The sequence below is a fragment of the Pseudoduganella sp. SL102 genome (assembly GCF_027856995.1).
GTDB lineage: Bacteria > Pseudomonadota > Gammaproteobacteria > Burkholderiales > Burkholderiaceae_D > Rugamonas > Rugamonas albidiflava.
Window position 1 is genome coordinate 855,480 of the sequence record NZ_CP115554.1, and the last position, 57,671, is coordinate 913,150.

A 57,671-nucleotide genomic window follows, 5' to 3' on the forward strand; every position below is an offset into this window, starting at 1 on the left:
CGGGGGAAGGCCTGGCGGCCGCCTTGCAGAATCCCTGGGTGCTGGGCGGCTTCGGCATGCTGCTGGTCCTGTTCGCGCTGTCGATGTTCGGCGTGTACGAACTGCAGGTTCCCGCCGCGCTGCAGACCCGGCTTGCCGCCGCGTCGGGCCGCCAGTCGCGCGGCAAGCTGGCTGGCGTGTTTGTCATGGGCGCCATTTCGGCCCTGATCGTCGGCCCCTGCGTGGCGGCGCCGCTGGCCGGCGCGCTCGTGTATATCAGCCAGACACGCGACGTGGTGATGGGCGGCACCGCGCTGTTTTCGATGGCGGCCGGTATGAGCGTGCCGCTCATACTGGCCGGTGTTTCGGCCGGCGCCCTGTTGCCGAAAGCGGGCGCATGGATGGATGCGGTCAAGCGCTTCTTTGGCGTGTTGCTGCTGGCTATGGCATGGTGGCTGGTTTCCCCCGTATTACCGGCGACGGTGCAAATGGCCGGGTGGACTGTGCTGGGTATCGCCTATGGTATTTATTTGCTGCGGCACCATAAAGGCTGGCCAGCGCAAGCCATTGCCGCGTTGTTCATCGGCTTTGGCATTGTGCAGATGATCGGCGTGGGTACCGGCGGGCGCGATCCTCTGGCACCGCTGGCGCATTTACGCGATGGCGCTGCCGATGAATTGCCATTCAAGCGGATCAAGAACGTGGCCGAGCTGGATCGCATCCTCGCCGATACCGGCGGCAAGACGGTGATGCTGGACTTTTATGCCGACTGGTGCGTGGCCTGCAAGGAAATGGAGAAACTCACGTTCAGCAAACCCGCGGTCCAGGAGAAACTCGGCAATACGATCTGGCTGCAAGTCGATGTCACCGCGAATAACGACGACGACAAGGCGCTGCTGAAACGCTTTAATTTGTTCGGCCCGCCGGGGATTATCTTATTCGACCGCTCCGGCCGCGAAATCGCCGGCAGCCGTGTCATCGGTTTCCAGGATGCCGCAACCTTCCAGGTATCGTTGAGCCGGCTGAACTGACGTAGCAAACCAGACTTGAAAGCGCCCGCGTGGCGCTTTTTTTTCGGCCCGCAGCGCGCGAAGCCAAGCGTTTTCCTGCCGTTTCAATCCTACTGCGCCAATATCTGGCACGTTAACGCAGGATTCTGGCATGAAGTGGCCGCAAAAAAGGGCGGCAACGCCGCCCTTGTCACAACTTGCAACCAGAGGCTCAACCGTGACGATGCTGGCGCCCCTTGCGCTTGCCATGCAGCGAATGCTCGTCGAACACCTTCTGCTGTTCCGGCGTCAGCGCCGCATAAAAAGTCTTCAATGCCGCCAGCCGGGTTTCCTGGTGCACCACGCGTGCCTTCGAGAATTCCAGGCGTTTCTCCGCCCGTTGCGTCGCATTCAATTCCTTGAACGATGCGCGGTCTGCCCGGGCAATATCCCGGCGCGGCGCAATGGCGGCAATATAGGTATCCCAGGCCGCTTCCTGGTTCCTCGTCAATTTCAACGCTTCGTGCAATTTCTGCTGGCGCTTTTCAATCCGTTCGGCGCGTTTTACCGGATCGAAGCGGGTTTCCGCGTAAGTGCGCTGTTGCGGCGTTTCCTGGGCCGGGGCCGCCATTGCAGCGGAACCGATACTGAGCATGGTCAGGCCGACGATAATACTTCTACGCAGGATATTCATTTTAAATCCTTCAGGGAATGAATTCGGATGTGCTCACAGCACTGCACGGAAAACAGTTTCTCAACGCAGTGTTTCCATGAAGTGTCCCGGCCGCCGCTTTTTGTATCCGATTGTTTCCTTGCAAACCGGCCAGCCATATACAAGACGATACAAACCGCCGTTGGTCTTCGCCTGCCGAAGTGGCGATAATTGGAGGATGGAACCCACACCTAGCATTTTGATCGTCGACGACGATCGCGATATCCGCACGCTGCTGGCGGATTACCTGGAGACCAATGGCTACAGTACCCATGGCGCGGCGGACGGCACCGCCATGTGGAAGCTGCTCGACGAGACCAAGCCCGACCTGATCGTGCTGGACCTGAACATGCCGGGCGAGGATGGCCTCACGCTGTGCCGCAAGCTGCGTGCGCATTCGAACCTTCCCGTGATCATGCTGACCGCGCGCAGCGAACCGCTGGACCGCATCCTCGGGCTCGAGATGGGCGCCGACGATTACCTGCCGAAGCCCTTCGAGCCGCGCGAACTGCTGGCGCGCATCCGCAGCGTGCTGCGGCGCAGTAACGCGATGCCGTCCGGCGGCATGGACAAGGCGTCGCAGATCCGCTTCTCGAACTGGACGCTCGACCTCACCGCGCGCCACCTGCTCAATCCCGATGGCGTGGTGATCATGCTGTCCGGCGCCGAGTTCCGGCTGCTGAAGGTGTTCCTGGAACACCCGAACCGTGTGCTGAACCGCGACCAGCTGCTGAACCTGACCCAGGGCCGCGATGCCGACCCGTTCGACCGTTCGATCGACATCCAGATCAGCCGCTTGCGGCAAAAGCTGGGCGAAGATGCGCGCGTGCCGCAGATCATCAAGACCGTCCGCAACGGTGGCTATGTGCTGGCCGGCACCGTGTCGGTCGAACCGCGCGCGTGAGCGGGCCGCATTGACGTGGGCACACTGAAGAATTTCGTCAATTCGATGACCGGGCGCGTTTTCCTCGCGCTCATGGTCGGCATCGTGGCCTCGGCCGCGCTCACGCAGTGGCTGGCCATCAACGAACGCCAGCGCACGCTGGAACGTTACCGGACTTACCATTCGCTGGAACGCGCCGAGCAGATCATCGAAACCACCGATGTGGTGCGCCCGGAATCGCGCGCGCAATACCTGGCCGTGTCCAGCAAGAGCAGCATGCGGCTGGAAATCGCCACCGACAACGACCTCACGCTGCATCCCGCCACCGAGTTCTCCGCCGCGCTGGCGCAGCGCCTGCCGCGCGATTTCCAGGTGATCGCGATGGCGGAAAGGCCGCCGCAGTGCGACCAGCGCACCAGCACGATGACGCTGTTCGGCCCCGGCCCGTGGCGCGGCACCTGCGAGTCCGTCAAGGTCGTGATGACGGATGGGCAAGTGCTGAAGCTGTCGGTACTGCCGCCGCGCGGCTCGATCCCCACCGGCCACAACGAATACGCGGTCTTCGTGCCGTTCCTGCTGTGCATCGCGATCCTCGCCTACTTCGTCACGCGGATGGCGGTGCGGCCCGTCAAGCAGCTGGCCCAGGCGGCCAAGGACCTCGGCAACGATATCAACAAGCCGCCGCTGGAACTGGTCGGCGCGGCGGAAATCCGCCAGGCGAGCGCGGCATTCAACGCGATGCAGGGCCGCATCCGCCAGCACATCATCCAGCGCACCGAAATGCTGGCGGCCATCACGCACGACCTGCAGACGCCGCTGACGCGGATGCGCCTGCGCCTGGAAAAGGTCAGCGATGCCGACTTGCAGAACAAGCTGATTGGCGACTTGTCGGCAATGCAGCAGATGATCCGCGAGGGCCTCGACCTGGCGCGCAGCATGGATACCACCGGCACGATGCAGAAGCTGGACCTCGATTCGCTGCTGGACAGCGTGTGCGCCGATGCCATCGACGCCGGCCAGCCGGTCGAACTGAAAGGCAGGGCCGGCATGGCGCTGCTGGGCCGGCCGCTGGACGTGCAGCGCTGCCTCGTCAACCTGATCGACAACGCCGTCAAGTATGGCCAGAAAGCCCACGTGACGGTCGAGCGGCTGGCCGGCGCGGCCCGCATCCGTATCCGCGACGAAGGCCCGGGCATTCCGCAAGACCAGCTGGCGCGCGTGTTCGAACCGTTCTACCGGGTAGAAACGTCACGCTCGCGCGAATCCGGCGGCACGGGCCTGGGCCTGACGATCGCCCGCAATATCGCCGAACAGCACGGCGCCACGCTGAGCCTGGCCAACGGCGATGCCGGCGGCCTGGAAGCGGTGCTGACCTTGCCCGAGTTCTATGCCGGGAAATAGCCGGCCGAACCGGCCGGTCAATGCGGCAAGTCAACGAGGCAGGTCAACGCGGCAAGCAATGGCCTGCACGTAACGACGCGGTAGCAGTTCGATGCGACAATGTCCGGTTAGTTCCGCAGAGAAATATCCAATCATCATCATCCAGCAAGTATAAAAAATGAAAAAGACCACCTTGGGAGTACTGGTTGCTGCCGCCATCGTCGCTGGCGCCGGCGCCTGGCACGTCGCGCGGGCGCCGCAGGAAGGGCAGCATGCCGCCGCCGGCGGCCGGGGCCAGGAGAAGGGGCAGGGGGGAGGCCAGGAGCGGGGCCAGGGCCCGACCACCGTCAACATCGTCGCGCCGAAGCGGCAGGACGTGCCCGTCGTGCTGCAGGCGAACGGCACCGTGAGCCCCATCAGCACGGTGGACCTGCATCCGCAGACCACCAGCACGATCGTCAAGGTGCATGTGAAGGAAGGCGATTTCGTCAAGGAAGGCCAGTTGATGTTCTCGCTGGACAGCCGCAGCGAATCGGCCAACCTGCAGAAGGCCCAGGCCGAAGTGGCGCGCGACCGCGCCAACCTGGCCGGCCTGGAGCGGCAATACCAGCGCAGCATGGAACTGCTGCGGCAGAAGTTCATCGCCCAGGGCGCCGTGGATACGCTGAAGAGCCAGGTCGATGCCGCCCGCGCCGAGATGGAAGCCAATATCGCCGCCGCCCGCGCGATCCAGGTGGGCCAGAGCTACACGGCGATCCGCGCGCCGATGTCGGGCCGGGTGGGCGGCATCAACGTCTACCCGGGCAGCCTGGTCCAGTTGTCCACTTCGCTGACGACGATTACCCAGCTCGACCCGATCAACGTCGCCTTCACGGTGCCGGAAACCAGCCTGGCCGCGCTGCTCGACGCGCAGCGGGCCGGCACGGTGCCGGTGCAGGTGTTCCACCGCGATTCCAGGACCCCGATCGAGGGCCGCCTGTCGTTCATCGACAATACCGTCGACCCGCAGGCGGGCGTGATCCGCGTGAAGGCGCAATTCGCCAACCGCGACACCCGGCTGTGGCCGGGCCAGTACGTGAACACCGAAGTCACCGTGCAGACGCTGCGCGATGCGCTGGTGGTGCCGCAGAACGCGATCATCACGAACACCCGCGGCACCTTCGTCTACACCGTGGGGCCGGACAGCACGGCCAGGGTGGCGAACGTCGAGCGCGTGCACGCGTTCGGCACCGATGCCGCCGTGCGCGGCCTGGCCGGCAATGAAAAAGTCATCGTCGAAGGCAAGCAGAACCTGCGCCCGGGCGGCAAGGTGCGGGTGGCCGAAGCGCGGGTGCCCGAAGCGCGCCTGGCCGAGCAGGGCAAACGCAGTGGTCACGACAAGGGTGGCATCGAATGAACCTCTCCGAGCTCTCGATCCGGCGCCCCGTGATGGTGGTGCTGCTGTCGCTGTCGCTGATCCTGGCGGGCGTGCTGGCCTACCTGTACATCCCCGTCGCGGCGCTGCCCAGCTATAACACGCCGATCATCAACGTGTCGGCCGACCTGGCCGGCGCCAGCCCGGACACCATGGCGTCGTCCGTCGCGCTGCCGCTGGAAAAGCAGTTCTCCACGATTCCCGGCCTCACCCTGATCACGTCCACCAGCACGCAGGGCAACACCTCGCTGACCCTGGAATTCGATTCCAGCATCGACGTCAACGAAGCCGCCGTCGACGTGCAGGCCGCGCTGTTGCGCGCGCAGCGCCAGCTGCCGCAGGAAATGACGGACCTGCCGGCCTACCGCAAGATCAACCCGGCCGATGCGCCGGTGCTGTTCATGGCGATGAATTCGCCATCGCTGTCGCTGTCCGAACTGAACGACTACGCGGAAAACCTGATCGCGCCCAGCCTGTCCACCTTGCCCGGCGTGGCGCAGGTGAACGTCAATGGCCAGAAGCGCTTCGCCGTGCGGGTGCGCGCCAAGTCCGACTTGCTGAACGCCCGCGACCTCACGCTGGCCGAAGTGCAGGCGGCGATCCGCAGCGCCAACGCCAACACGCCGCTGGGCGTGCTCGATGGCCCTGAGCAGACCCTGACGATCCAGGGCAACAGCCAGCTGATGAAGGCCGCCGACTATCGCGACCTGATCATCGCCACCCGCAACGGCGAACCGGTGCGGCTGAAGGACGTGGCCACCGTCGAGGACAGCTTCCAGTCGATCAAGTCGTTCGGCAGCTACAACGGCGAGCGCTCCATCGTGCTGCTGGTCCAGCGCCAGCCGGATGCGAACACCGTGCAGGTGGTGGACAGCGTGAAGGCGCTGCTGCCGCGCTTCCGTGCCCAGTTGCCGGAATCGATCAACATCAGTCTCGTCAACGACCGCTCGGTATCGATCCGCGAAGCGATCCATGACGTCAACCTCACGCTGGCGCTGACCATCGTGCTGGTGGTGCTGGTGATCTTCCTGTTCCTGCGCCGCGCGGTGGCCACGCTGATCCCGGCCATCACCATGCCGATCTCGCTGCTGGGCGCGCTGGCGCTGCTGTACGCGCTCGGCTACAGCCTGGACAACATCTCGCTGCTGGGCATTACGCTGGCCGTCGGCCTGGTGGTCGACGATGCCATCGTGGTGCTGGAAAATATCGTGCGGCACATCGAGCACGGCAAGAAGCCGCTGCAGGCCGCGCTGGTCGGTTCGCGCGAGATGGGCTTCACCATCGTGTCGATCTCGATCTCGCTGGTGGCCGTGTTCATCCCGATCTTCTTCATGCCCGGCGTGATGGGATTGATGTTCCGCGAGTTCGCGGTGATCGTGGCGCTGGCCGTGCTGGTGTCGGCACTGGTCTCGCTGACGCTGGTGCCGATGATGGCGGCGCGCTTCCTGCCTGCCGATTCGCATGAACATGCCGGCGACGACACCTTCCTCGGCCGCCACTTCGAGCGGGGCTTCAACGCCGTGCTGAAGGGCTATGGCCGCACGCTGGACCTGGCGCTGCGCCACCGCTACATCGTGCTGGCCGTTGCCGTGGGCACGTTCGTGCTGACTGTCGTGATGTATGCGACGATGCCGAAGGGCTTCTTCCCGGAAGAGGATATCGGCCAGTTCCGCGTCAACACCGAAGCTTCCGAGGATATCTCCTCGAGCGCGATGCTGGCGCTGCAGGACCGCGTGGCCGCGATCATCCAGGCCGATCCCGCCGTGAAGAGCGTGGTGTCGTTCACCGGCGGCGGCAATTCGGGCCGCATGTTCGTGGTGCTGGTGCCGCGCGGCGAACGTCGGGCCATGCCCGAGGTGCTGGAAGGCCTGCGCAAGAAGATGCGCAACGTGGCCGGCATCCAGGTCTACATGTCGCCGGTGCAGAACCTGCAGCTGGGCGGCCGCCCCAGCAAGAGCCGCTACCAGTACACGCTGCAATCGGTCAGCCCCGATTCGCTGAACGACTGGGCCGAGCGCTACCTGGAGCGCATGCGCGCCGATCCCGACTTCCGCGACGTGACCAGCGATTCGCAGAACAAGGGCCTGCAGGCCACGCTGAACATCGACCGCGACAAGGCCAGCACGCTGGGCGTGGCAATCGGCGACCTGCGCACCGCGCTGTACCTGGCGTTCGGCGAGCGGCAGGTATCGACGATCTATTCGTCCGCCGCCAGCTATTACGTGATCCTGGAAGCGGCCGACGAGGACCGGCGCTACGAGGATGCGCTGAACAAGGTGTCGGTGCGCAACGCGGCAGGGCAACTGATCAAGCTGTCCAGCTTCGCCACCGTGCAGCGCACGGTCGGCCCCACCGCCGTCAACCACCAGGGCCAGCTGCAGGCCGTGACGGTGGCGTTCAACCTGGCGCCCGGCGTGCCGCTGGGCCGCGCCACGGCGAAGATCGATGCGATGGGCCAGGAATTCGGCCTGCCGCCATCGATCATCACCAACTACGGCGGCGACGCGGCGGTGTTTGAAAAATCGCAGGGCAGCCAGGTGATCCTGATCGTGGCCGCGCTGGCCGTCATCTATGTTCTGCTGGGCGTGCTGTACGAAAGCTTCATCCATCCGCTGACGATCCTGGCCGGCCTGCCGTCCGCCGCGGTGGGCGCACTGTTTACCTTGTGGCTGTTCGACATGGACCTGACGATGATCGCCATCATCGGCATCCTGATGCTGATCGGCATCGTCAAGAAGAACGCCATCATGATGATCGACTTCGCGCTGCAGGCGCAGCGCGAGCAGGGCGCGGCGCCCGCTGCCGCGATCCGCGAAGCGTGCATCCTGCGCTTCCGCCCGATCATGATGACCACCCTGGCCGCCTTCATGGGCGCGCTGCCGATCGCGCTGGGCCTGGGCGCCGGCGCCGAACTGCGCCAGCCGCTGGGCCTGGCCGTGTGCGGCGGGCTGATCTTCTCGCAGGTGATCACGCTGTACGTCACGCCGGTCATCTACCTGTTCCTCGACAAGTACAGCGGCAATGGCCCGATGAGCGACGCCGAACTCGTCGAGCCGCCACCGGAACCGCACAAGGTGGAACTGAAGGCCGTGAACCTGTCCTGAAGAAAAGCAAAAGTTGCCCGAAAAATGGAGACGGAAAAATGGGGACATACCCCGTTTTCCCGGCAACGCCCCCATGGCAGTTGCCCGAAAAATGGGGACGGACCCCATTTTTCAGGCAACTATCACCGGCAGGACTGCTTGAAGCGGAGTTTCCCGGCCCCAACTGGCTCACAAGGGGCGGATACATACGGTAACATCCGTTAACTGCAAGCTCGCGTAAGCTTGCCCGACTTGGCCCGGCACCGCCGGTTTGCGCACAGAAAACGGTTTATCTTGCTCCAGCACAGCCATACCCACGGTCCCGACGAAGTCTGCCCCACCTGCGGCCAGGTCATCCCGGCCGTTGGCTTGCCGCTCCGGTATGGCGACAACAAGCCGAACCGCACCGGCCTGGCCATCGCGATCGGCCTGCACGTCCTGGTCGTCGCGTTGATCCTGATGAATCCGCAAACGCTCATCAAGCTGAAGCCGCCATCGAAGGCCGGCGAAATGGTGTACATCACGCCGCCATCGCCGACGCCCACGCCGCCCAAACCGCAGCCCGCGCCGCAAAAACCGGCGCCGCAAAAGCAACCGAAAGTCGCCCAGGCCAAGCCGCGCCCGGCGCCGCCGCCGATCAAGCGCACCAACAACGACGCCATCACCGATCCGAACCGGCAGGAAACCCCGCCGCCGCCGGTGAAGGCCGACATGACCCCGCCGCCGCCGGACGTGACCGACATGTCGCAGATGGTGGAAGCGGCACGCCGCCGCCGCGGCGCCGTCGAGACGCCGACCACGGAAAGCGCCGAGAGCGCCGATGCGAAAGCCAAGGCCCGCGCGGTTGCCAACATCATGGGCGCCCAGGGCCGCAACTCGGCTGGCGAGCGCGACGATTCGGGCGGCATCTTCGACGTGCAAAACCAGACATTCAACAGTGCCGACCTGAAATTCCGCGGCTGGAACACCAACTTCAAGCGCCGCTGGCTGTCGCAGGTGAAGGTCGAGCTGGGCAGCGAGATCGACATTGAAAATGCCGTCGTCACCAAGATGATCGAGCTGATCCGTAAGGAAAAGCCGGGCGACTTCGAATGGGAATCGCACCGGCTGGGCCGCGTCGTGAAGATGAGCGCCCGGAAGGAAGACGAGGCGGAATTGCGCGCCTTCCTGCTGAAGGAAATGTACCCGCGCTATATCCGCCCGGCGGGCCGGTAGCCGTCCATCAGGCCCGCTGCGGGGCGCGTTGCAGCGCCTCGCCGGCCCAGTAAAGCAGGGCCGCGGCCGGCATCGCCATGCCGGCCAGCAGCGCGGCATGCCAGCCGTAGCCTGCATACACCCAGCCGCCCAGCGCGGAACCCACCGCGCCGCCCGCGAAGAACACGGCAAAATACAGGCCGTTCAGGCGGCTGCGCACGTCGGCGCCCAGCGTGAAGATGGCGCGCTGGCCCAGCACCAGGTTGGCCGCCACGCCCATGTCCAGCACGATCGACGCCACCACCAGGATGGCCAGCGCCACATGGTGCGAACCGGTGGCGTGGGAAAACAGCAGGGGCAGGGCGAAGCCCGCGATGCCCAGGCCCAGCGCGGCGGCCGTTGCCGGCAGGCTGTGGCCCGCATCGGCCAGCTTGCCGGCAACCGGCGAAGCGACCGCGCCCGCCATGCCGACCAGCGCGAAGATCGCGATACCCGTCTGCGACAGGCCGAACGACGGGCCGGCCAGCGCCAGCGGCACCACGGTCCAGAACAGGCTGAACGCACCGAACAGGCCGGCATGGTAGGCGGCGCGGCGGCGCAGCACGGGCGTGGTACGGAACAGCGTCCACAGCGAACCGATCAGTTTTGCATAGGAAGTGCGCGACTGCGGCACCCGCTGCGGCAATTTCACGCGCAGCACGACGGCCAGCAGCGCGATCAGCACGGCCGCGCCGGCAAACACCACGTGCCAGCTCGCGTGGTCGGCGACCAGGCTGGCCACCGGCCGCGCCAGCATGATCCCCAGCAGCAGCCCGCTGACGACCTTGCCGACCGTATGCCCCCGCTTCGATTCATGCGACAGGTGGGCGGCGAACGGCACCAGGATCTGCGCCGCGACGGAGCCCAGCCCGATGGCCAGCGCCGCGGCCAGGAACACCGGCGCGCTGGTGGCGAAGGCGGCAACGGCCAGTGCCACGGCCGTGGCGGCCAGGGCGGTCACGACCAGCCGGCGGTTTTCCAGCAGGTCGCCCAGCGGCACGATGAAGAGCAGCCCCAGCGTATAGCCGACCTGCGTCAGCGTGACGATCAGCCCGGCCGCACTGGCCGACAGCCCGGTGGCGGCCGCGATCGGCCCCACCAGGGTTTGCGCGTAGTACAGGTTGGCGACGATGAGCCCGGCGGCGGCGGCCAGTAGCAGCACCATCGAGGGTGCGATATGGTCATGCGGTTCTTGATGCGATGTCATGGCGTTCCCCATGGAAGTGAATGGGACCAGTCTGGGGCGTCGCCGATGGCCTGTGATCCGCCATCGGGGGCGCCGGGTACCGGCAGGATTGGATGGGGAAAGTGTACGCAGCGAAAGGGAGAAGATAATCCCCCAATAATCGACCTATACTTTTCACTTTATGTGAACAATAGGCGCCACCATGGACAAACTGCGGGCCATGCAAGTCTTCGTGCGCATCGTCGAAGCGAACAGTTTTACCCGGGCGGCCGAAACGATGGGCCTGCCCCGCGCGGCGCTGACGGCCACCATCAAGAACCTGGAAGCGTATCTCGGCACCACGCTGCTGCAGCGGACCACGCGCAAGCTGGCGCTGACGCCGGATGGCGCCGACTACCACGCGCAGTGCGTGCAGATCCTTGATGCGGTGGCGCTGGCCGAACAGGGTTTCCGCGCCGGCGCCGGCAAGCCACGGGGCACGCTGCGGGCCGACCTGCCGGATGCCGTGGGCCGCCACGTGGTCCTGCCGCACATCGCCGCCTTTGCCGAGGCGTGGCCCGAGCTGGCGCTCACGCTCAGCTTTTCGGACCGGCTGGTCGACCTCACGCAGGAAGGCATCGACTGCGCGCTGCGCGTGGGCGACTTGCAGGATTCATCGCTGGTGGGGCGGCAGGTGGGCAGCATGCGCTTCGTGACGTGCGCGGCGCCGGCATATCTCGAGCGCCACGGTGCGCCGCAGAGCATCGGCGACTTGCGGCACCACCAGGGCATCGTGCATTTCTCCGGCCGCACGGGGCGGCCGTTCGACTGGGACTTCCTCGCCGATGGCGAGCTCGTCAAGACCCAGGTGCCGGGCCGCATCGCGGTCGACAATGCCGATGCCAACGTGGCTTGCGCGCTGCAGGGCCTCGGCATCACGCAGGCGGCCCGCTACCAGGTGCGCGGCCACCTGGAGCGGGGCGAGCTGGTGGCATTGCTGGCCGACACCCCACCGGCGCCGATGCCTGTCTCGCTGCTGTATCCGCGCGGGCGGATGGCGGCGCCGAAGCTGCGCGTATTCGCGGAATGGCTCACTGCCTTGCTGGCCCGCGATCCCGACCTGTGCCTGCCGGGGGCCGGCGGCCCGGTGTGAGGCGCGCGTTGCGTCCCGCCGTTTCCTGATAAGTTTTCACGCCATCGACCAGGAGGAACCGCATGTCCGCATCGCTCAAGCCGCTCGACCGGCAAGTCATCGTCATCACCGGCGCCACCAGCGGCATCGGGCTGGCAACGGCCAGGAACGCCGCCGCGCGCGGCGCCAGCCTCGTGCTCGTCGCGCGCGGTGCCGACGTGCTCGACGCCGTCGCCGCCACGATCGCGGCGGAGGGCGGCGAAGTGCTGGCCATGCCGGCCGACGTGGCCGACCGCGCACAGGTCGACCAGGTGGCGGCCGCCGCCATCGCCCGCTTCGGGCGCATCGATACGTGGGTGAACAATGCCGGCTGCACGATCTACGGCCGGATCGAGGAAGTCAGCGAAGCGGACAGCCGCCGGCTGTTCGAGACCAATTTCTGGGGCATGGTCAACGGCTCGCTGGCCGCGCTGCCGCTCCTGCGCCGGCAGGGCGGGGCGCTGGTCAACGTGGGCAGCGAGGCATCCGAGGTGCCGATCCCGATGCAGGGCATGTACACGGCCTCGAAGCATGCGGTGAAGGGCTTCACGGATGCGCTGCGGGTGGAGGTCGAGCAGGTCGACGGCGCGCCGGTGTCGATCACGCTGGTCGAACCCACGTCGGTCGACACGCCGTTGCCGCAGCATGCGCGCAACTACATGGACCGGGAGCCCACGCTGCCGTCGCCGAAGCTCGATCCGCACCAGGTGGCCGATGCGATCCTCGATGCGGCGACCACGCCGCGGCGCGACGTGAAGGTGGGCGTCATCGCCACGCTCGACGTGGCCATGCAAAAAGCCGTGCCGGCGCTGGGCGACCGCCTGGCGCCGCTGCAGGTGCCGCGCCAGCAGCGCGACGAACCGCCCGTGCATCCTGCAGGCGCGTTGTACACCTCGGGCGGCGACGGGCGCATCTACGGCAAGGCCGGGGGCTGAGCGGCCGGGGCGAAAAAAAGCGGGCAATGCCCGCTTCCTGACCGATACCGATCCCTGGCTACAAGCCCTTCAGCTTGCGCGCGATATCCAGTGCGAAATACGTCAGCACGCCATCGGCGCCGGCGCGCTTGAAGGCCAGCATCGATTCCATCATCACCTTGTCGTGGTCGAGCCAGCCGTTTTGCGCGGCCGCCTTGATCATCGCGTATTCGCCGCTGACCTGGTAGGCGAAGGTGGGCACCTTGAACTCGTCCTTCACGCGGCGCACGATGTCGAGATACGGCATGCCGGGCTTCACCATCACCATGTCCGCGCCTTCCTGCAGGTCGCCGGCCACTTCGCGCAGTGCCTCGTCGCTGTTGGCGGGATCCATCTGGTACTGGTTCTTGTCGCCCTTGCCGAGGTTCTTCGCCGAGCCGACGGCATCGCGGAACGGGCCATAGAACGCCGAGGCGTACTTGGCCGAGTAAGCCATGATGCGCGTGTGGATGTGGTCCTTGCCTTCCAGCGCCTGGCGGATCGCGCCGATGCGGCCATCCATCATGTCCGATGGCGCAACGACATCCACGCCCGCTTCGGCCTGCGTCAACGCCTGGCGCACCAGCATGCCGGTGGTGATGTCGTTGATCACGTAGCCGGCTTCGTCGATCAGGCCATCCTGGCCGTGGCTGGTGTACGGGTCCAGCGCCACGTCGGTGAGGATGCCCAGTTCCGGGAAATGCTTCTTCAGTTCACGCACGGCGCGCGGCACCAGGCCTTCCGGATTGGTGGCTTCGATACCGTCCGGCGTCTTCAGCGATGCGTCGATGACCGGGAACAGCGCCAGCACCGGAATGCCCAGCGACACGCACTCTCCGGCCACCTTCAGCAGCAGGTCGACCGAGACCCGTTCCACGCCCGGCATCGACAGCACCGGCTCGCGCACGTTGCTGCCTTCGAGGATGAAGACCGGGTAGATCAGGTCCGCCGCGGTGACCACGTTCTCGCGCATCAGCGCGCGGGAGAACGGATCGCGGCGCATGCGGCGCATGCGCATCGCGGGGAACTGGGCGGAGAAGTGGGAGCTGTGCATCGCTGGGGATTCCTTATTCGGGGTCGGGGTCGGACTCGGACTCGGGTTCGGGCGCGGGGGGATCGACGTTCAGCCCGACCAGCTCCTCGATCTTCGCGGTGGCTTCGTCGATGCCGACACGCTTCAGCGCCGAGAACAGCTGCACGGTGAACGGGAAGCCTTCGCCCTCCTCGTCGACATAGCTGTCCAGCTTGGCCTGGGCCTGGCGCAGCGTGTTCACCGCCTCGCTGCGGGTCAGCTTGTCGGACTTGGTCAGGATGCAATGGATCGGCTTGCCCGTGGGGGCGAACCATTCCAGCATCTGGATATCCAGGTCGGTGAACGGGCGGCGCGCATCCATCATCAGCACCAGCGCGGCCAGCTGGTCGCGGCGCTGCACGTAGTCGCCCAGCAGGCGCTGCCAGTGCAGCTTGGCGTCGCCGGACACTTCCGCATAGCCGTAGCCGGGCAGGTCGGCGATCAGGCAGCGCACCTCGTCCATGTTGGTCGGGTCATGGCGGTGCATCGCCACGTGCGCCCCACCCACGCTGAAGAAGTTGATGTGCTGCGTGCGGCCCGGCGTCTTCGAGGCGAACGCCAGCCCCTTCTGGTTGCAGAGAATATTGATGGCGGTCGATTTACCCGCGTTGGAACGGCCGGCGAAGGCGATCTCCGGCACCGTGGTACGGGGCAGGTCGCGCAGGTGGTTGACGGTCGTGAAGAAGCGGGCTTGCCAGAGCTTGGACATGAAGAATTGCTACGAGAACAGGCAGTCGTGCCGGGAAGCTATTGTACAATAAGGAGTTGCGGCCCGCTTCCGGGCGGCCCGGAGCACTCGAACATTGCGACATTTTATTGACTCGTTTCCTTAAGCTGGCTAAATGAGGTGCTGAATGAATCGTAGGTATTCACCAGTGGTACGCTCGATGTTCATAGCAATGATGGCGCTCTTCGCGGGGACGGCCAGCGCCGCCACCCCGCAGGCGCCGAAAGTGGATCCGGCCAAGGGCGCCACGCTCTATGCCGACGGCGATCCCGCCCGCGGCCTGCCTTCCTGCCTGTCCTGCCACGGCGCCGCCGGCAATTCCACGATCGTCGCCAATCCCAAGCTCGCCGGACAACCCGAGGGGTACCTGTACAAGCAGCTGGTGGACTTCACCAAGCCGGATCGCGCACAGCCGATCATGACGACGTACGCCAAGATGCTGACGGACGAGGAAAAGAAGAACATTTCCGCGTACCTGGCCGCCCAGTCGCAGAAGCCGGGCGCCGCGAAAAACCGCGAGTCGATCGAATTGGGCAAGAAGATCTACCGCGGCGGCCTGGCCGAGAAAGCCGTGCCGGCGTGCGCCAGCTGCCACGGCCCGGCCGGTGCCGGCAATCCGTCGAAATACCCGCGCATCGGCGGCCAGCACCAGGACTACACGATTGCCCAGCTGGGCGCGTTCAAGGGCCACGGCCGCAAGAACAGCGTCGAGATGACGACGATCGCGCAGCGCATGACCGACGATGAAATCAAGGCCGTGGCCGATTACGTGGCCGGACTGAAATGAGCGGGTGCCTGGTTTGATGGACGGCGCACGCGCGGTCGACAGGCGGATGGCATGAAAAAAAGGCGGCTACCTCGACGGGGCCGCCATTTTTTTTGTTACTATGCCTGACGAAATTGTATACAAAAAAGCCGGGCTTCACATGAAGTCCCACATGAAGCTTCAGATGAGCACAGCCGCATGAGCACTACTGTATGAGCACCACCGCATGAGCACCACCAGCACGACGGGCATCCGTCTCAACACCCGCCGCCAGGCGTTCAACGAAGCGGTCGAACTGCTGTCTTCGATGCGATTCGCGATCGCGCTGCTGGTGATGATCGCGATTTCCGCCATCATCGGCACGATCATGCAGCAGAACCAGCCGATGCCGAACTACGTGAACCAGTTCGGCCCGTTCTGGTTCGACGTGTTCGACAAGCTGGGGCTGTACGCCGTGTACTCGGCGTGGTGGTTCCTGGTGATCATGGGCATCCTCGTCGTCTCCACCTCGCTGTGCGTGGTGCGCAATGCGCCGAAGATGGTCAAGGACATGCGCAGCTGGCGCGAGAACGTGCGCGAACAGTCGCTGCGCAATTTCCACCACAAGGCCGAGTGGCAGTCGCCGCTGCGGGCGGACGCGCCGGCCGGCCAGGTGGCGCAGCGCCTGGCGCACGCGGGCTACCAGGCCAGGGTCGTGGAAAAGGACGGCGGCCTGCTGGTGGCGGCCAAGCGCGGCGCGGCCAACAAGTTCGGCTACATCTTCGCCCACAGCGCCATCGTCATCATCTGCGTGGGCGGCCTGCTCGACTCGGATATTCCCGTTCGCTTGCAGCAGTGGGCGCTGGACAAGACACCGTTTACCGGCGACGGCCTGATCGCGGCGATCCCGGACAAGCACCGCCTGGGCGTGTCGAATCCCACGTTCCGCGGCAATACCGTGATCCCGGAAGGGCAGGCCAGCAGCTCGGCCGTGCTGTCGCGGCCGGACGGGGTGCTGATCCAGGACCTGCCATTCACGATCCAGCTGAAGAAGTTCACGATCGATTTCTACAGTACCGGCATGCCGAAGCTGTTCGCCAGCGATGTGGTGGTGCGCGATAACGCCACCGGCGAGACGCAAACGGCCACCATCGAAGTCAACAAGCCGTTCATCTGGAAAGGCCTGGCCGTGTACCAGGCCAGCTTCGAGGATGGTGGCAGCAAGCTGAAACTGACCGGCTTCCCCATGCAGGGCACGCAAAGCGGCAAGTTCGCGATCGACGGCATCGTCGGCAACGCCACCAGGCTGGACGATGCCCACACGGTCGAATGGACCGATTTCCGCCCGTTCAACGTGGAAAACACCGCCAGCCAGGACGTGCGCGCCGTGAAGCAGGGCGAAAAGCTGGGCAGCGCGTTTGCCCTGGGCCTCGACAAGCACCTGGGTTCGGCCGCCAAGAACGCCAACAACAAGGATCTGCAGAACGTCGGCCCCAGCGTGCAGTACAAGGTGCGCGACCAGACCGGCCAGGCGCGCGAATTCCAGAACTACATGCAGCCGGTCACGCTGGAAGGCGTGCCGATGTTCCTGTCCGGCGTGCGCGCCAGCCCGGGCGATCCGTTCAGCTACCTGCGCATCCCGGCCGACGATGAACACAGCGTGCGCGACTGGATGCGCCTGCGCGCCGCGCTGCACGACCCTGCGCTGCGCGAACGTGCCGCCGGCACGTATGCGGCGCGCATGTCGCCAGGCGGTGGAAAAAGCGATACGGTACAGTCGCAGCTGGCGCTGTCGGCCCTGAAGAGCCTCGAGATCTTCGCCGGCGACAAGGAGGCGGGCGGCTACATGTCGGTCAGCCGTTTCCTGGAAAAGGTGCCGAAGGCGGAGCAGGAAAAGGCGGCCGACATCTTCATGAAGATCCTCAACGGCACGCTGTGGGAGCTGTGGAACGTGGCGCGCGAGCGCGACGGCCTGGCCGCCATCGCGCCGGACGAGAAGCATGCGCGCTGGCTGCAGCTGTCGATGAATGCCCTGTCCGACAGCTTCTTCTATGGCGCGCCCGTCTACCTGCAGCTGGACGAGTTCGAGCAGGTGAAGGCGTCCGTGTTCCAGGTGACGCGTTCGCCCGGCAAGTCGGTGGTGTACCTGGGCTGCCTGTTCCTCGTGCTGGGCGTGTTCGCGATGTTCTACGTCCGCGAGCGGCGCCTGTGGGTGTGGGTCCGCGGCCAGGAGGACGGGGCGCACGCGCTGATGGCGATGAGCACGCAGCGCCGCACGCTCGATTTCGACCGCGAATTCGACGAACTGAAGCAAAAGCTGCCGCTGAAGGCGTAAGCTGGCGGAGCGGGCCAAAAAGCAGTCGGACGGCAGGCGGACGGCAGGCGGCAGGCAAGGCACGATACGAGAAGCTGGAGACCATGATGGAAATTACCCAAAACCAACCCTACGCGGCCACCCCCGGCTACTTCCGCCGGCTGTCGGCCTTCGACTGGCTGTTCGGCCTGGCGCTGCTGGCCGGCGCGCTGTTCGGCCTGAACCGCTACGGCGCGTACATGGACGGGTACGAAAAGGCCATCCTGCTGCTGTCCGTGCCCACGTTCGCGGCGCTGGGCTGGCACTGGAAGCCGATGCGGGCACTGATGCTGGCGATGGCGGTGCTGGCGCTGGGCGCGATCGCCATGTACGGCGGCGAGCTGGCGGCGGGCGAGAAGCGCTTCTGGCTGCGCTACATGCTGTCGAGCCAGTCCGCGATCCTGTGGATGAGTGTGTTCTTCTTCCTGTCCACGCTGTTCTACTGGATCGGGCTGGTGGCCCGTTCCACCGCCGGCGGCGCGATCGGCGCGCGGCTGTGCTGGGGTGGCCTGTTGCTGGGCTGGACCGCGATGATGGTGCGCTGGTACGAGTCCTACCTGATCGGGCCCGACGTCGGCCATATTCCCATCTCGAACCTGTACGAGGTGTTCATCCTGTTCTGCCTGATCACGGCGATGTTCCACCTGTACTACGAAGGCCGCTACGCGACACGCCAGCTGGGCCCGTTCGTGATGCTGATCGTCTCGGCGGCGGTGGGTTTCCTGCTGTGGTACACCGTCACGCGCGATGCGCACGAGATCCAGCCCCTGGTGCCGGCGCTGCAGAGCTGGTGGATGAAGATCCACGTGCCGGCCAACTTCATCGGCTACGGCACGTTCGCGCTGGCCGCCATGCTGGGCTGGGCGTTCCTGCTGAAGTATGAACGGCCGCGCACCATGTGGATCTGGCTGGTGGCCGTGCCGCTGGGGTTCATCGCCATCATGAACCTGGTTGCCTTCGTGACCGATGCGAGCGAGGCGATCCGCAATTCCACGCTGGGCACCAGCAAATTCATCCTCGGCCTCGTTGTGCTGTTCGCCGTGACGAACCTGCTGCGCAACCGGCTGGCGGAACGCATTCCCGATGCCGAGGTGCTGGAAGACATCATGTACAAGTCGATCTCGGCCGGCTTCGCCTTCTTCACGATCGCCACGATCCTGGGCGCGCTGTGGGCGGCCGAAGCGTGGGGCGGCTACTGGTCGTGGGACCCGAAGGAAACCTGGGCACTGATCGTGTGGCTGAACTATGCGGCATGGCTGCACATGCGGCTGATGTCCGGCCTGCGCGGCCGCGTGGGCGCATGGTGGGCGCTGGTCGGCCTGGTAGTCACCACGTTCGCCTTCATGGGCGTCAACATGTTCCTGTCGGGCCTGCATTCCTACGGCGAGCTGTAAGCAGGATCGGGAGCGCTTAATGCTGTCCTAAACGAATGGCTGGCGGGAATGGTGTAAGGTCGCAGTAACCTATTGGTATAACCTTTCCGCCCGGAGCCATCATGCTGATCAAGCGTTCCCCCAACGGCATCGACCTGCCGTTTTCCTCCGAAATCACGCCGCGCCATGTGTTCGAAGCGCGGCGCGATTTCATCCGGCAGATCGCCGCGGGCACGATCGCCAGCGGCGCACTGCTCGAGATGCTGACGCGCGAAGCGTTCGCCCAGGGCACCGGCCAGAAACTGCCGGCCAAGCTCAATCCCTCGTACTCCGCGCTGGACAAGCAGACCCCGCGCAAGGACGCGACCACCTACAACAATTTCTACGAATTCGGTACCGACAAGAGCGACCCGGCCGAGAATGCGGGCACCCTGCGCACGCGGCCGTGGACGGTGGCGATCGAAGGCGAAGTGAAGAAGCCGATGACGCTCGACATCGACTCGCTGCTGAAGCTGGCGCCGCTGGAAGAGCGCGTGTACCGCCTGCGCTGCGTGGAAGGCTGGTCGATGGTGATCCCGTGGGTGGGCTACTCGTTCTCGGAAATCATCAAGCGCGTGGAACCGACCGGCAACGCGAAATACGTGGAATTCATCACGCTGGCGGACCGGCAGCAGATGCCCGGCGTGCGCAGCCGCGTGCTGGACTGGCCGTACGTGGAAGGCTTGCGCATCGACGAGGCGAATCATCCGCTGACCCTGCTCACGCTGGGCATGTACGGCGAAGTGCTGCCGAACCAGAACGGCGCGCCGGTGCGCCTCGTGGTGCCGTGGAAGTATGGCTTCAAGTCGGCCAAGTCGATCGTCAAGATCCGGTTTACGCGCGACATGCCGCGCACCGCATGGAACAAGTCGGCACCGTCCGAATACGGTTTTTATTCGAACGTGAATCCCGACGTGGATCACCCGCGCTGGTCGCAGGCTTCCGAGCGGCGCATCGGCGAAGACTCGTTCCTGTCGCGCAAGCGCAAGACGCTGATGTTCAATGGCTACAACGACGTGGCGTCGCTGTATTCGGGCATGGATCTCAAGAAATGGTTCTGATGCAGCCCACTGCGCGGCAGCTCACGGGCATCAAGGCGCTGGTGCACGTGCTGGCCCTGGTGCCGCTCGCCCGCCTGGTCTACCTCGTGTTCACCGATGCGCTGGTCGAACCGCTGCAATACATCACGCACTCGACGGGCGACTGGACACTGTACTTCCTGTGCATCGCGCTGGCCGTCACGCCGCTGCGGCGCCTGTCGAAGTGGAACTGGGTGCTGAAGCTGCGGCGCATGCTGGGCCTGTACGCGTTTTTCTACGGCCTGCTGCACTTCATCACCTTCCTGTGGTTCGACCATTTCTTCGACGTGGCGGCCATGCTGAAGGACGTCGCCAAGCGGCCATTCATCCTGGTCGGCTTCATCGCCTTCGTGCTGCTGATCCCGCTGGCGGCCACCAGCACCAACGCGATGGTAAAACGGCTGGGCGGCAAGAACTGGCTGTGGCTGCACCGGCTGGTCTACGCGATCGTGCCGCTCGGCGTGCTGCATTACTGGTGGATGAAGTCCGCCAAGAACGACCTGGCGCAGCCGCTGCTGTTCGCCTGCATCGTCGGCGCGCTGCTGTTGATGCGGGTGCGGTGGGCGCGCCAGAAAAGCAAAGCGCCGGCTCGCGCCAGCGCCTGAAGAATTTTCATGGTGCCTGACACTTTTTCTGGATGATTCACCCGGAAAAGGTGTCAGACACCGGTTTTGCCGTTTGTCAGCGGATCACCGATTCCAGCGCGAACAGCTCTTCCGGCGTCTCGCGCCGGCGCACCAGGTGCACCTGGCCGCCGTCGACCATCACCTCGGCGGCGCGGCCGCGGGTGTTGTAGTTGGAGGCCATCGTCATGCCATACGCGCCGGCCGTCTTCATGACCAGCAGGTCGCCCGCCTCGACAGGCAGTTCACGGTCGCGTGCCAGCCAGTCGCCGGATTCGCAGATCGGGCCGACCACGTCGAACACGGCGCGGCCTTCCTGCTGCGCGCTGGCCTGCTTCACCGGCTGCATGTCCATCCACGCCTGGTACAGGGCAGGGCGGGCCATGTCGTTCATCGCCGCGTCGACGATGCAGAAGTTCTTCTCTTCGCCGTGCTTGATGAATTCCACCTTCGTCAGCAGCACGCCGGTATTGCCCACGATCGAACGGCCCGGCTCGAAGATCACCTTGATGCCGCGTCCGGCGTGCTTTTCAGCGCGCCAAGCCTCGACCCGCTGGAAGACGCGGTTCACGTAGTCGCCGGCCGGCGCGGGCTGGTCTTCGCCGGCCACGCCATAGTCGATGCCCAGGCCGCCGCCGATGTCCAGGTGATGCAGGTGGATGCCTTCGTCCGCCAGGGCGTCGATCAGCTCGATCAGGCGGTCCAGCGCTTCCAGCAGCGGCGTGTCGTCCAGCAGCTGCGAGCCGATGTGGCAATCGATGCCGACCGGTTCCAGGTTCGGCAATTGCGCGGCGGTGCGGTAGGTGGCCAGCGCATCGTCGAAGGCCACGCCGAACTTGCTGGCCTTCAGGCCGGTGGCGATGTACGGGTGCGTCTTCGGGTCCACGTTCGGATTCACGCGCAGCGAGATGCGCGCCTTCTTGCCCAGCGCGTCGGCCACGGCGTTCAGCCGGTGCAGCTCGGGGATCGACTCCACGTTGAAGCACAGGATGTCATGCCCGAGCGCCAGGCGCATTTCCGCCTCGCTCTTGCCCACGCCCGAGAAGATCACTTTCTTCGGATCGCCGCCGGCGGCGATCACGCGCAGCAGTTCGCCGCCCGACACGATGTCGAAGCCGGCACCGCGGCGCGCCAGCAGATCCAGGATCGCCAGGTTCGAATTGGCCTTCATGGCATAGCAGATGAGGGCATCGCGGCCGGCACACGCATTTGCGTAGGCATCGAAGTTGTCCAGCAGCTGGGCCCTGGAATACACATAGGTCGGCGTACCGAATTGCTCTGCAATGGCGGGCAGGGAAACGCCTTCGGCGTGCAGCACGCCGTTCTGATAGTCGAAGTGGGACATGGATGAACTGGGAGTCTGCGGAAGAATTTACTGTTGCGATGCGGGGGGCGTCGAAGGAACGGGAGCGGAAGGTGGCGCCACGCCGGGCTTGCCGGTCGGCGAATCGGTCTTGACGGGGGGCTTTGGCAGGTACAGGGCACCGGTCTGGCCGCAACCGGCAAGCGATACGGCGATCAGCATGGGAATCAAGATACGCGCTGGAGTGGACTTCACGATTAGAATCTCGTTATTACAGAACCCTTGGAGTGTAGCATGACCGAAACCGAATTCCTGGACCTGGCCGACAGCACGCTGAATGCCATCGAAGCCGCGCTGGACCGCCTGAACGACGACAACCGGCTCGATGTCGAATGCAGCCGCAACGGCAACGTGCTGGAAATCGAATTCCTGCACAACGGTTCCAAGGTCATCGTCAACAGCCAGGCCGCGATGCAGGAACTGTGGGTGGCCGCGCGCTCCGGCGGCTTCCACTACCGCCGTGTCGATGGCCGCTGGATCGACACGCGCGACGGCGGCGAGCTGTTCGACGCGCTGTCGCAGATCGCCACCGAACAGTCCGGCGGCTCGCCGGTGATCGTCAGCGAAAATCCGTAACACCGTTTTTACCCGGCCGCTGCAGGCTTGCCCCCAAAAAACGGTGACAGTCACCAATTAATCTGGAACATCTGTTTCCGGAAAAATGGTGCCTGTCACCGTTCTCGAAAATCCATAACATTAGGACCCTCGCGAATCCACATCCTGAACATCTTTCACCCAACTGCAACGGCCGGGGTCAGACCCGCCGGGTCTGACCCCAGGGTTACGCCTTTGGGGGGAACGACATCAGTGGCTCGCGGTCAGGGCGACTAACTCAAGCGGTTATCGGCGATGTGATAGTGCGGGTCCTCGAACTCGTTCACCTCGACCATGCCCTTGGCATTCGTGAGGATCTCCAGGCAGTCCGGCGACAGGTGCCGCAAGTGCAGCGTCTTGCCGGCCTGCTGGTAGCGCGTGGCCAGCGTGTCGATCGCTTCCACGGCCGAGTGGTCCACCACCTTCGCGTCGCGGAATTCGACCACTACGTGCGCCGGGTCGTTCTTCGGGTCGAACAGCGCGGCGAAGTTGGCCGTCGAGGCGAAGAACAGCGAGCCCTTCAGCGTGTACACCTTCCAGCCGCGCTGGTCGGTCGAGATGTCGGCGCGGATTTCCTTGGCGTGCTGCCACGCGAACACTAGCGCCGCAAACACCACGCCGGCCAGCACCGCCACCGCCAGGTCCGTGAGCACGGTGATCAGCGTGACGCCGACCACGATGACGGCATCCTGCCGGGGAATCTTGCGCAGCGTTTGCAGGCTGCCCCAGGCGAAGGTCTTTTCGCAGACCACGAACATCAGCCCCACCAGCGCGGCCAGCGGAATCATCTCGATCCAGCGCGACAGCAGCACGATGAATCCCAGCAGGAACAGCGCCGCCGTGATGCCGGAGAGGCGGTGCCGGGCGCCGTTGTCGATGTTGATCATGCTCTGCCCGACCAGCGCGCAGCCGCCCATCGAGGCGAACAGGCCGCTGATCACGTTCGCCAGCCCCTGCGCCATGCTTTCGCGGTTCGGCCTGCCGCGCGTATCGGTGATGGCATCGATCAGGTTCAGCGTCAGCAGCGTTTCGATCAGGCCGATGGCGGCCAGGATCAGCGAATACGGCAGCACGATGTACAGGGTGTCCAGTGTCGGCGGCACTTGCGGCAGGTGGAACGCGGGCAGGCCGCCGGCGATCGAGCCCATGTCGCCGACGGTTTTCGTGTCGATGCCCAGCGCGGCCACGAGGCCGGAGACCAGCAGGATCGCCGCCAGCGATGCCGGCAGCGCCTTCGTCAGCCGCGGCAGCACATAGATGATCGCCATGGTCAGCGCCACCAGGCCCAGCATCGTCCACAGCGCATCGCCCCGCAGCCATTGCCCGCCCACCTTGAAGTGGCCGAACTGGGCGATGAAGACGACGATCGCCAGGCCGTTGACGAAGCCCAGCATCACCGGATGCGGCACCATGCGAATGAACTTGCCCAGCCTGAACGCAGCGAACAGCAGCTGGAACACGCCCATCAGCACCACGGCCGCGAACAGGTATTCGGCGCCGTGCGTGACGACGAGGCTCGTCATCACCACAGCCAGCGCGCCCGCCGCGCCGCAGATCATGCCTGGCCGGCCACCCAATGCGGACGTGACGAGGCAGACGATGAACGCGGCGTACAGGCCGGTGAGCGGACTGACGCGGGCCAGCAGCGCGAAGGCGATCGCCTCCGGCACGAGGGCCAGCGACACGGTGATGCCCGACAGGACATCGGTGCGCAGCTGCGCGGGTTTTAATCCAGACATGAAGTACTCATTAAAAAATAGGGACGGACCCTGTTTCTGAAGAAATTTCTTCAAAAACAGGGTCCGTCCCCATTATTCGGTTTCGGCTAGAACAGCTCGTTCTTGACGGCGTCGCGCGCCTTTTCCTCTTCCGGCGTGCCGCGCGTGGCGCCTTCCAGGCTTTCCACGCCGACGCCCGGCGGGTTCTCGGCATAGTAGTAATCGCCATTGGCCATCACGATCCCGTCCGGCACCGGCCGTTCCTCGACCGGGATGGTCTTCAGCGCCTTCTGCATGTAGCCGATCCAGATCGGCAGCGCCAGGCCGCCGCCCGTTTCGCGGTTGCCCAGGTTCTTCGGCTGGTCGTAGCCGATCCAGGCGATGCCCACCAGCTTCGACTGGTAGCCGGCGAACCAGGCGTCGATCGAGTCGTTGGTCGTGCCGGTCTTGCCGGCCAGGTCCGGGCGCTTGAGGATCTGCTGGGCCTTGGCGGCGGTGCCATAGCGCGCCACGTCGCGCAGCATCGAATCCATCAGGAACGCGTTGCGCTCGTCGATCACGCGGTTGCCTTCCACGCCGGCGCGGTCGGGCGCGGCCTGCGACAGGATGCGGCCGTTGGCATCGGTGACTTTCGAGATCAGGTAAGGCGTCACCTTGTAGCCGCCATTCGCGAACACGGCATAGGCGCCGGCCATCTGCAGCGGCGTCACGGCGCCGGCGCCCAGCGCCAGGGTCAGGTAGGGCGGGTTCTTGTCCGCCTCGAAACCGAAACGGGTGGTGAATTCCTGGCCATATTTCGCGCCGATCCTGTGCAGGATGCGGATCGACACCATGTTCTTCGACTTCGTCAGGCCGCGCCGCATCGTCATCGGGCCTTCGTAGCGGCCGTCGTAGTTCTTCGGTTCCCATGCCTGGCCGCCGGTCTGCCCGGCGTCGAAGGAAATCGGCGCATCGTTGATGATGGTGGCCGGCGACAGGCCGCGCTCCAGCGATGCGGCATAGATGAACGGCTTGAACGAGGAACCCGGCTGGCGCCATGCCTGCGTCACGTGGTTGAACTTGTTGCGGTTGTAGTCGAAGCCGCCCACCATCGCCTTGATCGCGCCATCCTCGGTGCTGGCGGCCACGAAGGCCGATTCGATTTCCGGCATCTGCGTGATCTGCCAGTCCTTCTCCTCCTGCATCACGCGGATCACGGCGCCACGGCGGATGCGGCGGTTCGGCGCCGCCTTGTCGGACAGCCATGCCTTGCCCATCGCCAGCCCTGCGCCGGTGATGGTGATTTCCTCGCCCGAGGCGGTCATCGCCGTCACCTTCGCCGGCGATGCCGACAGCACCATGGCGGCCACGATATCGTCGCTGTCCGGGTGCTCGGCCAGTTCGGTCTCGATCACCTCGTCGGCTTCGGCGCGGTTCTTCGGCAGGTCCACGTAGGCTTCCGGCCCGCGGTACGGGTGGCGGCGCTCGTAATCCATCACGCCCTTGCGCAGCGCGAGGTAGGCGGCATCCTGGTCCGCCTTGGTGATCGTGGTGAACACGTTCAGGCCGCGCGTATAGGTGTCTTCCTTGAACTGTTCATAGACGAGCTGGCGCGCCATCTCGGCCACGTATTCGGCATGCACGCCGAATTCGCTGCTGTCGGTCTTTACCTTCAGCTGTTCGTTCTTCGCCTCTTCGTACTGCGCCGGCGTGATGTAGCCCAGGCTCGCCATGCGCTGCAGGATGTATTGCTGGCGCGTCCGGGCCCGCTTCGGGTTCACCACCGGGTTGTAGGCGGAGGGCGCCTTCGGCAGGCCGGCCAGCATGGCCGCTTCGGCGATCGAGATGTCGCGCAGGTCCTTGCCGAAGTAGATCTGCGCCGCCGACGCGAAGCCATAGGCCCGCTGGCCCAGGTAGATCTGGTTCATGTAGACCTCGAGGATCTGGTCCTTCGTCAGGTTCTGCTCGATCTTCCAGGCCAGCAGCGCTTCATAGGCCTTGCGCTTGAGGGTCTGTTCGCTGGAAAGGAAGAAGTTGCGCGCGACCTGCTGCGTGATCGTCGAGGCGCCCTGGCGCGCGCCGCCGGTGGCATTGTGGAATGCCGCGCGCAGGATGCCCAGGTAATCGACGCCGCCGTGCTCGTAGAAGCGGTCGTCCTCGATCGCCAGCACGGATTTCTTCATCACGTCCGGGATGTCCTTGAAGCGCACCAGGTTGCGGCGTTCCTCGCCGAATTCGCCGATCAGCACGTTGTCGGCCGAATAAATCCGCAGCGGCATCTTGGGGCGGTAATCGGTCAGCGTATCGAGCGAGGGCAGGCTGGGGTAAGCCAGCGCCAGCCCGAACACGACGAGCAGCACCAGGACCAGTACCAGCCCGACCACGGAACCCAGCGCCATCAGCAGCAGGTTCTTCGGGGACTTCGACTTGGCCTTGTTGGAAGCGTTGTTCGGAGGAGTCATGCAGGGAAAACCTTTGAAATTTTGTGCAGGCATTATAAGCGAGCCGCTTCCGCTGGCGCGCTTGCCCGGCGCGGCAGTGAACAAGCCGGCAACTGTCTTGTCGGCCTGGCCACGTGCCGGCGCCAGAGTGTGGCTTCCCGCGCACATGAAAGTAAATATGCCCTGCGGAAATACCTTTACAGTTGCCCTGCGGAATTGCTAGCATCCATCTTGCCGTCCGGAATTTTTCACGTAAGCGACGGTTTTCAAACGGATTTTTCACTTTTTACTAATTATTCCGGAGCGGTTCCCCACCGTGCCGGGCAGGGAATGCATCGATGATGCCAGACTGGAAGACGCTGTTCGGCGGCGCCGCGCCACCGCTCGTCGGGCTCGACATCAGCAGCTCCGGCGTGCGCCTGGTCGAACTGGCCGAAGCCGGCAAGGAAGGCCTGCGTGTCGAGCGCTGCGCGGCCGAGGCGCTGCCGCGCGGCGCGGTGGCCGACGGCAACATCGAAAACCTGGACCAGGTGGTCGACGCGGTGCGCCGCCTGCTGAAGAAAAGCGGCACCCGGGCGCGCCACGTGGCGCTGGGTATGCCGCCGGCCGCCGTCATCACGAAAAAGATCGTGCTGCCCGCCGGCCTCTCCGAGGAACAGCTGGAAGTGCAGGTCGAGTCCGAAGCCAGCCAGTACATCCCCTTCGCGCTCGACGACGTGAGCCTGGACTTCGACGTCATCGGCCCGGTGGGCAGCTCGCAGGACGACATCGAAGTGATGCTGGCCGCGGCCCGCCGCGAAAAGATCGAGGACCGCGTCGCCGTGGCCGAGGCATCCGGCCTGAGGGCTTCCGTGATGGATATCGAATCGTATGCCGCGCGCGCCGCGGTGACCCGCGTGGCGGCGCAGATGCCCGGCGCGGCCGCCGGGCAGGTGATCGCGCTGTTCCAGATGGGCGCGTCGATTACCCATGTGTCGGTACTGGTCGACGGCGTCACGGTCTGGGAAAGCGAAAAGCCGTTCGGCGGCAATTCGCTGACGCAGGACATCGTGCGTGCCTACGGCCTGGCCTTCGACGAAGCCGAGGCGCGCAAGAAGACATGGAGCATGCAGCCGGGCGGCGCGCAAGGCAGCGACGTGCCGGGCAACTACGCGGCCGACATGCTGCAGCCCTTCCTGGAATCGGCCGCGCTGGAAGTCACGCGCGCGATCCAGTTCTTCTTCACCTCCACCCCCTACACGAAGATCGACCAGATCTTCCTGGCCGGCGGCTGCGCGATGCTGCCCGGCCTGCTGGACATCGTGGCCAGCCGCACGCGCATCGCCAGCGCGGTGGTCTCGCCGTTCCACGGCATGGCGCTGGCGCCCGGCGTGCGCGAGCAGCAATTGCGCGCCGACGGGCCGGCCTACCTGGTCGCCTGCGGCCTCGCCTTGAGGAGGTTCGGCTGATGGTCCGCATCAACCTGCTGCCCCACCGTGAAGAAAAGCGCAAGCAGCGCAAGGCGGCGTTCGTCGCGCTGCTGCTGCTGTCGGCGCTGATCGGCGTCGGCATCGTGCTGCTGGTGGGCGGCTACAACGCGCGCGCCATCGCGGTGCAGGAACAGCGCAACGCGGTCCTGCAGACGGCGATCACGGCGCTGGACGGCAAGATCGCCCGCATCGCCACCCTCAAGCAGGAAATCGAGGCGCTGAAGGCGCGCCAGCAGGCCGTGGAAGACCTGCAGGGCGACCGCAACCAGCCGGTCTACCTGCTCGACGAGCTGGTGCGGCAGACGCCGGAAGGCGTTTACCTCAAAGGCTTCCGCCAGGATGGCCAGCGCGTGACGGTCGACGGTTACGCGCAATCGCAGGAGCGCGTGTCCGAACTGCTGCGCAACCTGTCCAGCGCATCGCCGTGGCTGGAACGGCCGGACCTGATCGAGGTGAAGGCGGGCGTGATCGGCCAGGCGAAGAACCCGCGCAAGGTCGTCGAATTTTCGCTCGTGGTCGGCATCAAGCGCCCTCGCGACAAGGAAGGCAACGACGCGGACGGTAACGAAGCAGACGGCGGGACCGGCACGCCGGCCGCCGCGAAGGCAGGCTGACATGGCAATCGCAAAGGTATTCGACAAGGGAAACGACAGGGCAGGCGGCAAGGCGGCCGGCAAGGGAATCGACAAGGTAGTCGAAAAGCGGCGCCTGGCCGAATCGCTGGCCGCGCAATTCCAGGGCCTGAACGGCGTGCGTCCCGGCCAGTGGCCGCTGGCGCCGCGCATCCTGTGCGGCATCGGCGTGGTGATCGGCATGCTGGTGCTGGGCTACTTCGGCTACTGGAGCAGCCAGTTCGAGGAACAGGAGGCGGGTGCCGCCCAGGAACAGCAGCTGCGCGACAAGTACCGGCTGAAGACGGCGCAGGCGATCAACCTCGATGCGCTGACGGCCCAGAAGGCGCAGGTGGACCAGTACGTGGTGCGCCTCGAGAAGCAGCTGCCCAGCAAGGCCGAGATGGCGGCGCTGCTGTCGGACATCAACCAGGCCGGCGTCGGCCGGGGCCTGCAGTTCGAGCTGTTCAAGCCCGGCCAGGTGGTGGCGCGCGATTACTACGCCGAGCTGCCGATCGATATCAAGGTGACCGGCGGCTACCACGACTTGGGCGCATTCGCCGGCGACATGGCGAACCTGCCCCGCATCGTCACGCTGAACAACATGGAACTGGTGACGAACAAGGATGGCACGCTGACGCTGAACGCGGTCGCCAAGACCTTCCGCTACCTCGACCAGGATGAAGTGGCCGCGCAGAAGAAGGCGGCCGAAGAGAAGAAGAAGGGTGGCAGGAAATGACGCCGATGATGAAACAGGCGAGGCTTCCCGCCGCGCTGCTGTTGCTCGCGTTCCTGGCAGGCTGCGGCGACCGCGACGAACAGGAAGTGCGGCAGTGGATGAAGGAAGTGGACGCGACGACCCGCGTGGCCGTCAAGCCGCTGGCCGAGCCGAAGACGTTCATGCCGTTCGCCTACGCGTCGGCAGGCTCGCCGGATCCGTTCGATCCGAACAAGCTGCTGACCGACCGCGCCGCCGCCCGCCCGGGCACCGGCGTGGCGCCGGATACCAGCCGGCGCAAGGAACCGCTCGAGGGCTTCCCGCTCGACACGATGCGCATGGTCGGCATGATGAAGAAGGGCCGCTCGGTGCTCGCCCTGCTGCAGATCGACCGCACCGTCTACCAGGTGCAGGCCGGACAGCGGCTGGGCCAGAACTACGGCATCGTCACGTCGGTGTCGGAAAGCGCCGTGAACGTGAAGGAAACGGTACAGGATGCGAGCGGCGAATGGGTCGAGCGCATCGCCACGTTGGAACTGCAGGAAAGCAAGGAGATCTCCCCATGATCGCAATGGACACCATGCGCCGCTTCGGCGCCGCCCTGGCGCTCGCACTGACCTGCGTGGGCGCCAGCATGCCGGCCCGCGCGCAAGCCGGCAATGCGATCGAATCCGTGACCGCCAGCCGGCAGGGCGCAAACGTGATCGTGAAGATCGCCCTCGGCCACGCGCCCGCCGCGGCACCGGTGAGCTTCGCGACCGCGAACCCGCCGCGCATCGCGCTCGATTTCGGCAAGACCAGCAACGCCACCGGCAAGACCGCGCAGGACATCGAGGTGGGCGACGTGCGCAGCGTGAACGCGGTGCAGGCCGGCGACCGTTCGCGGCTCGTGTTCAACCTGAAGCGCGCGCTGAACTACGCCACGGCGGTGGACGGCAAGAACGTGATCCTGACCATCGATGGCTCGGGCGGTGTCGCCACGGCGCTCGATGCGCGCGGCGTGCCCGCGGCTGCCCCTGTGGTCCCGGTTGCCCCGAAGGCGGCCGGCAAGCCCGTGCTGCGCGCCGTCGATTTCCGCCGCGGTACCGGCGGAGAAGGCCGCATCGTCGTCGACCTGCCGAACAACACCGTGGCGGTCGACGTGAAGCAGAACCCGAAGGGCGTCACCGTCGATTTCCTGAAGACCGGCCTGCCGGAAACGCTGCGCCGCCGGCTGGACGTGACCGACTTCGGCACGCCGGTGACCCGCGTGACCACCGCGCCGCAAGGCGAGAACGTGCGCCTGCAGGTGGAGGCTACCGGCCTGTGGGAACAGAACGTGTACCAGAGCGACACGCAGCTGGTGATCGAAGTGAAGCCGATCAAGGAAGACCCGAACAAGCTGGTGCAGGGCACCCAGGGTTATCGCGGCGAGAAGGTGTCGTTCAACTTCCAGAACATCGAGGTGCGTGCCGCGCTGCAGGCGGTGGCCGACATCTCGGGCCTGAACATCGTCTCGTCCGACAGCGTGACGGGCAGCCTGACGCTGCACCTGAAGGAAGTGCCGTGGGACCAGGCGCTGGACGTGATCCTGCAGGCCAAGGGCCTGGACATGCGCAAGAACGGCAACGTGATCTGGATCGCGCCGAAGGAAGAGCTGCTGACCAAGGAAAAGCTGGAGCTGGAGCAGCGTGCCCAGATCGCCGACCTGGAGCCGCTGAAGTCGGAAATCTTCCAGCTCAACTACCAGAAGGCCGAGGCGTTCAAGATGGTGTTCGGCCTCGACGGCGCCAGCGACGCGAAGAACCGCATCCTGTCGCGCCGCGGCAGCGCCATCATCGAACCGCGTACCAACCAGCTGTTCGTGACGGACATTCCGTCCCGCCTCGAAGAAGTGCGCAAGCTCATTTCCAAGACCGACATCGCCAGCCGGCAGGTGCTGATCGAGGCGCGCATCGTCGAAGCCAACGATGGCTTCACGCGCAACCTGGGCGCCAAGCTGGGCTTCGCCGACTTCAAGGGCACCAACGGCGGCAACCACGCCTTCGTATCCGGCAACATGACGGGCGCCGGCCGGCTGACCGGGCAGGTCGAGCCGGGCAGTTCGGCCGACGACTTCAGCAACACGCAGTTCATCAACCTGCCGGCGGCGCCGATCAACGGCGTGGCGGCGGGCAGCCTGGCCGTGAGCCTGTTCAACTCGGCCGCGAACCGCTTCCTGAACCTGGAACTGTCGGCGCTGGAAGCCGACGGCACCGGCAAGATCATCTCCAGCCCGCGCGTGGTCACGGCCGACAAGTCGGTGGCCACCATCGAGCAGGGCCTGGAGCTGCCCTACCAGGTAGCCACCAGCAGCGGCGCCACGTCGATCGTGTTCCGCAAGGCCAACCTGCGCCTGGAAGTGATCCCGCAGATCACGCCGGACGGCAACGTGGTCATCGACGTCGACGTCAACAAGGACAGCGTGGGCGCCGAAACCCGCGCCGGCTTCGCGATCGACACGAAACACGTGAAGACCCAGGTGATGGTGGAAAACGGCGGTACCGTCGTGCTGGGCGGCATCTACCAGCAGACCGAGCGCAACAACGTGTCGAAAGTGCCGCTGCTGGGCGACGTGCCCGTGCTCGGCCACCTGTTCAAGACCACCAGCCGCACCAGCGAAAAGACCGAGCTGCTGGTGTTCATCACGCCGAAGATCGTGGCCGACAAGGTCTCCGCCCGCTGATCCAGAAAACTGAGCCGGCTCCAGTTGTTTTTGCAATATTTCCTGAAAACCGGTGACAGGCACCATTTTCCAGGAAATATCCTGAAAACCGGTGACAGGCTCCGATTACGTTGGAAAGTGTTTCGAAACCCGAGCCCGTTATCAGTTTTGCTTCGATGTTTCCTGAAAAACGGTGACGGGCTCCACTTCTTTTGCAACGTCCCCTGAAAACCGGTGACAGGCTCCGATTGCGTTCGAAAGTTTTCGAAATCGGAGCCTGTCACCGGTTTTGTTTGAAATCGGAGCCTGTCACCGGTTTTGACGGGGCATCGCGTGGAGGCAAGTCTTGCCACTCGGATTACAATGGTGCGATATGCACTAATCTGATCCGCGATGCAAAATGTATTTTTGGTAGGACTGATGGGGGCGGGCAAGACCACGATCGGCCGCCTGCTCGCCCGCAAACTGGGCATGCGCTTCGTCGATTCCGATCACGAGATCGAGGAACGCACCGGCGCCACGATCCCGTGGATCTTCGAGATCGAAGGGGAAGCCAGCTTCCGGCGCCGCGAGGCGGAAGTGATCCGCGACCTGTGCGGCCAGCAGGGCATCGTGCTCGCCACCGGCGGGGGCGCCATCCTCAATCCCGAATCGCGCGCGCTGCTGCGCGAACACGGTACCGTGATCTACCTGCGCGCCAGCATCACCAGCATCCTTGCCCGCACGGGCCACGACAAGAACCGGCCCCTGTTGCAAACGGCCGATCCGCGCAAGAAACTCGAGGAGTTGCTGGCCCAGCGCGAGCCGCTGTACCTGGAGATGGCGCGCATCGTCGTCGATACCGGCCGGCCTAACGTACAATCGATGGTCCAGATCATCATCAACCAGCTGGACGCCCTGGCTTGCCAGGATGCGCCCAACTGTATTACGCAAGCACAGGCTTCCATGAACGAACAGACCAATATCCTCCTGAACGTGGACCTCGGCGAGCGCAGCTACCCGATCTCGATCGGCCCGGCCGTGCTCGACGACAGCGCCATGCTGGCGCGCCACGTCGGCGGCCGCAAGGTCGCGATCATCACCAACACCACCGTCGCGCCGCTGTACCTGGAGCGCCTGGCCGCCCCGCTGGCCGCGGCGGGCAAGGAAGTGATTTCCGTGGTGCTGGATGACGGCGAGGAGTACAAGAACTGGGCCAGCCTGATGCGCATCTTCGATACGCTGCTGGCCAACAAGTGCGACCGCAAGACCACGCTGGTGGCGCTCGGCGGCGGCGTCATCGGCGACCTGACCGGCTATGCCGCCGCGTCCTACATGCGTGGCGTGGACTTCATCCAGGTGCCCACCACGCTGCTGTCGCAGGTCGATTCCTCGGTGGGCGGCAAGACCGGCATCAACCACCCGCTCGGCAAGAACATGATCGGCGCGTTCTACCAGCCGAAGGTGGTGCTGGCCGACACCTCCACGCTGGAAACGCTGCCGCAGCGCGAGCTGGCCGCCGGCCTGGCCGAGGTGATCAAGTATGGCCCGATCATCGACGAGCCATTCTTCGACTGGATCGAAGCCAATATCGGCAAGCTGGTGGCACGCGACCGCGCCGCCCTGGCCTACGCGATCGCCCGCTCCTGCGAAATCAAGGCGGACGTGGTGCGCCAGGACGAGCGCGAAGGCGGCCTGCGCGCGATCCTGAACTTCGGCCATACTTTCGGCCACGCCATCGAGGCGGGCATGGGCTACGGCGCCTGGCTGCACGGCGAGGCCGTCGGCTGCGGCATGGTGATGGCGGCCGACCTGTCGCACCGGCTGGGCTACATCGATGCGCACACGGTGGAACGCATCCGCAGCGTGGTCGCCGCGGCCGGCCTGCCCGTCAAGGCGCCGGACCTGGGCATCGACCGCTGGCTGGAGCTGATGGAAGTCGACAAGAAGAACGAGGGCGGCGCCATCAAGTTCATCCTCATCAAGCCGCTGGGCACGGCCATCGTGACGACGGCGCCGCACGAGGCGCTGCTGGCCACCCTCGCGGCCTGCGTGGAGTAGGCATGGAAGAAGCGCTCGCTCCCTACGCCGCGCATTCGGACAAGGGGCGCGGGCGCCGCTATGCCGAAACGGCGCACGCCTCGCGCAGCCAGTTCCAGCGCGACCGCGACCGCATCATCCACAGCACGGCGTTCCGCCGGCTCGAATACAAGACCCAGGTGTTCCTGAACCACGAGGGCGACCTGTTCCGCACGCGGCTCACGCACAGCCTGGAAGTGGCGCAGGTCGGCCGTTCGCTGGCGCGCAACCTGCGGCTGAACGAAGACTTGGTGGAGGCGATCGCGCTGGCCCACGACCTGGGCCACACGCCGTTCGGCCATGTCGGGCAGGACGTGCTGAACGAATGCATGAAGGAGCACGGCGGCTTCGAGCACAACCTGCAAAGCCTGCGCGTGGTCGACCACCTGGAAGAACAGTACGGCGCGTTCGATGGCCTGAACCTGATGTTCGAGACGCGCGAGGGCATCCTCAAGCACTGCTCGGCCACGAACGCCCGGCAGCTGGGCGAGGTGGCCCAGCGCTTCCTCGACAGGACCCAACCGTCGCTGGAAGCGCAGCTGACCAACCTGGCCGACGAGATTGCCTACAACAGCCATGACATCGACGATGGCCTGCGCTCCGGCCTGATCACGATCGCGCAACTGGAACAGGTGGATTTCTTTGCCCGGCTGTGGCGCGAAGTGCAGGACAAATACCCGGGCCTGACCGGCCGCCGCGCCATCTATGAAACGCTGCGCCGGCTGATCACGGCGCTGGCCGATGACCTGATCGCCACGTCGCTGGAGCGCATTGCCGAGGCGAGCCCGCAAAGCATCGACGAGGTGCGCGCCGCGCCGCCGCTGATCCGCTTTTCCGACCCGATGCGCAAGGATGCGACGGAGCTGAAGCGCTTCCTGCGCGAGAACCTGTACCGCCACTACAAGGTGAACCGGATGCGGCTGAAGGCCAGCCGCATGGTGCGCGAACTGTACGACGCGTTCACGGCCGATCCGCTGCTGCTGCCGCCGGACTACCGCGAACCGTCCGGTGACGCCACCAGGCAGGCCCGCCGCATAGCCGACTATATCGCCGGCATGACGGACCGCTATGCGATCCATGTGCACCGGAAACTGTATTCGCTGGAGGAGCTGTGATTCGTATCGGGCTGGAGCGCTGATCCGCTTGACCTTTTGTCTTCCATGGACAACGCTGAGAAACACTCCTGGAGAAAGCATGATGAACGAGGAACCCGTCATGGAAGAAGGCTCGAATGTTTCCCAATCCAATGCGCAGCGTGCCACGTCGGCGCATTGCGCAACGAACGGCAGCGAGCGCCGTTTCGCCGCGGTCGAGCGCGATGTGGCCGTGATCGGCTCGAATTATGCTACCAAGGAAGATCTCGTCAAGCTGGCGTCGCGCGTCCAGGATCGCCTGTCGCGCATCGAAAGCGGCATGGCAGGCATCGAGAACCGGCTGGTGCGGTGGTATTTCGGCACGTCCGTCGCCCTCGTCGCGCTGGTTTTTTCAATCGGAAAACTCATGCAGTGAGCCCATGCACCAGGCCCATGCAACAAGCCCGGGCACTGATCTCAAGCAGCAAGCCCATGCAATAAGCCCATGCAATGAGCCCATGCAATAAGCCCATGCAATAAGCCCATGCAATGAGCCCATGCAATGAGCCCATGCAGTGAGCCGATGCATCAAGCTCCCGCACCAAGCTCAAGCATTAAGACCTTGATCTCATCCGCCGCACGGGCGGCACAGCATCAGAACATCCGCGCCTGCGCATTCGACCCCAGCAACTCCACCAGCAGTTTCTTCACCGGCGCCGGTAGCGCCGCGTCCGCAAGCCGCGCCGCATCCAGCCACACGTAACGGCCATCCGCCGCCAGCGGCGCGCGCTGCGCCAGCGTGACCAGCACGGGCACGATCTGCAGCCGGTAATGGGTGAACACGTGCGTGACCGTGTTCAGGCGTTCGCGCGATTCCGCCACGCCGAACGGCAGCAGCGCGCTGGCCACCGCATCGTCGTCGACCTCGGGGAGGGCATCGTCGTCCGCGGCGACATGGCCGTTCACCTCGGGCAGCGACAGCAGGCCGCCCCAGATGCCGGCGCCGGGCCGCTGCTCCAGCAGCACCTGGCCGCCATGCACGACGAGCAGCATGGTCGTGTGCTTTTCCGGCGTGGCCTTCTTCGGCTTGCGCACCGGGAGTTCCCTGGTGCGGCCGGTGGCGAAGGCCACGCAGCGCGCCTGCATCGGGCAGCGCGCGCAATCCGGGCTGCTGCGGGTGCACAGCGTGGCCCCCATGTCCATCAGGCCCTGCGTGTACGATTCGATGCCCTGGGCGGGCAGGAGCGCTTCGGCGCGCCGCCACATCGCTTCTTCCGTCCTGCGTTCGCCGGGGAAGGTGTCGATGCCGAACACGCGGGCAAACACGCGCTTGACGTTGCCGTCCATGATCGCGGCGCGCGCGCCGCCGGAGAACGCGGCGATCGCCGCGGCTGTCGAGCGGCCGATGCCGGGCAGTTCGGCCAGCAGCGCCGGGTCAGCCGGGAACACGCCGCCGTATTCCGCCACCACGCGCTGCGCGCACTTGTGCAGGTTGCGGGCGCGCGTGTAGTAACCCAGGCCGCTCCACTGCGCCATCACGTCTTCGACCGGCGCGGCGGCCAGGTCGTGCACGGTGGGGAAGCGCTCCAGGAAACGGGCGTAATAGCCGAGCACCGCGGCCACCTGCGTCTGCTGCAGCATGATCTCGGAAAGCCAGATGCGGTAGGCATCGCGGGTGTTTTGCCACGGCAGCGTATGCCGGCCGTGCTGCTGCTGCCACGCGATCAGCGCGGCCGAAAAAGTGGGGTCGTCGTACTGCAAATTCGTCTTTCCAATCCAGCCTAGTGGGGCGGTTCCGTGTCGATGGCGGCCGCGATCGCGTCGGCCAGCGCGGCCAGCCCTGCCTTCTGCCGTTCCAGCGCCGCCTGCGTGCGCTCGAAGGTTTCGATTTTCTGTTCCAGCGTGTCGGCCGCGTCGTGGATGCGCCCGATCGACGCCTGGCGGCCCTTCAGCTGTTCGCGGTGCTGCCGGACCTGCGCCTCCAGCGGCCCCATGATCACCTTCAGCCAGCTCTCGCATTCCGCGTTGGCCGCCTTGAAGCAGCGCTTGACCTGCGACGCGATGGTGTCGAAGAAGCGCTCCATCAGCACGGTGCGGCTGGTGGTCAGCAGCGCGGCGGCGCCGAACTGCTTCTGGTACAGCGCTTCGATGTCCGACACTTGCGCGCGATACTTCGCCAGGCCGAACGGCGGCGGTGGCGGCAGTGCCACGCCATGCTCGGCGGAGAACTGCCGGTACACGCCTTCCATCGTGGTGCGGATTTCCACGGCCTTGCGGTCCGATTCCTCCAGCTCCGCCTGCACGCTGTCGAAGAACAGGCGCACCGCCTCGCGCAGGCCGGCCGACCAGTGGCTGCGTGCCATCGCTTCGCGTGCCTGCAGCACGTGGTCGCGCAGCACGTCCATGCCCAGCGTGCCGTACAGCTCCGTCGACAGGCGCGTGAACGCGGTGCGCGCCGCCTGCATGCGGAACAGGCTGGCGTCGAATTCCTTTTTCTCGGCATCGACGCGGCGCATCATGTGGGCGATCACGTTCTGGTTCTTGCCGCGCAGGCTGTTCAGTTCATGCAGCTGTTCGGCGATGCCGCGCTGCTTCGCGGCCAGCATGGCACCCTGCGCGCCGTTCAGCGCGCCCAGGTCCTCGGCCAGGCGCCGCCGCACGATATCCCGCTTGGCCGGGATCAGCTCGTCGAACAGCGCCTGTTCCAGCCGGCCCACGCGGCTGCGTTCCAGCAGCGCGTCGTCGCCCGTGATCTTCGCCACCAGCGCCTTGTGCGCCGAGACCGGGAACACCTGGCGCTCGTCGACGGCCAGCAGCTGCGCCGCGTGTGCCCGCTGGCGCGCGATCTCGCCATCGACTTCGGCTTCCGAGCGCAGCGGGTCCCACATGCCGTCGATCTTGTTCAGCACGACCATCCGGCCCGCGCCGGCGCCGATGTGCTCGCGCCAGACTTCGATATCGCTCTTCGTCACGCCCGTATCGGCGGCCAGGATGAACAGCACGGCATGGGCGCTGGGGATCAGGTTCAGCGTCAGTTCGGGCTCGGTGCCGATCGCGTTCAGGCCCGGCGTGTCCAGGATCACCAGGCCCTGCTTCAGGAGCGGGTGCGGGAAATTGATGATCGCATGGCGCCAGCGCGAAATTTCCACCATGCCTTCCTCGTTCACCGTGGCCGCCAGGTCGGGATCGTCCGGGTCGTACAGGCCATAGCGGCGCGCTTCGTCCACCGGCACCGCGCGGGTCTGGCTCACCTGGCGGAACGCCTCGTGCATGTCGGCGGCCGCATCCACGTTCAGAGGCAGCACGGTCCATGCGTGCGGGTCGTCGCGGTAGTCGCTGGTGGAGAGGTTGGCGGCCCGGGTCTCGATCGGCAGCAGCCGGATCGAGGCCGGCTGGGCGGGATCGTACAGCAGCTCGGTGGGGCACATGGTGGTGCGGCCGGCCGCCGACGGCAGGATGCGCTGCCCGTAGTCGGCGAAGAAGATCGCGTTGATCAGCTCCGATTTGCCGCGCGAGAACTCGGCCACGAAGGCGACCGACAGCTTGTCGTCCGCCAGCCGGGCCAGCGTGCGGGCGATGCGCTGGGCGGTGGCGGCATCGAGCAGGTCGGCCGCCTGCGCGCCGTCGCGGTAGGCGCGCAGCGCCGCCGCCACGCCCTGGCGCCAGGCACTGTACTGTTCGAGGTCGCGCATCATGGCTGGTTTCGCTTCACTTTTGACAATTCATTTTTGACAGCTCATTTTTGACAACTCATTTTTGGCAACTGATGCAATAGAACGTGGAGCGCTGCCCCTGCTTGATCTGCCGGACCGGGGCGCCGCACACGCGGCACGGCAGGCCCGCCCGGTCGTACACGAAATACGTGTTTTGGAAATAGCCGGATTGGCCATTTACCGCGATGAAGTCGCGCAGCGTGCTGCCGCCCTGGACGATCGCCTCGGCCAGCACGTCGCGGATCGCCTGCGCCAGCTTCTCGTAGCGCGCCAGGCCGATGCGGCCGGCCGGCGTCTTCGGATTGATCCCGGCGCGGAACAGGCTTTCGGAACAGTAGATATTGCCGACACCGACCACGATGTCGCCGGCCAGCAGGGCCGACTTCACGGCGACCGTGCGGCCGCGCGTCTTCCGGTACAGCAGTTCGCCGGTGAATTCCGGGCCGAGCGGCTCCACGCCCAGGCCGCGCAGCAGCAGGTGCGAATCGAGCTCGCCTTCCTCGTTCGGATGCCACAGCACGGCGCCGAAGCGGCGCGGGTCCGTCATGCGCAGCACCTGCTGCCCCTGCGGGCCTTCCACCACGATGTCGATGTGGTCGTGCTTCTGCGCCGGCACGCCAGGCGGCAGCACGCGCAGGTGCCCGCTCATGCCCAGGTGGATGATCAGCGTACCGTGTTCGAATTCCACCAGCAGGTACTTGCCGCGGCGGCCCGTCGTCGTCACCGTGCGGTCGGCCAGGATTTCCGGCAGGGCGGCGGGGAAGGGCCAGCGCAGGCCGGCGCGGCGCAGCACCACCTCGCGCACGGCGCGGCCTTCGATGTGGGGCGCGACGCCGCGCCGGGTGACTTCGACTTCCGGTAATTCTGGCATAAGGCTGATGGCGGATCGGACGATGGAAAATGTGTACTGCAAGTTGTACGGTGGTGCCGCGAGCCGTACCGGGGCTCGTACCGGACCTGCATTACAGCTGATATCGAAGCTGGTATCAAAGCTGATATCAAGGCTGACAATGCGCCATGCCTGCGCGTTACAGCAGCGAAGCCGTGCCGGCGATGGTTGGGCGTAGAATCAGGGTTTGACCCGACCTGGATGCAAGCCTTGAAATACGCACTCGCCATTGTAACCCTCTCGGCCCTGCTGTCCGCGTGCGCTGTTGCGCCACAAAAACAGGCAGGCGGCGAAGCGGCCGCCGCGCCGGCAGCGCCTCCCGCGGTGGCTGCGGAGTCCGAGGACCCGGGCGCGGACGCCATCGCCGCCACCCTGCAGCACGAGGAAAAGCTGCCCGCCGTCGAGCTGACCAGCGACCTGTTCTACAAGCTCACCAAGGCCGAACTGGATTTCAAGCGGGGCCAGTGGCAAAGCGCCTACGTGTCGATGATGGTGCTGGCGCAGCAGACCCGCGACCCGCGGCTGGCGCGCCGGTCGGCCGAGATGGCGCTGGCCGCCAAGCAGGGCAACGAGGCGCTGGCGGCGATCCGCCTGTGGCGCGAACTGGCGCCCGATTCCGATGAGGCGGTGCAGTATTTCCTGGGTTTCTCCGTGCTGGGCGACGACCTGTCCGAGTCCGAGCAGGTCTTCGCGCAGCGCCTGGGCGCCACGCCGGCCGAGGCGCGCGGCCTCGTCATGTTCCAGATGCAGCAGTACCTGCTGCGGGCGAAGGACAAGGCCGCCGCGTTCGCGCTGATGGAACGCGTGCTGGCACCCTACGGCGCCACGATGGAAAGCCACCTGGTGCTGGCCCAGGCCGCCTATGCGGCCGAGAATCGCGATCGCGCGATGGCCGAGGCGAAGCGCGCGCTGGAACTGAAGCCCGATTCCGAACTGTCGGCGCTCACGCTGGCGCAGGTGATGGGCGATGCCGACGCGGCCGGCCAGCTGTTCGCCGGCTTCCTGAAGAAGAACCCGAACGCGCGCGAGGTGCGCTCGGCATACGCGCGCCTGCTGGTGGAGCAGAAGCGCTACGACGCGGCGCGCGCCCAGTTCGAACGGATGCTGAAGGATGAACCGGACAATCCCGGCACCCTCTACGCGCTGGGCATCATGTCGATCCAGGCCAGCGACCAGAAGGGCGCGGAAGACTACCTGCGCCGTTTCGTGGCCGTGCTGGGCGACAGCGACGATCCCGAGCGCGACCCGTCGAAAGGGCTGATGCTGCTGGCGCAGATCGCCGAGGAGCGGGGCGATTTCGACGGCGCGCTGGGCTGGCTGGACAAGGTGAGCAGCGACGATCCGCGGCTGTACATGACGTCGCGCCTGAAGCGCGCGCACCTCACCGCGAAGAAGGGCGAGCTGGAACGGGCCCGTACCATGCTGCACGAGATCGCCGCCGTCGATCCCGCCGAGCAGGCCGAGGTGCTGCAGACGGAGGGCCAGCTGCTGCGCGATGCCGGCCGCAATGGCGAAGCCTACATGCTGCTGGCCGATGCCGTGCAGCGCTTCCCGGACAGCCCGGACCTGCTGTACGACTTCGCGCTGGCCGCCGAAAAGCAGGACAAGCCAGAGGAAATGGAAGCGGCGCTGCGCAAGGTGATGGCCGCCGTGCCGGACAATCACCACGCCTACAATGCGCTCGGCTACTCGCTGGCCGAGCGCGGCGTGCGCCTCGACGAAGCCCATGCGCTGATCGACAAGGCCCTGAAGATGGCGCCGAACGATCCCTACATCATGGATTCGATGGGCTGGGTGCAGTTCCGCCAGGGCCGGCTGGACGAAGCGGAAGCCACGCTGCGCCGTGCCTATGCGCTGCGCAGCGATGCCGAGATCGCGGTGCACCTGGGCGAAGTGCTGTGGCAGCGCGGCAAGCGCGACGAGGCGCAGAAGCTGTGGCGCGAAGCGCGCGCCAAGGACCCGGGCAGCGACGCGCTGCGCGATACGCTGGCGCGGCTGAATACCAGCCTGTGATAAAAAACCCGGTGTCGGAAATCCTTGCGGCATCCCGGCACCGGCTTCAATGCCCGCTTGATCAACCAAGGCATAACCAACGAATAACCAACGAAGAACAAGGACCGCATGAACAAGGCCCGCCTTTCCACCCGTATTTCCACTCGCATCAACATTGATTGCGCCATCCTGGCCTGCGCAGCCGGGCTGCTGGCCGGCTGTGCCAGCGCACCGCCGGCCGCGCTGTCCACGGCCGCCGTGGCGCCGTATGCCAGCAAGGTCGAACTCGACGGCCGCCTGTCCGTCAACTACCTGCGCGCCGGCAAGCAGGAATCCATTTCCGGCAAGTTCGCCTGGCGCCAGAGCGAGGCGCGCACCGACGTGACGCTGGCCTCGCCGCTGGGGCAGACCATCGCCACCATCGCCGTCACGCCCGGCGCGGTCACCCTCAAGGAAGGCAACAACCCGCCGCGCACGGCCAGCGATGTCGACACGCTGACGGCGCAGGTGCTCGGCTGGCCGCTGCCCGTGTCCGGCCTGCGCGACTGGCTGCAAGGCTACGCGGTGGCGGCCGATGGCCAGCGCTTCGCCGCCAGCCCGGCGCAGCCGAAAGTGACCACGCGCGATGGCTGGGAACTGGAATTCGTGTCGTGGCAGGAAGGCGCGGCGCCGCCCAGGCCGCGCCGCATCGATGCCCGCCGCGGCGCCACCGGCGACATCGAGAACATCGACATCCGCATCGTGGTCGACGGAGCCGCCGCGCCATGACGGGCCGCGACGACGAGCGCCTGCTGGCCTGCCCGGCACCGGCCAAGCTGAACCTGTTCCTGCACGTGACGGGACGCCGGCCGGACGGCTATCACCTGCTGCAGACGGTCTTCCAGATGATCGACCGCTGCGACACGCTGGACTTCACGCTGCGCGGCGATGGGCAGGTCCGCCGCGTGACCGATATCCCCGGCGTGCCGGAAGAGCAGGACCTGGTCATTCGCGCTGCCCGCGTGCTGCAGGCGGAAGTCGTGCGCCGCACGGGCACGCCGCCGCCGGGCGTGGACATCGCGCTCCACAAGATCCTGCCGATGGGCGGCGGGCTGGGTGGCGGCTCGTCCGATGCCGCCACCACGCTGCTGGCGCTGAACCGGCTGTGGAAGGCCGGGCTGTCGAAACAGGAGCTGATGGACCTCGGCCTGCCGCTGGGCGCCGACATTCCGTTCTTCATCTTCGGCGAAACGGCGTTCGCGGAAGGCGTGGGCGAGGCGCTGCAAGCCGTCGCGGGACCGGACTGTTGGTACGTCGTCATCGAACCGGGCGTGCAAGTGCCGACCGCGCACATTTTTACGTCGGAGCATTTGACAAGGAACACAGCCGCCGTCATAATCTCGGACTTTTCCAGGCACTACGCGGTTCAGAGCAGTGAGCTGCGACAGTTCGGGAAAAACGATTTGCAACAAGTGGCCACCCGCTTGTTCCCGCCGGTAGCCGAGGCGGTGGAATGGCTGGGGGCTCACGGCGATGCCAGGATGACTGGCTCCGGTGCATGCGTGTTCTGCGCGTTTGACAGCGAAGAACAAGCCGATGCGGTGCTCGATGAATTTCATCGACAGGCACCAGCCACCTGGAAGGGGTGGAAGGCAAAGGCGCTGGGCAGGCACCCGCTGGCACTTTGAACGGTGTGAAAGTTGCGAAGCGTAAAAAGATTTGGTGTTACGTCGTTTTGCTAGTATAATGCTCGCCATCTGACGGAACACAGTCAGTCAAGCGTAGGGGAATCGCCAAGCTGGTTAAGGCACCGGATTTTGATTCCGGCATACCAAGGTTCGAATCCTTGTTCCCCTGCCACCAATTCTTCAAGTCTGTCGAAGCGCAGCGCAGCGCGGGTTCGTAAGGTGCGTAGCCTGGACAGCCTAGAAAATAAAAAAAATGCCCCTGCTCAGCCGGGGCTTTTTTATTCCGACGCCGATTTCCTGTGTGTTTATCGGTGGTATTTCAAGTCAAAGCTTACCTTCCTGGGACTCCCATGGCTTATGAAAACCTGATGGTTTTTACCGGCAACGCTAATCCTGCGTTGGCAGAAGGGGTCGCGAAAAATCTCGGCATCCCTCTCGGCAAAGCGGTCGTTTCGAAATTCTCGGACGGCGAAGTAATGGTCGAAATCAACGAAAACGTCCGCGGTAAAGACGTCTTCGTGCTGCAGTCGACCTGCGCGCCCACCAACGACAGCCTGATGGAACTGATCCTGATGGTCGATGCCCTGAAACGCGCATCCGCTGGCCGCATCACGGCCGCCATCCCTTACTTTGGTTACGCCCGCCAGGACCGCCGCCCGCGTTCCGCCCGCGTCGCGATCTCGGCCAAGGTGGTTGCCAACATGCTGGAAGAAGCCGGTGTCGAGCGCGTCCTGATCATGGACCTGCACGCCGACCAGATCCAGGGTTTCTTCGATATCCCCGTCGATAACATCTACGCGTCGCCGATCCTGCTGGGCGACCTGCAGAAGAAGGATCACCAGGACCTGCTGGTGGTGTCGCCCGACGTCGGCGGCGTGGTGCGCGCCCGCGCGCTGGCCAAGCGCCTCGGTTGCGACCTGGCGATCATCGACAAGCGCCGTCCGAAAGCCAACGTTTCCGAAGTGATGAACATCATCGGCGACGTGGAAGGCCGCAACTGCGTGATCATGGACGACATGGTCGACACCGCCGGCACGCTGGTGAAAGCCGCCGAAGTGCTGAAGGAACGCGGCGCCAAGAAAGTCATCGCGTATTGCACGCACCCGGTGCTGTCCGGCCCGGCGATCGAGCGCATCACCAATTCGTCGCTGGACGAACTGGTGGTGACGGACACGATCCCGCTGTCCGACGCCGGCAAGGCTTGCGGCAAGATCCGCCAGCTGACCTGCGCCCCGCTTCTGGCGGAAACGTTCAAGCGCATCATCAAGGGCGATTCCGTGATCTCCCTGTTCGTCGACTGATTTTTTCGGCGAACCATCCGATTCGAGGCGGCGTCGCTGATTTCCAGCGGCGCCGCCAAAGTTTTATCCGGCGGCGGTGATTTATCGCTGCCGGTTTCCGGAGCTTCCTGGTCGCGGGAAGCTCCATAACAACGGGGTGACGAACCCCGGCTCTTTTTGGAGTATCAAATGAAAGTTGTTGCATTCAAACGCGAACTGCAGGGCACGGGTGCGAGCCGCCGCCTGCGTATTTCCGGCCAGACCCCTGGCATCATCTACGGCGGCACCGAAGCCCCGGTGACGATCGCCCTGGACCACAACGCGCTGTACCACGCGCTGAAAAAAGAAGCGTTCCACGGTTCCGTGCTGGACCTGGAAATCGACGGCAAAGTACAGAAAGTGCTGCTGCGCGACTTCCAGATGCACGCATACAAGCAACTGGTCCTGCACGCTGATTTCCAGCGCGTCGACGCAAACCAGCCGGTGCACGTCAAAGTGACCCTGCACTTCGAAAACGCTGAAATCTCCCCGGCAGTGAAACTGCACGGCGCGACCATCAGCCACGTGACCAACGAAATCGAAGTGTCCTGCCTGCCGGGCAATCTGCCTGAGTTCATCACCGTCGACCTGACGAACATGGACGTCGGCACCTCGCTGCACGCATCGAACCTGACGCTGCCGGAAGGCGTGACCCTGGTCACCCACGGTTCCGACCTGACCATCGCTACCGCATCGGTACCGGCTGGCCAGGTGTCCGCCGACGCCGCCGCAACCGAAGAAAAGAAGTAATCTTCATCGGCATCGAGAAAAACCCGCTCCGGCGGGTTTTTTTTTTCGCCCGATGTTTCCGGGAACCGGGATCAGCCCTGCCTCTTGATGCGTGATCTTTGATGCCTCGACGGCAGTTGCGGTCTGGTGTCGGACACCGGTACTTCGGTGTCGGACCGCTGCGGCGGACCGACCGGTCTTCGCCGGATTTGCCGATTGTCTTCCGCAGAAACCGGTATCTGACACCTGCAGGTGTCAATCCCAGAGCCGGGGGCAGACCCTAATGCCGCTTAGATAAGCCCACCCCAAGTGCAAATTCCGGGGTCAGACCCGGCGGGTCTGACCCCTGCCCTTCGCTGTTGGGGTGAATGCATGCGCTTCCAACATATCGGGTAACGCTTAACTTAGCGGCATTACGGTCTGACCCCGGTTCCTGGAAATATTTCCGTTTGTCGGCGATCTCCGCGATAATCCGCCTTTTCCATTCTCCAGCGCGCCATGACCATCCGCCTGATCGTCGGCCTCGGCAACCCCGGCCCCGAATACGAGCAAACCCGCCACAATGCCGGCTTCTGGCTGGTCGACAACCTCGCCAATGGCCGCCTGCAGCGCGAGAGCCGCTTCAATGCGCTGGCGGGGAAGACGTCGATCGGCGGCAGCGAGGTGTGGCTGCTGGAACCGCAGACATACATGAACCGCTCCGGCCAGTCGGTGGGCGGCCTGGCGCGCTTCTTCAAGATCAATCCCGACGAGATCCTCGTCGTGCATGACGAACTCGACCTGCCGCCCGGCGTGGCCAAGCTGAAGAAGGGCGGCTCGTCCGGCGGCCACAACGGCCTGAAGGACATCACCGCCGTCCTCGGCACGCAGGATTACTGGCGACTGCGCATCGGCATCGGCCACCCGCGCACGCTGAACCTGGCGCAGAACGTGGCCGATTTCGTGCTGCACCGCCCGCGCCGCGAAGAACAGCTGCTGATCGACGAAGCGATCCGCAAGAGCCTGGACGTGATTCCCCTTGCCGTGGCCGGCAAGATGGCGCAGGCGACCATGGAACTGCACAGCGCCTGAATGGGCCGGCGGTGCCGGCGCCGCCACTTCCTCTGCACCTCACCTCAGTTCGCCTCGCCAACCGCTGCATCCCTGCATTCCCTCGCGCTCCAGCTCATCCGGCCTGCCGGACCCAGCCGCGTGCAGCGCATCGTCCTCCGGTTACCCATTAGTTACCCTTTGGTTACTCATTGGTTACCCAATAGTTACCCACGTAGTTACCCCTTAAATTACCCGTACACATTTGCTACAAAAGCGGCACAACTCCACGACGGATTGTGCTGCGCACCATCGCTAAGATGCCTTCACTCGAACGGGAGGCGCAAATGACTACACCATCTCGCGCAATGCCGTGCCAGGCGCACGGTTCCAGCCTCCCTCCAGCCCGGACCCCGGCCTGCCCGCGAGAGCAGACCGACCTGCGTCCCAGGCGGTAATCAGTATCCGGCCAGCGCCGGTAGCGACCAGTACCCCGACAGCATGCATCGCCACCAAGCGCGATGCACCCAGGCCGGCAACGCCATGCGCGTCGCCGCGGGGCCCCGTTTTGCCCTTTTTTCAAGGAGCATCCATTGAACATCGTAGAACTCACCCACGTCGAGAAGGCGTACGGGAAAGACCAGGGCAGGGTTGTTGCGCTGCACAAGCTCAGCCTCCACGTGCAGCCGGGCGAATTCGCCTGCGTCTGGGGCGCCTCGGGCAGCGGCAAGTCCACGCTGCTCAACCTGGTCGGCCTGCTGGACCGTGCCGACCTGGGCACCGTGCGCATCGACGGCACCGATTGCGCCACTCTCGGCGAAACGGCCGCCGCGCAATTCCGCAGTGCCACGATCGGCTTCGTGTTCCAGGGCTTCAACCTGGTGCCGGTACTGAGCGCGCTGGAAAACGTGATGCTGCCCTTGCAGATCGCCGGCGTGCCGGCCGCCGAGGGCAAGGCCCGCGCCCTGCGCATGCTGGCCGACGTGGGCCTCGAACAGCAGGCCCGCAAGCTGCCGGACGAAATGAGCGGCGTCCAGCGCCAGCGCGCTGCGATCGCCCGCGCGCTCGTCAACGACCCGAAGCTGGTGCTGGCCGACGAGCCCACCGCCAACCTCGATTCCGTCACCTCCGAATCCGTGATCGGCCTGATGCGCAGGCTGAACGAGGAAAAGGGCGTCACCTTCGTGTTTTCCACCCACGATGCGCGGCTGCTCGGCTATGCCAGCCGGCGGCTGGAACTGTCCGACGGCCGCATCGTCACCGATACCTGCAACGCCAGCGAAAGGGCCGCATGATGGACATGATCACCCGCTTCAAGCTCGCCGCCCGCAACGCGGCCCGCAACCGCCGGCGCAGCATGGCCACGCTGGCCTCGGTCGTCATCGGCTTCGTCGCCCTGTCGCTGTTCGAGGGCTATTTCGTGTCCGTCTACAGCTCGCTCGAAGACGAGGTCATCGTCGGCGAACGGCTCGGCCACCTCACCGTCGGCAAGCCCGGCCTGTTCGACAAGGGCGCGCAAGATCCGCGCCGGTATGCCTTCACCGACCGCGAACTGGCGCGGGCCACGGCCCGGCTGTCGGCACTGCCCGGCGTCAAGCTGGTCAGCCCGCGCATCACGATGTCGGGCCTGGTCAGCAACGGCGACACCTCGCGCATCTATATCGGCGAGGGCCTGCGCGCCGAGGACATGCTTGCGCTGCGCGGCGAAAAGTATGCGGACCAGCCCGGCAAGCTCGATCCGCAGCGCACCCAGGGCGCCGTGTTCGGCAAGCGGCTGGCCGAGTCGCTGGGCCTGAAAGCGGGCAGCGATGCCACGCTGCTGGGCGCCACGCTGGACGGCATGGTCAACGCGGTCGGCATCGAAATGCTGGAAGCGTCCGCTACCGGCAGCCTGGGCACCGACGACAAGTTCGTGCTGGTGTCGCTGGCCACGGCGCGCCGCCTGATGGCCTTCGAAGGCGCCGAGCGCATCGTGCTGCTGCTGGAAGACGGCAGCGACCTGCCGGCCACCGCCGCCGCCGTGAAGAAGGTGCTGGCCGCCGAAGGCATCCCCGTCGAGGTGCGCGACTGGCGCACGCTGTCGGTCTACTACAACCAGGTGAAAAGCCTGTTCGACATGATGTACCTGTTCATCAGCGTCGTCGTCGCCATCGTCGTGCTCGCCAGCGTGTTCAACACGATGGGCATGACGATCACCGAACGTACCCGCGAGATCGGCACGCTGCGCGCGCTGGGCATGCAGGTGCGCACGCTGGACAGCCTGTTCGTGCTGGAAGGCATGCTGATCGTGGCCATCGGCTGCGGCCTCGGCATCGCCATCACGCTGGCCGCCGGCTTCCTCATCAACGGCGCCGGCATCACCTACATGCCGCCGGACGCGGCCGCCGAAGTGCCGCTGGTCGTCGAGCTCGTCGCCGCCAACCTGGGCGGTTCCCTGTTCACGCTGGTAGTCCTGGCCGCCCTGGCCTCCTACCTGCCCGCCCGGCGCGCGTCGCGCCGCAACATCACCGGAGCACTTTCTCATGTTTAACGCAAAAAACCTGGTGCGGCTGTTGCTGGCGGCCGCCGTGACATTCAAGGCGCAAGCCGCGCCCGTGGCGCCCGACCCCAACAAGCTGCTCGAACAGAGCGACATGGCGCGCGGCGGCGGGCTGAAAGGCGTGCAGCTGAACAGCAGCGTCACCGAGATCCGCGATGGCCAGCCCGGTTCCGAGCTGAAGCTGCAGATCCAGGCCGCCGCCACCGACAGCCTGATCAGCTTTACCGAGCCGCCGCGGGTGCGCGGCAACCGCATGCTGATGCAGGGCCGCAATATGTGGTTCGCCTCGCCGGACGTGCGCAAGCCCGTCGCCATCTCGCCGCGCCAGCGCATGCTGGGCGAAGCGTCGAACGGCGACATCGCCACCACCAACTACAGCCGCGACTACGATGCCACGCTGGTGGGCGAAGGCACCGTCGATGGCCGCTCCGTCTGGGTGCTGGACCTGAAGGCGAAATCGGGCTCGGTGGCCTACGACCGCATCCGCTACTTCATCGACAAGGAAAACGCCCTCGGCATCAAGGCCGAGTACTTCGCCGTGTCCGGCAACGTGCTCAAGACCGCGCGCATCGAATACGACAACCACGTGCGCCATGACGGCCGCACCGTGCGCTTCGTCAGCAGGATGGAAATCGCCGACGCGCTCGAACCGTCGAAGCGCACTATCCTGAAATACTGGGACGTGAAGGTCGACGACATTTCATCGGCCACCCTCAGCCTGGCGAACCTGACGCGGAATTGATGGGCAACTGATTTGCAACTGATTTCCAACTGATGGGCAATCAAGTCCGCGGTTGATCGAGCCCACGATTGATCAAGTCCACGATTGAAGCAGGCCCACCCCACCACCAACGAGGTTCCACATGCGATGTTCTCTGGTAGTGCTGGCCACCCTGGCGGCCGGCGCGGGGGAAGTGTCGGCCCGCGAGCCGGAATTCGGCGCCGACCTGGTGCTGTTCAGCTCCCTGTACGACGTGCGCGGCGACAGCCCCTACAACCCGGACAACCTGCTGGCAGGCATCCCGCGCATGGAGCATGGCGCGCAAGCCCGCCTTCGCTGGCGCCTGGAGGGCAAGTATGGCGTGCTGGCCATCGGCCCGCGCGTGACCTACAGCCGGGCCACCGGCACCAACGCGGCCAGCGGCGACAAGCGGGACACGAAGGCGTATCTGCAGAGTTGGCTGGTGGAAGGGCGCCTCGGCAATGTCGACCTGTTCTACAGCCGCGAGCTGATGCTGTGGGGACCCTCGCAGTTCGCCTCGCCATCGAACCCGTTTTTCACCGAGACCAACCAGGTGAACCCGTTCACGGAACTGCCCTCGCGCGATTTCGCCGGCGCCCGCTGGCGCATCGACGATCGCAACACCGTCGCCCTGGTGCGCAATGTCGACGAAGGCCGCGACCGCGAGTTGCTGCGGCCATTCAAGCCCGAAACGGCGTTGCGGGCCGACCATGTGGGCGATGCGTTCGCCGTCGGCGCCGTGGCCTCGTACCGGGCCGGCCGCAAGCAGTACGGCGCATACGGCCAATGGACCGTCAACGACGCCGTGCTGGTGTATTTCGATGCCGCCACGTTCCGCGGTTCGCGGCGGCTGCTGGCACTGGCACCGGGCGTCGCAAGCAACGGCACGCAGGACTGGCAGCTGGCAACGCGGGCCGACGACCGCAAGCGCCACTTCGACGTGCTTGTCGGCGCTTCCTACACCTTCGAAGGCGGCAGCACCGTGAACCTGGAATACCGCCGCAACACCGAGGGCTACACGGCGGCCGAGCGCGCGGCGCTGGACGCGTTCGCCGTTGCGCAGGCTGGCCGCTTCCGCCGCAGCGATCCCTTCAGCGATCCCTTCACCGCCGGTGCCGCGGCGGGGCAGCTGGGCGCCGTGGTGCAACCGTATGCCCGCACGTTCGGCCGCGACACGGTCTACGCGCAATACGTGAACCGCCGCATCGCCCCGTCCACCAGCCTGGTGGCGCAGCTCAGCTACGGCCTGGGCTCGAAGGACGGCAGCACCACGATCGTGATCTCCCACGACCTGAACGACCGCATCAAGCTCGCCGCCAACCTCACGGTGCCATTCGGCTCCCGGCATGGCGACACCCGCCGCTACCTGGACAGCGTGCTGTTCCTCGGCATGACGGCAAGTTTCTGACATTCGACAAAACAATCAGGGGCAGAAGATGAACATGCATGACGACTTCGCACCGCGCGACCTGGTGGACCTGCTGCGACAGCAGGCGGCCCGGCAGCCGGACTTCCCGGTATTGACCTACCTGCGGGACGGCGAGGAAGCCGCCGCCACCGCCACCTTCGCCCAGCTCGACAGGGAAGCGCGCGCCATCGCCCAGGCGCTGATCGCCAGCACGCAGCCCGGCGACCGGGTGATGCTGCTGTACCTGCCGGGCATGGAATTCACCAGCGCGTATTTCGGCTGCCTGTACGCGGGCCGGATCGCGGTGCCGCTGCCGCCGCCGCGGCCGGCGCGCCTGCAGCAGACGCTGGAAAAGCTGCTGGCCATCGGCGCCTCGGCCGCGCCGCGCGCGGTGCTGACCACGCGCCTGCTGGCGGACAAGGCGGCCGAGTCGTTCGATGCGATGCCGGGCCTGCGCGGCATGGCCTGGATCGCCAGCGAGGAAGTCGACATGGCGGGCGCCGATGCATGGCAAGCCCCGCGCATCGATCCGCAAGACGTGGCCTTCCTGCAGTACACGTCCGGCTCCACCGCGCTGCCGAAAGGCGTGATGCTGACGCACGCCAACCTGCTGGCCAACACCGATTACTTTGCCCGCGGCTGTGCGCACGGCGACGATTCGAGCCTGCTGAACTGGCTGCCGCCGTTCCACGACCTGGGCCTGATCTATGGCCTGCTGACGCCGGTCCGGCTGGCGATCCGCGGCTACATCATGCCGAACGCATCGTTCGTGCAACAACCGTCGCGCTGGGTGCGCGCCATCAGCCGGTACCGCATCACGCACACGATGGGCCCGAACTTCGCCTTCGATCTCGCCATGAAGAGCGTCACGGCCGGCGAGATGGCCGAACTCGACCTGTCGTGCTGGCAGGGTGCCCTCAATGGCGCCGAGCCGGTGCGCATGGAAACCATGCGCGCCTTCACGGAGAAGTTCGCGCCGGCGGGCTTCAGGGCAGGTGTCTTCAACCCCAGCTGGGGCCTGGCCGAAGCCAGCTGCATCGTCACCGGCAGCCACCTGGAGGCGGCCGGCCAGGCACCGCACGGCCTGCACGTGGATACCCGCGCGCTGGAAATGCACCGCGTCGCCATGCGTGCCGAGGGCGGGGCGGGCACCACGTGGCTGGCCTGCAGCGGCTACCCGATCGGCGACACGGAACTGGCGATCGTCGATCCGGCCACCCGCCGGCATTGCGCGGCGGACCGCGTGGGTGAAATCTGGGTGCGCAACGCCGCCGTCGGCGCAGGCTACTGGGAAAATCCGGAACGCACCGAAGACACCTTCGGCGCCGTGCTGGCCGGCGATGATGCGAAAGACAGCCCGCGGCGCTGGATGCGCACCGGCGACCTGGGCTTCCTGCACGAGGGGCAGGTCGTCATTGCCGGCCGCATGAAGGACGTGATCATCATCCGCGGCCGGAATCACTACCCGCAGGATATCGAGCATACCGTCGACAGCGCGCATCCGCTGCTGCGCCCGGCCGGCGCGGCGGCGTTCGCGGTGCCTGTCGATGGCACGGAGCAGTTGTGCGTGGTGGCGGAAACCGACCGCCGTTTCAACGCCGGGCGGGATACCGAGGACGTGCTGACGGCCATCCGCCGCCGCATCGCCGACAGCCACGAGCTGAAGGTGGCCGGTATCGCGCTGATCCGCCAGGGCACGATCCCGAAGACCACCAGCGGCAAGGTACAGCGGCGCGCCACCAGCGCGATGTTCCTGGACGGCACGCTGGAAGAAAAGGCGGCCTGGCGCAGCCCGGCGCTGCTGGCCACGCCCGAAACCGCCGAGACCATGGCCGGCCCCATCCCGGCGAACGCGGCCCGCATCGAGGCGTGGCTGCGCGAACGTGTGGCCGAACTGGCCGGGCTGCCGGTCGAGGCGATCCGCCCCGAGCGCGCGTTTGCCGACTGGGGCCTCGATTCGAACGACGCCGTGCGGCTGTCCGGCGAACTGGAACGGCAGTTCCAGCTGGTCTTGCCCACCACGCTGCTGTTCGATCACCCGACACCGGCGGCGTGCGCCCGGCACCTGGCTGCGCTGGCCACGCCGGCAGTACCCGCGCAAGCGGCCGCCCCGGCGCAGGACGGCGTGGTCGTCGTCGGCATGCACGGCCGCTTCCCCGGCGCGCCGGACCTGGCGTCGTTCTGGCAACTGCTGCGGGAAGGGCGCCAGGCGGTCGGCCTGCCGCCGGCGGCGCGCGGTGCGCTCGGTGCCGCCGGCCAGGCCGGCTGGCTGGACGACATTGACGGCTTCGATGCGCCGTTCTTCCACCTGGCCGCGCACGAAGCGGCGCGCATGGACCCGCGCCAGCGCCTGCTGCTGATGAGCGCCTGGCATGCGCTGGAGGCGGCACGCATCCCGCGCGAGCAGCTGGCCGGCAGCCGCACCGGCGTGTTCGTCGGCATCAGCGGCCAGGAATACGGCCAGCGCGTGCTGGATGAGACGGATGGCGCCCATGCCGCCACGGGCGGTGCCAACAGCATCGTCGCCAACCGGCTGTCGTACTTCCTCGACCTGCGCGGCCCCAGCCTGGCCATCGACACGGCGTGCTCGTCGTCGCTGGTGGCGCTGCACACAGCCTGGCGCAGCCTGCTCGACGGCGACTGCGATACCGCCATCGTGGCCGGCGTCAACCTGCTGCTCGACGAGCGGCTGTCGGCCACGCTGCGCCGCGCCGGCATGCTGTCGCCCAGCGGCGCCTGCCACAGCTTCGACGCGGCGGCCGATGGCTACGTGCGCGGCGAGGGCGTGGTCACCGTCGTGCTGCGCCGCCGTGAAATGGCCGAGGCATACGGCAACCCCATCCTTGCCCGCATCGCCGGCAGCGCCATCAACCAGGATGGCCGCAGCTTCGGGCTGACGGCGCCGAACGGCAACGCCCAGCAGCAGCTGGTGCGCGCCGCGCTCGACGCCGCGGGCATCGCCGGCGCCGCCGTGCAGTACGTGGAAGCGCACGGCACCGGCACGGCGCTGGGCGATCCGATCGAGTGGAACGCGCTGAACGCCGTGGTCGGCGCCGGCCGTGGCGATGGCGGCTTGCCGTGCCTGGTCGGCACCGTCAAGGCCAATATCGGCCACCTGGAAGCGGCCGCCGGCCTGGCCGGCTTCGCCAAGGCGGTGCTGTGCCTGCGGTATCAGCAGGTGCCGCCCGTTGGCGGGCTGGCGCAAGCCAATCCCCGGCTCGATCGCGCCGAAGGCCGGCTGCACCTGGCCGACGGCGAGCCGCTGGCCGTACCGCTGCGCCACGTAGGCGTCACGTCGATGGGCTTCGGCGGCAGCAATGCCCACGTGATCCTGGAGCGCCATGACAGCGTGGCACCTTTGGCCGCGCAGCCATCCGATTGTCTGCCTGATTCACTGGCCGCCACCGTGCTGCCGGTCGGCGCGGAATCGGAAACGGCGCTGGACGCGCTGTGCCGGGCCTATGCGCGGCAGTTGCGCGAAGAACCGGCGGCACTTCAGCGCATTGCCCGCGCCGCCGCGGCAGGCCGCTCCGCGCTGTCGCACCGCGCCGTGGCCATCGGTAGCGACGCGGTGGACATCGCCGCGCAACTGGAAGGCGGCACCCCGCTGCGGGGCGACGTGACGGGCCGCGCGGCGCCGCGCATCGCCTTCGTGTTCGGCGGGCAGGGCGCGCAGCACGCCGCGATGGGCGCGGACCTGTACCGCCACGTGCCGGCCTATCGCGAAGCGTTCGATGCCGCCGCCGCCGCGTTCGCCCGGCACGGGCTGCCGGTCGCGGAGCACCTGTATGGCACCGCACCGCTGGATGACGCCACGCTGGCGCAAACCGCGTTCGCCCAGCCCGCGCTGTTCGCCTGCGAATACGCGCTGGCGTGGACGCTGATGGCCGGCGGCATCCAGCCGGCCGCCGCGTTCGGCCACAGCCTGGGCGAGTACGTCGCCGCCTGCATCGCCGGCGCGCTCGACCTGGACGACGCCGCGCTGCTGGTCGCCACGCGCGCCCGGCTGATGGCCCGCTGCACCGGCGGCGCGATGCAGGCCGTCACCGGCCGTGCCGACCTGCTCGACAGCTGGCTGGCGCGGTTGCCCGAGGGCGTCGAACTGGCGGCCGTCAATGCGCCCGGCGTGGTCACGCTGACCGGCCCGGCCGCGGCACTCGACACCGCCCGTGCCGCCGCGCAGTCGGCCGGCTTCACGGTGCAGGCGCTGCAGGTCGAAACGGCGTTCCACTCGGCGCTGATGGACCCGGTACTGGAGGAATTCGGCCGCGTGGCCGCCGGCATCGGCTACCGCACGCCCGTGATCCCGCTGTACGGCAACCTGCACGGCACCCGGCTGGCGCAGGTCGATGGCGCCTACTGGAGCGGGCACCTGCGCCGCACCGTGCGGTTCGCCGACTGCATGGCCGCCGCCCAGGACGACGGCGCCGACGTGCTGCTGGAAATCGCCCCGCAGGCGGTGCTGGCCGGGCTGCTCCGGCGCGGCGCCTTGCCCGGCACCGAGGTGGTGTCGTGCGTGCCCGGCGAGGCGGCGCGCGGCCTGCTTGCCGCACTGGGCCGCTTGCACTGCATCGGCGCCCGGCCCGACTGGGCGGCACTGCTCGGCACCGACGCCGATCCCGCCATCGCGCTGCCCGCCTACCCGTTCGATCTCGCTCCCCACTGGATTTCCCGTTCCGAGGCACCCGTCATGAATGCACATACCCCCGCCGCTTCCGCTCCTGCTTCAGCTCCCGATACGGCCGGCTGGCTGCGCACCGCGCTGGCCGAACTGCTGCGCTGCCCGCCCGCCGCGCTGGACAGCCGCCGCAGCTTCCTGGAAAGCGGCGCCGATTCGCTGGTGCTGACCGAATTCGGCGGCCGCATCGAGGCGCACTTCGGCGTGCGGGTGGAATTGCCCGCGCTGTTCGAAGGGCTCGATACGATCGAGCGGCTGGCCACGCACCTGGTGCGCCATGCGCCGGTGACGGCCGCGCAAGCCGTGGCGCCGGCCGCGCCAGTTGTGGAGGCAATTCCGGCGGCTGCTCCACTCGCCGCGGCAATGCCGGCGATTGCTCCCCTCGCCGCGGCAATGCCGGCGGCCGGCGGCATCGGCGACCTTGCCCGGCTGTTCGAGCAGCAGCTCGCCACGCTGCGCGATGCGATGGCGCTGCAGGTAGCGCAAGGCGGCGGTAACGGGGGGGCGGCCACACTCTCCACTGCGCAGCCGGCCGGTGTTCAGCCGATCAATATTCAGCCAATCAATACTCAGCCAGCCATGGCTCCGCATGCCGCGGTACAGGCGATCGCTACGCCGCAGCCACCGGCCGCGCCGGCCCTCGACAGCCGCAAGCAGGCCCACATCGACGAACTGGCCCGCGCCTACACCGCGAAGACCGCCGGCTCGCGTGCGTATGCCGAGCAGCACCGCGCCGTGTTCGCCGATTACCGCAGTTCGCTGGGCTTCAAGCGCGCCACCAAGGAAATGATCTATCCGCTGGTGGTCGACCGGGGTGCCGGCAGCCACATCACCGACGTCGACGGCAACGACTATGTCGACCTGACGATGGCCTTCGGCGCCTGCCTGTTCGGCCACAACCCGCCGATGGTGGTCGATGCCTTGCGCCGGCAGCTGGAAGACGGCATCCAGGTGGGCCCGAAATCGCCGTTGTCCGGCCGGGCCGCCGCCCTGGTCGCGCGGCTGACCGGCGCCGAGCGCGTGGCGTTCGCCAACTCCGGCACCGAAGCCGTGATGACGGCGATCCGGCTGGCGCGCGCCGTCACGGGCCGCACCCGCATCATCCGGTTTACCGGCTCCTACCACGGCCATGCCGATGCCACGCTGGCCAGCGCCGGCCGCAACGGCCCCGAAGGCCAGCCCAGCGCGCCCGGCGTGCCGGCGTCCAGCGCACGGGAAGTGGTGATGCTGGAGTGGGGCACCGAGGCATCGCTGCAAAAGATCCGTGAACTCGCACCGGAAGCGGC

The 57,671-nt window shown here is 66.1% G+C and carries 44 protein-coding genes and 1 tRNA gene (2 of these 45 cut by a window edge); 34 read left to right on the forward strand and 11 right to left on the reverse strand.

Features of this window, described 5'->3' with window-relative positions; all coding sequences use genetic code 11:
- Window positions 1–1,010 carry the 3' portion of a protein-disulfide reductase DsbD gene (gene dsbD, locus OU994_RS03770; RefSeq protein ID WP_281609671.1) on the forward strand. The gene continues 817 nt to the left of window position 1, outside the view, so only the last 1,010 of its 1,827 coding nucleotides appear in the window; its start codon lies off the left edge, out of view; it ends in the stop codon at window positions 1,008–1,010.
- Window positions 1,011–1,200: 190 nt separating this feature from the next.
- On the opposite strand, the gene OU994_RS03775 is transcribed toward dsbD, so the two are convergent.
- Window positions 1,201–1,662 (reverse strand): Spy/CpxP family protein refolding chaperone, encoded by a 462-nt coding sequence (locus OU994_RS03775; RefSeq protein ID WP_281609672.1) that lies wholly within the window; start codon window positions 1,660–1,662, stop codon window positions 1,201–1,203.
- Between the two features lie 196 nt (window positions 1,663–1,858).
- Here OU994_RS03775 and OU994_RS03780 point away from each other — a divergent pair, with 196 nt between their 5' ends.
- The 5 genes from OU994_RS03780 to OU994_RS03800 all read left to right on the forward strand — a co-directional run bounded on the left by OU994_RS03780 (window position 1,859) and on the right by OU994_RS03800 (window position 9,655).
- Entirely contained in the window at window positions 1,859–2,584 is a 726-nt protein-coding gene (locus OU994_RS03780) for a response regulator (RefSeq protein ID WP_281609673.1), read from the forward strand.
- A gap of 45 nt (window positions 2,585–2,629) precedes the next feature.
- Complete coding sequence (locus OU994_RS03785; protein WP_281609674.1) at window positions 2,630–3,964, forward strand: ATP-binding protein; 1,335 nt, start codon at window positions 2,630–2,632, stop codon at window positions 3,962–3,964.
- 157 nt (window positions 3,965–4,121) lie between these two features.
- On the forward strand, window positions 4,122–5,339 hold the full coding sequence (locus tag OU994_RS03790) for an efflux RND transporter periplasmic adaptor subunit (protein WP_281609675.1): 1,218 nt from the start codon (window positions 4,122–4,124) through the stop codon (window positions 5,337–5,339).
- Window positions 5,336–8,461, forward strand: coding sequence for an efflux RND transporter permease subunit (locus tag OU994_RS03795; protein WP_281609676.1), 3,126 nt, complete (start codon window positions 5,336–5,338; stop codon window positions 8,459–8,461). Before OU994_RS03790 ends, OU994_RS03795 begins: the two co-directional genes overlap by 4 nt.
- A 273-nt stretch (window positions 8,462–8,734) precedes the next feature.
- Complete coding sequence (locus tag OU994_RS03800) at window positions 8,735–9,655, forward strand: hypothetical protein (RefSeq protein WP_281609677.1); 921 nt, start codon at window positions 8,735–8,737, stop codon at window positions 9,653–9,655.
- A 7-nt stretch (window positions 9,656–9,662) separates the two neighbouring features.
- Here the strand turns inward: OU994_RS03800 and OU994_RS03805 are convergent, their stop codons facing one another.
- Window positions 9,663–10,880 carry an MFS transporter gene (locus tag OU994_RS03805; RefSeq protein WP_281609678.1) on the reverse strand — a complete coding sequence of 406 codons (1,218 nt, stop codon included), beginning with the start codon at window positions 10,878–10,880 and terminating at the stop codon, window positions 9,663–9,665.
- 181 nt (window positions 10,881–11,061) lie between these two features.
- Here OU994_RS03805 and OU994_RS03810 point away from each other — a divergent pair, with 181 nt between their 5' ends.
- Window positions 11,062–11,991, forward strand: coding sequence for a LysR family transcriptional regulator (locus OU994_RS03810; protein ID WP_281609679.1), 930 nt, complete (start codon window positions 11,062–11,064; stop codon window positions 11,989–11,991).
- Between the two features lie 62 nt (window positions 11,992–12,053).
- On the forward strand, window positions 12,054–12,944 hold the full coding sequence (locus OU994_RS03815; RefSeq protein ID WP_281609680.1) for an SDR family oxidoreductase: 891 nt from the start codon (window positions 12,054–12,056) through the stop codon (window positions 12,942–12,944).
- A 58-nt stretch (window positions 12,945–13,002) separates the two neighbouring features.
- Here OU994_RS03815 and hemB read toward each other — a convergent pair whose 3' ends face one another.
- A complete protein-coding gene (hemB, locus tag OU994_RS03820) occupies window positions 13,003–14,016 on the reverse strand; it encodes a porphobilinogen synthase (RefSeq protein ID WP_281609681.1) in 1,014 nt (337 codons plus the stop codon).
- Between the two features lie 13 nt (window positions 14,017–14,029).
- Window positions 14,030–14,743 carry a ribosome biogenesis GTP-binding protein YihA/YsxC gene (yihA, locus tag OU994_RS03825; RefSeq protein ID WP_281609682.1) on the reverse strand — a complete coding sequence of 238 codons (714 nt, stop codon included), beginning with the start codon at window positions 14,741–14,743 and terminating at the stop codon, window positions 14,030–14,032.
- 190 nt (window positions 14,744–14,933) lie between these two features.
- On the opposite strand from yihA, the gene OU994_RS03830 reads away from it, so the two are divergent.
- The 5 genes from OU994_RS03830 (at window position 14,934) to OU994_RS03850 (ending at window position 20,955) form a co-directional block, all read left to right on the forward strand.
- A complete protein-coding gene (locus OU994_RS03830) occupies window positions 14,934–15,548 on the forward strand; it encodes a cytochrome c (protein WP_373922544.1) in 615 nt (204 codons plus the stop codon).
- A 205-nt stretch (window positions 15,549–15,753) separates the two neighbouring features.
- Window positions 15,754–17,841, forward strand: coding sequence for a cytochrome c biogenesis protein ResB (locus tag OU994_RS03835; RefSeq protein ID WP_281609683.1), 2,088 nt, complete (start codon window positions 15,754–15,756; stop codon window positions 17,839–17,841).
- 86 nt (window positions 17,842–17,927) lie between these two features.
- Window positions 17,928–19,253 (forward strand): c-type cytochrome biogenesis protein CcsB, encoded by a 1,326-nt coding sequence (ccsB, locus tag OU994_RS03840; RefSeq protein ID WP_281611571.1) that lies wholly within the window; start codon window positions 17,928–17,930, stop codon window positions 19,251–19,253.
- A 101-nt stretch (window positions 19,254–19,354) separates the two neighbouring features.
- A complete protein-coding gene (gene msrP, locus OU994_RS03845) occupies window positions 19,355–20,332 on the forward strand; it encodes a protein-methionine-sulfoxide reductase catalytic subunit MsrP (protein WP_281609684.1) in 978 nt (325 codons plus the stop codon).
- Window positions 20,323–20,955, forward strand: coding sequence for a sulfite oxidase heme-binding subunit YedZ (locus OU994_RS03850; RefSeq protein ID WP_281609685.1), 633 nt, complete (start codon window positions 20,323–20,325; stop codon window positions 20,953–20,955). The genes msrP and OU994_RS03850 overlap by 10 nt, the downstream gene beginning before the upstream one ends.
- A gap of 76 nt (window positions 20,956–21,031) precedes the next feature.
- On the opposite strand, the gene lysA is transcribed toward OU994_RS03850, so the two are convergent.
- Window positions 21,032–22,318 carry a diaminopimelate decarboxylase gene (gene lysA / locus OU994_RS03855; protein WP_281609686.1) on the reverse strand — a complete coding sequence of 429 codons (1,287 nt, stop codon included), beginning with the start codon at window positions 22,316–22,318 and terminating at the stop codon, window positions 21,032–21,034.
- Between the two features lie 27 nt (window positions 22,319–22,345).
- Entirely contained in the window at window positions 22,346–22,531 is a 186-nt protein-coding gene (locus OU994_RS03860; RefSeq protein WP_229420576.1) for a lipoprotein, read from the reverse strand.
- A gap of 39 nt (window positions 22,532–22,570) precedes the next feature.
- Here OU994_RS03860 and cyaY point away from each other — a divergent pair, with 39 nt between their 5' ends.
- Window positions 22,571–22,912: an iron donor protein CyaY gene (gene cyaY / locus OU994_RS03865; RefSeq protein ID WP_131148076.1), complete on the forward strand. Its 342-nt coding sequence runs from the start codon at window positions 22,571–22,573 to the stop codon at window positions 22,910–22,912.
- A 251-nt stretch (window positions 22,913–23,163) separates the two neighbouring features.
- On the opposite strand, the gene OU994_RS03870 is transcribed toward cyaY, so the two are convergent.
- Together OU994_RS03870 and OU994_RS03875 are read right to left on the reverse strand one after the other, a co-directional pair.
- Window positions 23,164–24,669 (reverse strand): SulP family inorganic anion transporter, encoded by a 1,506-nt coding sequence (locus OU994_RS03870; RefSeq protein ID WP_281609687.1) that lies wholly within the window; start codon window positions 24,667–24,669, stop codon window positions 23,164–23,166.
- 86 nt (window positions 24,670–24,755) lie between these two features.
- Window positions 24,756–27,026 (reverse strand): penicillin-binding protein 1A, encoded by a 2,271-nt coding sequence (locus tag OU994_RS03875; RefSeq protein WP_174800460.1) that lies wholly within the window; start codon window positions 27,024–27,026, stop codon window positions 24,756–24,758.
- A 383-nt stretch (window positions 27,027–27,409) separates the two neighbouring features.
- Here OU994_RS03875 and OU994_RS03880 point away from each other — a divergent pair, with 383 nt between their 5' ends.
- From OU994_RS03880 to OU994_RS03915, 8 genes are all read left to right on the forward strand, one after another.
- Window positions 27,410–28,516, forward strand: a complete 1,107-nt coding sequence (locus tag OU994_RS03880; protein WP_373922603.1) for a pilus assembly protein PilM — start codon at window positions 27,410–27,412, stop codon at window positions 28,514–28,516.
- Complete coding sequence (locus OU994_RS03885; protein ID WP_281609689.1) at window positions 28,516–29,151, forward strand: PilN domain-containing protein; 636 nt, start codon at window positions 28,516–28,518, stop codon at window positions 29,149–29,151. Before OU994_RS03880 ends, OU994_RS03885 begins: the two co-directional genes overlap by 1 nt.
- Window position 29,152: 1 nt before the next feature.
- Window positions 29,153–29,887, forward strand: a complete 735-nt coding sequence (locus OU994_RS03890; protein WP_281609690.1) for a type 4a pilus biogenesis protein PilO — start codon at window positions 29,153–29,155, stop codon at window positions 29,885–29,887.
- Window positions 29,888–29,892: 5 nt separating this feature from the next.
- Window positions 29,893–30,432: a pilus assembly protein PilP gene (locus OU994_RS03895; protein WP_307722083.1), complete on the forward strand. Its 540-nt coding sequence runs from the start codon at window positions 29,893–29,895 to the stop codon at window positions 30,430–30,432.
- 5 nt (window positions 30,433–30,437) lie between these two features.
- Complete coding sequence (gene pilQ, locus OU994_RS03900) at window positions 30,438–32,570, forward strand: type IV pilus secretin PilQ (RefSeq protein WP_373922604.1); 2,133 nt, start codon at window positions 30,438–30,440, stop codon at window positions 32,568–32,570.
- Window positions 32,571–32,969: 399 nt separating this feature from the next.
- Window positions 32,970–34,589: a bifunctional shikimate kinase/3-dehydroquinate synthase AroKB gene (aroKB, locus tag OU994_RS03905; RefSeq protein WP_373922605.1), complete on the forward strand. Its 1,620-nt coding sequence runs from the start codon at window positions 32,970–32,972 to the stop codon at window positions 34,587–34,589.
- A 2-nt stretch (window positions 34,590–34,591) separates the two neighbouring features.
- Entirely contained in the window at window positions 34,592–35,722 is a 1,131-nt protein-coding gene (locus tag OU994_RS03910; protein ID WP_281609692.1) for a deoxyguanosinetriphosphate triphosphohydrolase, read from the forward strand.
- A gap of 79 nt (window positions 35,723–35,801) precedes the next feature.
- On the forward strand, window positions 35,802–36,116 hold the full coding sequence (locus OU994_RS03915; protein ID WP_281609693.1) for a hypothetical protein: 315 nt from the start codon (window positions 35,802–35,804) through the stop codon (window positions 36,114–36,116).
- 218 nt (window positions 36,117–36,334) lie between these two features.
- Here the strand turns inward: OU994_RS03915 and mutY are convergent, their stop codons facing one another.
- Genes mutY through mutM form a run of 3 tightly spaced genes read right to left on the reverse strand, consistent with a single transcriptional unit; the run spans window position 36,335 to window position 40,264 of the window.
- Entirely contained in the window at window positions 36,335–37,441 is a 1,107-nt protein-coding gene (gene mutY, locus OU994_RS03920; RefSeq protein ID WP_281609694.1) for an A/G-specific adenine glycosylase, read from the reverse strand.
- Window positions 37,442–37,461: 20 nt separating this feature from the next.
- A complete protein-coding gene (locus OU994_RS03925) occupies window positions 37,462–39,375 on the reverse strand; it encodes a dynamin family protein (protein ID WP_281609695.1) in 1,914 nt (637 codons plus the stop codon).
- A gap of 55 nt (window positions 39,376–39,430) precedes the next feature.
- Window positions 39,431–40,264, reverse strand: coding sequence for a bifunctional DNA-formamidopyrimidine glycosylase/DNA-(apurinic or apyrimidinic site) lyase (gene mutM, locus OU994_RS03930; protein ID WP_281609696.1), 834 nt, complete (start codon window positions 40,262–40,264; stop codon window positions 39,431–39,433).
- A 219-nt stretch (window positions 40,265–40,483) separates the two neighbouring features.
- Between mutM and OU994_RS03935 the strand changes: the two genes are divergently transcribed.
- The 12 genes from OU994_RS03935 to OU994_RS03990 all read left to right on the forward strand — a co-directional run.
- The gene (locus tag OU994_RS03935; RefSeq protein WP_281609697.1) at window positions 40,484–42,295 is read left to right on the forward strand and encodes a tetratricopeptide repeat protein; all 1,812 of its coding nucleotides are present in this window, start codon (window positions 40,484–40,486) and stop codon (window positions 42,293–42,295) included.
- A gap of 108 nt (window positions 42,296–42,403) precedes the next feature.
- Complete coding sequence (gene lolB, locus OU994_RS03940; protein ID WP_281609698.1) at window positions 42,404–43,042, forward strand: lipoprotein insertase outer membrane protein LolB; 639 nt, start codon at window positions 42,404–42,406, stop codon at window positions 43,040–43,042.
- Entirely contained in the window at window positions 43,039–43,941 is a 903-nt protein-coding gene (gene ispE, locus OU994_RS03945) for a 4-(cytidine 5'-diphospho)-2-C-methyl-D-erythritol kinase (protein WP_281609699.1), read from the forward strand. Before lolB ends, ispE begins: the two co-directional genes overlap by 4 nt.
- Window positions 43,942–44,036: 95 nt before the next feature.
- A tRNA-Gln gene (locus OU994_RS03950) sits at window positions 44,037–44,113 on the forward strand.
- Between the two features lie 178 nt (window positions 44,114–44,291).
- Window positions 44,292–45,242 (forward strand): ribose-phosphate pyrophosphokinase, encoded by a 951-nt coding sequence (locus OU994_RS03955; RefSeq protein ID WP_131148063.1) that lies wholly within the window; start codon window positions 44,292–44,294, stop codon window positions 45,240–45,242.
- A 168-nt stretch (window positions 45,243–45,410) separates the two neighbouring features.
- On the forward strand, window positions 45,411–46,010 hold the full coding sequence (locus OU994_RS03960) for a 50S ribosomal protein L25/general stress protein Ctc (RefSeq protein ID WP_281609700.1): 600 nt from the start codon (window positions 45,411–45,413) through the stop codon (window positions 46,008–46,010).
- 477 nt (window positions 46,011–46,487) lie between these two features.
- The gene (gene pth / locus OU994_RS03965; RefSeq protein ID WP_281609701.1) at window positions 46,488–47,060 is read left to right on the forward strand and encodes an aminoacyl-tRNA hydrolase; all 573 of its coding nucleotides are present in this window, start codon (window positions 46,488–46,490) and stop codon (window positions 47,058–47,060) included.
- Between the two features lie 551 nt (window positions 47,061–47,611).
- A complete protein-coding gene (locus tag OU994_RS03970) occupies window positions 47,612–48,313 on the forward strand; it encodes an ABC transporter ATP-binding protein (protein ID WP_281609702.1) in 702 nt (233 codons plus the stop codon).
- Window positions 48,310–49,548 (forward strand): ABC transporter permease, encoded by a 1,239-nt coding sequence (locus tag OU994_RS03975; RefSeq protein ID WP_281609703.1) that lies wholly within the window; start codon window positions 48,310–48,312, stop codon window positions 49,546–49,548. Before OU994_RS03970 ends, OU994_RS03975 begins: the two co-directional genes overlap by 4 nt.
- Complete coding sequence (locus OU994_RS03980) at window positions 49,541–50,299, forward strand: outer membrane lipoprotein-sorting protein (protein ID WP_281609704.1); 759 nt, start codon at window positions 49,541–49,543, stop codon at window positions 50,297–50,299. The genes OU994_RS03975 and OU994_RS03980 overlap by 8 nt, the downstream gene beginning before the upstream one ends.
- A 121-nt stretch (window positions 50,300–50,420) precedes the next feature.
- Entirely contained in the window at window positions 50,421–51,707 is a 1,287-nt protein-coding gene (locus tag OU994_RS03985; RefSeq protein ID WP_281609705.1) for a hypothetical protein, read from the forward strand.
- A 34-nt stretch (window positions 51,708–51,741) separates the two neighbouring features.
- Window positions 51,742–57,671: the 5' portion of a non-ribosomal peptide synthetase/type I polyketide synthase gene (locus OU994_RS03990; protein WP_281609706.1), read on the forward strand. 4,918 nt of this gene lie beyond the right edge of the window; 5,930 of the gene's 10,848 nt are visible here — the first part of the coding sequence; the start codon lies at window positions 51,742–51,744; its stop codon lies off the right edge, out of view.

Coding starts and splice junctions, on each gene's coding strand:
- OU994_RS03775 (WP_281609672.1), bottom strand. CDS start 1,662: ATGAATATCCTGCGTAGAAGTATTATCGTCGGCCTGACCATGCTCAGT.
- OU994_RS03780 (WP_281609673.1), top strand. CDS start 1,859: ATGGAACCCACACCTAGCATTTTGATCGTCGACGACGATCGCGATATC.
- OU994_RS03785 (WP_281609674.1), top strand. CDS start 2,630: ATGACCGGGCGCGTTTTCCTCGCGCTCATGGTCGGCATCGTGGCCTCG.
- OU994_RS03790 (WP_281609675.1), top strand. CDS start 4,122: ATGAAAAAGACCACCTTGGGAGTACTGGTTGCTGCCGCCATCGTCGCT.
- OU994_RS03795 (WP_281609676.1), top strand. CDS start 5,336: ATGAACCTCTCCGAGCTCTCGATCCGGCGCCCCGTGATGGTGGTGCTG.
- OU994_RS03805 (WP_281609678.1), bottom strand. CDS start 10,880: ATGACATCGCATCAAGAACCGCATGACCATATCGCACCCTCGATGGTG.
- OU994_RS03810 (WP_281609679.1), top strand. CDS start 11,062: ATGGACAAACTGCGGGCCATGCAAGTCTTCGTGCGCATCGTCGAAGCG.
- OU994_RS03815 (WP_281609680.1), top strand. CDS start 12,054: ATGTCCGCATCGCTCAAGCCGCTCGACCGGCAAGTCATCGTCATCACC.
- hemB (WP_281609681.1), bottom strand. CDS start 14,016: ATGCACAGCTCCCACTTCTCCGCCCAGTTCCCCGCGATGCGCATGCGC.
- yihA (WP_281609682.1), bottom strand. CDS start 14,743: ATGTCCAAGCTCTGGCAAGCCCGCTTCTTCACGACCGTCAACCACCTG.
- OU994_RS03830 (WP_373922544.1), top strand. CDS start 14,934: ATGATGGCGCTCTTCGCGGGGACGGCCAGCGCCGCCACCCCGCAGGCG.
- OU994_RS03835 (WP_281609683.1), top strand. CDS start 15,754: ATGAGCACCACCAGCACGACGGGCATCCGTCTCAACACCCGCCGCCAG.
- ccsB (WP_281611571.1), top strand. CDS start 17,928: ATGGAAATTACCCAAAACCAACCCTACGCGGCCACCCCCGGCTACTTC.
- msrP (WP_281609684.1), top strand. CDS start 19,355: ATGCTGATCAAGCGTTCCCCCAACGGCATCGACCTGCCGTTTTCCTCC.
- OU994_RS03850 (WP_281609685.1), top strand. CDS start 20,323: ATGGTTCTGATGCAGCCCACTGCGCGGCAGCTCACGGGCATCAAGGCG.
- lysA (WP_281609686.1), bottom strand. CDS start 22,318: ATGTCCCACTTCGACTATCAGAACGGCGTGCTGCACGCCGAAGGCGTT.
- cyaY (WP_131148076.1), top strand. CDS start 22,571: ATGACCGAAACCGAATTCCTGGACCTGGCCGACAGCACGCTGAATGCC.
- OU994_RS03870 (WP_281609687.1), bottom strand. CDS start 24,669: ATGTCTGGATTAAAACCCGCGCAGCTGCGCACCGATGTCCTGTCGGGC.
- OU994_RS03875 (WP_174800460.1), bottom strand. CDS start 27,026: ATGGCGCTGGGTTCCGTGGTCGGGCTGGTACTGGTCCTGGTGCTGCTC.
- OU994_RS03880 (WP_373922603.1), top strand. CDS start 27,410: ATGCCAGACTGGAAGACGCTGTTCGGCGGCGCCGCGCCACCGCTCGTC.
- OU994_RS03885 (WP_281609689.1), top strand. CDS start 28,516: ATGGTCCGCATCAACCTGCTGCCCCACCGTGAAGAAAAGCGCAAGCAG.
- OU994_RS03890 (WP_281609690.1), top strand. CDS start 29,153: ATGGCAATCGCAAAGGTATTCGACAAGGGAAACGACAGGGCAGGCGGC.
- OU994_RS03895 (WP_307722083.1), top strand. CDS start 29,893: ATGATGAAACAGGCGAGGCTTCCCGCCGCGCTGCTGTTGCTCGCGTTC.
- pilQ (WP_373922604.1), top strand. CDS start 30,438: ATGGACACCATGCGCCGCTTCGGCGCCGCCCTGGCGCTCGCACTGACC.
- aroKB (WP_373922605.1), top strand. CDS start 32,970: ATGGGGGCGGGCAAGACCACGATCGGCCGCCTGCTCGCCCGCAAACTG.
- OU994_RS03910 (WP_281609692.1), top strand. CDS start 34,592: ATGGAAGAAGCGCTCGCTCCCTACGCCGCGCATTCGGACAAGGGGCGC.
- OU994_RS03915 (WP_281609693.1), top strand. CDS start 35,802: ATGATGAACGAGGAACCCGTCATGGAAGAAGGCTCGAATGTTTCCCAA.
- OU994_RS03925 (WP_281609695.1), bottom strand. CDS start 39,375: ATGATGCGCGACCTCGAACAGTACAGTGCCTGGCGCCAGGGCGTGGCG.
- mutM (WP_281609696.1), bottom strand. CDS start 40,264: ATGCCAGAATTACCGGAAGTCGAAGTCACCCGGCGCGGCGTCGCGCCC.
- OU994_RS03935 (WP_281609697.1), top strand. CDS start 40,484: ATGCAAGCCTTGAAATACGCACTCGCCATTGTAACCCTCTCGGCCCTG.
- lolB (WP_281609698.1), top strand. CDS start 42,404: ATGAACAAGGCCCGCCTTTCCACCCGTATTTCCACTCGCATCAACATT.
- ispE (WP_281609699.1), top strand. CDS start 43,039: ATGACGGGCCGCGACGACGAGCGCCTGCTGGCCTGCCCGGCACCGGCC.
- OU994_RS03955 (WP_131148063.1), top strand. CDS start 44,292: ATGGCTTATGAAAACCTGATGGTTTTTACCGGCAACGCTAATCCTGCG.
- OU994_RS03960 (WP_281609700.1), top strand. CDS start 45,411: ATGAAAGTTGTTGCATTCAAACGCGAACTGCAGGGCACGGGTGCGAGC.
- pth (WP_281609701.1), top strand. CDS start 46,488: ATGACCATCCGCCTGATCGTCGGCCTCGGCAACCCCGGCCCCGAATAC.
- OU994_RS03975 (WP_281609703.1), top strand. CDS start 48,310: ATGATGGACATGATCACCCGCTTCAAGCTCGCCGCCCGCAACGCGGCC.
- OU994_RS03980 (WP_281609704.1), top strand. CDS start 49,541: ATGTTTAACGCAAAAAACCTGGTGCGGCTGTTGCTGGCGGCCGCCGTG.
- OU994_RS03985 (WP_281609705.1), top strand. CDS start 50,421: ATGCGATGTTCTCTGGTAGTGCTGGCCACCCTGGCGGCCGGCGCGGGG.